Source organism: Pseudobutyrivibrio sp., from assembly GCF_015057185.1.
Taxonomy (GTDB): domain Bacteria; phylum Bacillota; class Clostridia; order Lachnospirales; family Lachnospiraceae; genus Pseudobutyrivibrio.
In genome coordinates this window covers 1-57,671 of sequence record NZ_SVEV01000024.1, presented here as the reverse complement: position 1 = coordinate 57,671, position 57,671 = coordinate 1, and the positions used below count along the sequence as shown (strand labels likewise).

General features: G+C 39.2%; 55 protein-coding genes (1 of these 55 running past the window's edge). 54 read left to right on the top strand and 1 reads right to left on the bottom strand.

What is annotated here, in order from left to right; all coding sequences use genetic code 11:
* The 32 genes from clpP to E7276_RS10430 form a co-directional block, all read left to right on the top strand.
* Positions 1-91: the 3' end of an ATP-dependent Clp endopeptidase proteolytic subunit ClpP gene (gene clpP / locus E7276_RS10585; protein ID WP_294217280.1), read on the top strand. Its footprint begins 497 nt before the window's first position; 91 of the gene's 588 nt are visible here — the last part of the coding sequence; the start codon falls outside the window, past its left edge; it ends in the stop codon at positions 89-91.
* A gap of 53 nt (positions 92-144) precedes the next feature.
* Positions 145-1,434, top strand: coding sequence for an ATP-dependent Clp protease ATP-binding subunit ClpX (gene clpX, locus E7276_RS10580; protein WP_294217278.1), 1,290 nt, complete (start codon positions 145-147; stop codon positions 1,432-1,434).
* Positions 1,434-2,051, top strand: coding sequence for a ribosome biogenesis GTP-binding protein YihA/YsxC (gene yihA / locus E7276_RS10575; protein ID WP_294217276.1), 618 nt, complete (start codon positions 1,434-1,436; stop codon positions 2,049-2,051). Before clpX ends, yihA begins: the two co-directional genes overlap by 1 nt.
* A 125-nt stretch (positions 2,052-2,176) precedes the next feature.
* Complete coding sequence (locus E7276_RS10570; RefSeq protein ID WP_294217274.1) at positions 2,177-3,058, top strand: metal ABC transporter substrate-binding protein; 882 nt, start codon at positions 2,177-2,179, stop codon at positions 3,056-3,058.
* Positions 3,059-3,147: 89 nt separating this feature from the next.
* Positions 3,148-3,909, top strand: coding sequence for a metal ABC transporter ATP-binding protein (locus tag E7276_RS10565; protein ID WP_294217271.1), 762 nt, complete (start codon positions 3,148-3,150; stop codon positions 3,907-3,909).
* The gene (locus E7276_RS10560; RefSeq protein ID WP_294217268.1) at positions 3,902-4,705 is read left to right on the top strand and encodes a metal ABC transporter permease; all 804 of its coding nucleotides are present in this window, start codon (positions 3,902-3,904) and stop codon (positions 4,703-4,705) included. Before E7276_RS10565 ends, E7276_RS10560 begins: the two co-directional genes overlap by 8 nt.
* A gap of 569 nt (positions 4,706-5,274) precedes the next feature.
* Positions 5,275-6,738: a flagellin N-terminal helical domain-containing protein gene (locus E7276_RS10555; RefSeq protein WP_294217266.1), complete on the top strand. Its 1,464-nt coding sequence runs from the start codon at positions 5,275-5,277 to the stop codon at positions 6,736-6,738.
* A gap of 405 nt (positions 6,739-7,143) precedes the next feature.
* Positions 7,144-8,625 (top strand): flagellin N-terminal helical domain-containing protein, encoded by a 1,482-nt coding sequence (locus E7276_RS10550; protein WP_294217263.1) that lies wholly within the window; start codon positions 7,144-7,146, stop codon positions 8,623-8,625.
* Positions 8,626-8,833: 208 nt separating this feature from the next.
* Complete coding sequence (locus E7276_RS10545; protein WP_294217260.1) at positions 8,834-9,358, top strand: adenine phosphoribosyltransferase; 525 nt, start codon at positions 8,834-8,836, stop codon at positions 9,356-9,358.
* 69 nt (positions 9,359-9,427) lie between these two features.
* Positions 9,428-10,981: a hypothetical protein gene (locus E7276_RS10540; protein ID WP_294217258.1), complete on the top strand. Its 1,554-nt coding sequence runs from the start codon at positions 9,428-9,430 to the stop codon at positions 10,979-10,981.
* Entirely contained in the window at positions 10,982-11,656 is a 675-nt protein-coding gene (gene tsaA, locus E7276_RS10535) for a tRNA (N6-threonylcarbamoyladenosine(37)-N6)-methyltransferase TrmO (RefSeq protein ID WP_294217255.1), read from the top strand.
* Between the two features lie 71 nt (positions 11,657-11,727).
* Complete coding sequence (gene rhaD / locus E7276_RS10530; protein ID WP_294217252.1) at positions 11,728-12,588, top strand: rhamnulose-1-phosphate aldolase; 861 nt, start codon at positions 11,728-11,730, stop codon at positions 12,586-12,588.
* Between the two features lie 194 nt (positions 12,589-12,782).
* The gene (locus tag E7276_RS10525) at positions 12,783-15,302 is read left to right on the top strand and encodes a glycyl radical protein (RefSeq protein ID WP_294217250.1); all 2,520 of its coding nucleotides are present in this window, start codon (positions 12,783-12,785) and stop codon (positions 15,300-15,302) included.
* A 3-nt stretch (positions 15,303-15,305) separates the two neighbouring features.
* Positions 15,306-16,100, top strand: a complete 795-nt coding sequence (locus tag E7276_RS10520) for a glycyl-radical enzyme activating protein (protein WP_294217247.1) — start codon at positions 15,306-15,308, stop codon at positions 16,098-16,100.
* A 1-nt stretch (position 16,101) separates the two neighbouring features.
* Positions 16,102-16,476 (top strand): BMC domain-containing protein, encoded by a 375-nt coding sequence (locus E7276_RS10515; protein ID WP_294217245.1) that lies wholly within the window; start codon positions 16,102-16,104, stop codon positions 16,474-16,476.
* The gene (locus tag E7276_RS10510; RefSeq protein ID WP_294217242.1) at positions 16,473-16,898 is read left to right on the top strand and encodes a EutP/PduV family microcompartment system protein; all 426 of its coding nucleotides are present in this window, start codon (positions 16,473-16,475) and stop codon (positions 16,896-16,898) included. Before E7276_RS10515 ends, E7276_RS10510 begins: the two co-directional genes overlap by 4 nt.
* Positions 16,899-16,924: 26 nt before the next feature.
* Entirely contained in the window at positions 16,925-17,770 is an 846-nt protein-coding gene (locus tag E7276_RS10505; protein ID WP_294217240.1) for a class II aldolase/adducin family protein, read from the top strand.
* A gap of 15 nt (positions 17,771-17,785) precedes the next feature.
* Positions 17,786-19,177 carry an aldehyde dehydrogenase family protein gene (locus tag E7276_RS10500; protein WP_294217237.1) on the top strand — a complete coding sequence of 464 codons (1,392 nt, stop codon included), beginning with the start codon at positions 17,786-17,788 and terminating at the stop codon, positions 19,175-19,177.
* 18 nt (positions 19,178-19,195) lie between these two features.
* Positions 19,196-20,410: a zinc-binding dehydrogenase gene (locus E7276_RS10495; RefSeq protein ID WP_294217234.1), complete on the top strand. Its 1,215-nt coding sequence runs from the start codon at positions 19,196-19,198 to the stop codon at positions 20,408-20,410.
* A gap of 10 nt (positions 20,411-20,420) precedes the next feature.
* On the top strand, positions 20,421-20,738 hold the full coding sequence (locus tag E7276_RS10490; RefSeq protein WP_294217232.1) for a BMC domain-containing protein: 318 nt from the start codon (positions 20,421-20,423) through the stop codon (positions 20,736-20,738).
* Between the two features lie 291 nt (positions 20,739-21,029).
* A complete protein-coding gene (locus tag E7276_RS10485; protein WP_294217230.1) occupies positions 21,030-21,311 on the top strand; it encodes a BMC domain-containing protein in 282 nt (93 codons plus the stop codon).
* Between the two features lie 8 nt (positions 21,312-21,319).
* Positions 21,320-21,664: a BMC domain-containing protein gene (locus E7276_RS10480; RefSeq protein ID WP_294217226.1), complete on the top strand. Its 345-nt coding sequence runs from the start codon at positions 21,320-21,322 to the stop codon at positions 21,662-21,664.
* 140 nt (positions 21,665-21,804) lie between these two features.
* Positions 21,805-22,083 carry a BMC domain-containing protein gene (locus tag E7276_RS10475; protein ID WP_294217225.1) on the top strand — a complete coding sequence of 93 codons (279 nt, stop codon included), beginning with the start codon at positions 21,805-21,807 and terminating at the stop codon, positions 22,081-22,083.
* A gap of 82 nt (positions 22,084-22,165) precedes the next feature.
* On the top strand, positions 22,166-22,807 hold the full coding sequence (gene pduL / locus E7276_RS10470; protein WP_294217223.1) for a phosphate propanoyltransferase: 642 nt from the start codon (positions 22,166-22,168) through the stop codon (positions 22,805-22,807).
* Positions 22,808-22,817: 10 nt separating this feature from the next.
* On the top strand, positions 22,818-23,084 hold the full coding sequence (locus E7276_RS10465) for a EutN/CcmL family microcompartment protein (protein ID WP_294217221.1): 267 nt from the start codon (positions 22,818-22,820) through the stop codon (positions 23,082-23,084).
* The gene (locus tag E7276_RS10460; protein WP_294217219.1) at positions 23,084-24,421 is read left to right on the top strand and encodes a 4Fe-4S dicluster domain-containing protein; all 1,338 of its coding nucleotides are present in this window, start codon (positions 23,084-23,086) and stop codon (positions 24,419-24,421) included. Before E7276_RS10465 ends, E7276_RS10460 begins: the two co-directional genes overlap by 1 nt.
* Before the next feature lie 4 nt (positions 24,422-24,425).
* The gene (locus E7276_RS10455; protein WP_294217216.1) at positions 24,426-24,974 is read left to right on the top strand and encodes a BMC domain-containing protein; all 549 of its coding nucleotides are present in this window, start codon (positions 24,426-24,428) and stop codon (positions 24,972-24,974) included.
* A gap of 9 nt (positions 24,975-24,983) precedes the next feature.
* Positions 24,984-25,754, top strand: coding sequence for a DeoR/GlpR family DNA-binding transcription regulator (locus E7276_RS10450; protein WP_294217214.1), 771 nt, complete (start codon positions 24,984-24,986; stop codon positions 25,752-25,754).
* A 21-nt stretch (positions 25,755-25,775) separates the two neighbouring features.
* Complete coding sequence (locus E7276_RS10445) at positions 25,776-26,561, top strand: ParA family protein (protein WP_294217211.1); 786 nt, start codon at positions 25,776-25,778, stop codon at positions 26,559-26,561.
* On the top strand, positions 26,552-26,800 hold the full coding sequence (locus E7276_RS10440) for a hypothetical protein (RefSeq protein WP_294217209.1): 249 nt from the start codon (positions 26,552-26,554) through the stop codon (positions 26,798-26,800). Before E7276_RS10445 ends, E7276_RS10440 begins: the two co-directional genes overlap by 10 nt.
* A gap of 465 nt (positions 26,801-27,265) precedes the next feature.
* Positions 27,266-28,063: a hypothetical protein gene (locus E7276_RS10435; protein ID WP_294217206.1), complete on the top strand. Its 798-nt coding sequence runs from the start codon at positions 27,266-27,268 to the stop codon at positions 28,061-28,063.
* Positions 28,064-28,230: 167 nt separating this feature from the next.
* The gene (locus tag E7276_RS10430; protein ID WP_294217204.1) at positions 28,231-28,977 is read left to right on the top strand and encodes a hypothetical protein; all 747 of its coding nucleotides are present in this window, start codon (positions 28,231-28,233) and stop codon (positions 28,975-28,977) included.
* 10 nt (positions 28,978-28,987) lie between these two features.
* Here the strand turns inward: E7276_RS10430 and E7276_RS10425 are convergent, their stop codons facing one another.
* Positions 28,988-29,785: a biotin--[acetyl-CoA-carboxylase] ligase gene (locus tag E7276_RS10425; RefSeq protein WP_294217200.1), complete on the bottom strand. Its 798-nt coding sequence runs from the start codon at positions 29,783-29,785 to the stop codon at positions 28,988-28,990.
* 186 nt (positions 29,786-29,971) lie between these two features.
* On the opposite strand from E7276_RS10425, the gene leuB reads away from it, so the two are divergent.
* The 22 genes from leuB (at position 29,972) to prfA (ending at position 57,591) form a co-directional block, all read left to right on the top strand.
* The gene (gene leuB, locus E7276_RS10420; protein ID WP_294217197.1) at positions 29,972-31,063 is read left to right on the top strand and encodes a 3-isopropylmalate dehydrogenase; all 1,092 of its coding nucleotides are present in this window, start codon (positions 29,972-29,974) and stop codon (positions 31,061-31,063) included.
* A gap of 116 nt (positions 31,064-31,179) precedes the next feature.
* Positions 31,180-32,850 carry a dihydroxy-acid dehydratase gene (gene ilvD / locus E7276_RS10415; protein ID WP_294217194.1) on the top strand — a complete coding sequence of 557 codons (1,671 nt, stop codon included), beginning with the start codon at positions 31,180-31,182 and terminating at the stop codon, positions 32,848-32,850.
* A gap of 260 nt (positions 32,851-33,110) precedes the next feature.
* A complete protein-coding gene (gene ilvB / locus E7276_RS10410) occupies positions 33,111-34,781 on the top strand; it encodes a biosynthetic-type acetolactate synthase large subunit (protein WP_294217191.1) in 1,671 nt (556 codons plus the stop codon).
* A 43-nt stretch (positions 34,782-34,824) separates the two neighbouring features.
* The gene (gene serC / locus E7276_RS10405; RefSeq protein WP_294217188.1) at positions 34,825-35,907 is read left to right on the top strand and encodes a 3-phosphoserine/phosphohydroxythreonine transaminase; all 1,083 of its coding nucleotides are present in this window, start codon (positions 34,825-34,827) and stop codon (positions 35,905-35,907) included.
* Between the two features lie 119 nt (positions 35,908-36,026).
* Positions 36,027-37,190: a phosphoglycerate dehydrogenase gene (locus E7276_RS10400; RefSeq protein ID WP_294217187.1), complete on the top strand. Its 1,164-nt coding sequence runs from the start codon at positions 36,027-36,029 to the stop codon at positions 37,188-37,190.
* Positions 37,190-38,425 carry a DUF1015 domain-containing protein gene (locus E7276_RS10395; RefSeq protein ID WP_294217184.1) on the top strand — a complete coding sequence of 412 codons (1,236 nt, stop codon included), beginning with the start codon at positions 37,190-37,192 and terminating at the stop codon, positions 38,423-38,425. The genes E7276_RS10400 and E7276_RS10395 overlap by 1 nt, the downstream gene beginning before the upstream one ends.
* A 130-nt stretch (positions 38,426-38,555) precedes the next feature.
* Positions 38,556-39,449 carry a mechanosensitive ion channel family protein gene (locus E7276_RS10390; protein ID WP_294217182.1) on the top strand — a complete coding sequence of 298 codons (894 nt, stop codon included), beginning with the start codon at positions 38,556-38,558 and terminating at the stop codon, positions 39,447-39,449.
* Complete coding sequence (locus tag E7276_RS10385; RefSeq protein ID WP_294217179.1) at positions 39,442-42,354, top strand: insulinase family protein; 2,913 nt, start codon at positions 39,442-39,444, stop codon at positions 42,352-42,354. The genes E7276_RS10390 and E7276_RS10385 overlap by 8 nt, the downstream gene beginning before the upstream one ends.
* Before the next feature lie 159 nt (positions 42,355-42,513).
* A complete protein-coding gene (gene era, locus E7276_RS10380; RefSeq protein WP_294217177.1) occupies positions 42,514-43,425 on the top strand; it encodes a GTPase Era in 912 nt (303 codons plus the stop codon).
* A gap of 3 nt (positions 43,426-43,428) precedes the next feature.
* Positions 43,429-44,154: a DNA repair protein RecO gene (recO, locus tag E7276_RS10375; protein WP_294217174.1), complete on the top strand. Its 726-nt coding sequence runs from the start codon at positions 43,429-43,431 to the stop codon at positions 44,152-44,154.
* Positions 44,151-44,945 (top strand): hypothetical protein, encoded by a 795-nt coding sequence (locus E7276_RS10370; protein ID WP_294217171.1) that lies wholly within the window; start codon positions 44,151-44,153, stop codon positions 44,943-44,945. The genes recO and E7276_RS10370 overlap by 4 nt, the downstream gene beginning before the upstream one ends.
* Positions 44,946-44,968: 23 nt before the next feature.
* Positions 44,969-46,366, top strand: a complete 1,398-nt coding sequence (locus tag E7276_RS10365; protein WP_294217169.1) for a glycine--tRNA ligase — start codon at positions 44,969-44,971, stop codon at positions 46,364-46,366.
* 17 nt (positions 46,367-46,383) lie between these two features.
* Entirely contained in the window at positions 46,384-47,055 is a 672-nt protein-coding gene (locus tag E7276_RS10360; protein ID WP_294217167.1) for a hypothetical protein, read from the top strand.
* Positions 47,056-47,087: 32 nt separating this feature from the next.
* On the top strand, positions 47,088-48,734 hold the full coding sequence (locus E7276_RS10355; RefSeq protein WP_294217164.1) for a putative manganese-dependent inorganic diphosphatase: 1,647 nt from the start codon (positions 47,088-47,090) through the stop codon (positions 48,732-48,734).
* 341 nt (positions 48,735-49,075) lie between these two features.
* The gene (locus E7276_RS10350) at positions 49,076-50,704 is read left to right on the top strand and encodes an EAL domain-containing protein (RefSeq protein WP_294217160.1); all 1,629 of its coding nucleotides are present in this window, start codon (positions 49,076-49,078) and stop codon (positions 50,702-50,704) included.
* A 122-nt stretch (positions 50,705-50,826) separates the two neighbouring features.
* Positions 50,827-52,284 (top strand): transcription termination factor Rho, encoded by a 1,458-nt coding sequence (gene rho / locus E7276_RS10345; protein ID WP_294217158.1) that lies wholly within the window; start codon positions 50,827-50,829, stop codon positions 52,282-52,284.
* A 22-nt stretch (positions 52,285-52,306) separates the two neighbouring features.
* Positions 52,307-53,458 (top strand): NAD(P)-dependent malic enzyme, encoded by a 1,152-nt coding sequence (locus E7276_RS10340; protein WP_294217282.1) that lies wholly within the window; start codon positions 52,307-52,309, stop codon positions 53,456-53,458.
* A 207-nt stretch (positions 53,459-53,665) separates the two neighbouring features.
* Positions 53,666-54,181, top strand: coding sequence for a DUF4364 family protein (locus tag E7276_RS10335; protein WP_294217156.1), 516 nt, complete (start codon positions 53,666-53,668; stop codon positions 54,179-54,181).
* 110 nt (positions 54,182-54,291) lie between these two features.
* Positions 54,292-54,498 carry a 50S ribosomal protein L31 gene (rpmE, locus tag E7276_RS10330; protein ID WP_015550865.1) on the top strand — a complete coding sequence of 69 codons (207 nt, stop codon included), beginning with the start codon at positions 54,292-54,294 and terminating at the stop codon, positions 54,496-54,498.
* Between the two features lie 205 nt (positions 54,499-54,703).
* Complete coding sequence (locus E7276_RS10325; protein WP_294217147.1) at positions 54,704-55,633, top strand: DUF1385 domain-containing protein; 930 nt, start codon at positions 54,704-54,706, stop codon at positions 55,631-55,633.
* A gap of 2 nt (positions 55,634-55,635) precedes the next feature.
* The gene (gene prmC, locus E7276_RS10320) at positions 55,636-56,466 is read left to right on the top strand and encodes a peptide chain release factor N(5)-glutamine methyltransferase (protein ID WP_294217144.1); all 831 of its coding nucleotides are present in this window, start codon (positions 55,636-55,638) and stop codon (positions 56,464-56,466) included.
* 51 nt (positions 56,467-56,517) lie between these two features.
* Positions 56,518-57,591 carry a peptide chain release factor 1 gene (gene prfA, locus E7276_RS10315; protein WP_294217142.1) on the top strand — a complete coding sequence of 358 codons (1,074 nt, stop codon included), beginning with the start codon at positions 56,518-56,520 and terminating at the stop codon, positions 57,589-57,591.
* Positions 57,592-57,671 lie beyond the last annotated feature (80 nt).

The window sequence follows — 57,671 nt, the reverse complement described above, 5'->3', positions numbered from 1 at the left end:
TGCTGATACTGAGAGAGATCACTGGCTTGATGCTAAGGAAGCTCTTGATTATGGTCTTATTGATGAAATCATTACAAAAAAAGAGAAATAAAGCCGATATAAATTATAGTGGCTTATAGTATGTATTTTATTTAAGAGGTAGTTATGGCGAGAAACGATGATAGAGTTCGCTGCTCATTCTGCGGCAAAACACAAAATCAGGTTCGCAAGCTTATTGCTGGACCAAATGGTGCATTTATCTGTGACGAGTGCGTTGATATTTGCCAAGAAATAATAGTTGAAGAGCTTGATGATTTTGCTCCAGTAGCAGAGGGCGATTCCATTGAGATTAATCTTCAGAAGCCTGAAGATATGAAGGCATTTCTTGATCAATATGTTATTGGTCAGGATGAGGCTAAAAAGGTTCTTTCTGTAGCTGTATATAATCATTACAAGCGTATTATGGCAGACCCAGATGACATCGATGTTGAACTTCAAAAGAGTAATGTACTTATGCTTGGTCCTACTGGTTCAGGAAAGACCCTTTTAGCACAGACATTAGCTAGAGTATTGGGTGTCCCATTTGCAATTGCAGATGCCACAACTCTTACTGAGGCTGGATATGTTGGTGAGGATGTTGAGAACATTCTTCTTAAGCTTATTCAGGCTGCTGACTTTGATATTAAAAAAGCTGAAATCGGTATTATTTATATCGATGAGATTGATAAAATCACAAAGAAGTCTGAAAATGTGTCAATCACTCGTGATGTTTCTGGTGAAGGTGTTCAGCAGGCACTCCTCAAAATTATTGAGGGTACAGTAGCTAACGTACCACCACAGGGTGGACGTAAACATCCTCAGCAGGAGACTATAGCAATTGATACAAAGAACATTTTGTTCATTTGTGGTGGTGCTTTCGAAGGATTAGAGAAAATTATTTCTCAGCGTACAGACCATACAGCTATTGGCTTTGGCGCTGATGTAAAGGATAAGAATAATCAAAAGATTGATGAGCTTCTTCAGCAGGCTCTTCCTCAGGATTTCATTAAGTATGGATTGATTCCAGAGTTTATAGGTCGTGTGCCTATTAATGTATCACTTAATGAGCTTACAGAGGATGACATGATTCGTATTCTCAGAGAGCCAAAGAATTCTCTTACAAAGCAATACCAGGCATTATTCAAAATGGATGGTGTTAAGCTTGAGTTTGAGGATGATGCTCTTAGGGAGATTGCAAAGAAATCAATCGAGAGAAAGACTGGCGCACGTGGACTTCGTGCTATAGTTGAAAGCGTTATGATGGATCACATGTATCATGTTCCATCTGACGAGTCTATTACAGAGATTACAGTTACAAAAGAAATGGTTGATAGCAACCTTCTTCTCATTGACAAAAAGGATAATGAGGAGACAAGCGTTGTTTCAATCGAAGATAAAAAGGAAAAGAGTGCATAATGGTAATACGTTCGTGCAATCTAGAAACAGTGTGTGGGCCTACATCCAAACTTCCTAAAAATGACCTTCCAGAGGTTGCCTTTGCAGGAAAGTCTAATGTAGGCAAATCCTCACTTATTAACGCTGTCATGAATCGCAAATCCTTGGCTAGAGTTTCAGCCCAGCCAGGTAAGACACAGACAATCAACTTCTACAACATTAACGATGAGATTTATGTAGTAGATTTGCCAGGATATGGATTTGCCAAAGCTTCCGAAAAAGAAAAGGAAGCATGGGGCAAAATGATTGAAACTTACCTTAATACATCAGAACAGATTCGTGCAGTATTCTTATTAGTTGATATTAGACATACTCCATCTGCCAACGACAAGCAGATGTTCGAGTGGATGGATTATGTTGGATATGACCCAATTGTAATTGCCACAAAGGCTGACAAGATTAAACGTAGTCAGTTGGACAAGCAAATCAAAATAGTAAGAGAGGGCCTGGGAGCTGGAAAAGAGACAATTATTGTTCCTTTCTCATCACAAACAAAACAAGGCCTCGATACGATACAAGATTTTCTTGATCAGGTAATTGAAAACGAAGCAAGTCTTTCAGATGTAGATTTAGATTAATGAGAAAACGAAAATTTTTATTTGTGCTGCTCCTGCTCCTCTCCATCACCGTGGTGAGCACTTGTAGCACATTTTTTTATGTAAAACTTAATAATGTTGATTATAGGACAGATGAGTTCTTGGTGATGACTAGCTGTAATCCGATATATATTGCAACTACGAATGTTGTAGGGGATACAGATGGTGTCACTGTGCAAAATTTGAGTCAGCCTACTACTGGTTGTCTTCACGATTACACACTTACTACGGAAGATATGAAAAATCTATCTAAGGCAGATGTGTTAGTTGTTAATGGTGGAGGCATGGAAGGGTATCTTGAAGATGTTATGGAAGCATATCCTGAGCTTACTATTATTGATACCTATGAATGCTTAGAGCATGATTCTAGTTATTATGATTTGCATTTTGTAGAGGAAAATGACGAGGAAATTCTTGAGGATGAGCATTTAGAAGAAGAACATACAGAGGAAGAACATTCAGAAGATGGTCATCATCACGACCATGAGCAGAATAGTCATATTTGGATGGATAGCGAGATGTTCGCTGTTCAGGTACAGGCCATAGCTGATGGATTGTCAGAGCTAGATGCTTCTAATGCATCTTCATATGAGAAAAATGCATCTGACTATATCGATGCATTGAATACTAAAATAGATAAGCAGGAACTGGATCAAAAATTATCCGGTGACAATGTAGCTGTTTTACATGAGGCATTTGAGTACACAGCATTATCTCTAGGGGCTAATGTGGTTGCAACATTGGATTTAGATGAGGAACGTCAGGTAAGTGCTGGTGAGGTCAGCCAGCTGATTGATTCTATCAGAGATAATAATGTAAGGATTGTTTTTGCCGAGTACGATTATGGTAAATCAGTAGGCGACCTTATCGAGGAGCAAACTGATGCCAAGGTGGTATATTTGGAGACGCTAGTTCATGGTTCCTATGGAGCTTCGGATTACGTAACCACTATGAATGATAATTATTTAAAGATTAGCAATAGCCTGTAGCTATCAAGCTCTGAGATCTCTCAACCGAGACATTTTAGTCGAGGTGAGAGATACTCAGGCTTGAGAGCGTAACAGGCGAGAGAGAAACTATGAAAAAGATTATTCCATGTGGATTTCACTGTATTAAATTCATAAACCTGGGTGTAGCATTTGGCGATCAAGTGGTGCTTGATAATATCAATTTGCATGTTCACTGTGGACAAATGACTGCTATCATTGGTAGAAATGGTGCAGGTAAATCCACACTTGTGAGAGCGATTCTAGGTGAAGTTCCTTATACAGGAGAAATCCAGTTCAAGAATAAAATGAATAATAATATGCCGGGATTAAAAATTGGTTATGTCCCTCAGACTGTAAATATTGACAGAACTACACCTTTGTCTGTGTATGATTTATTTCAGTCCTTTACAGGTAAACTACCGATTCTTTTTTCTAGCAAGAAAGAGCATGATCACGTGAGAGAAGCCCTTGCGGAGTTTGATGTGGCTGAGCTTATTGATCAACCAGTAGGCACACTGTCTGGTGGACAGTTGCAAAGAGTACTTCTTGCCATGGCAGTACATGATACACCTAATTTATTACTATTGGACGAACCGGTTTCTGGAATTGATAAAAATGGTATGGATGCATTTTATGAAAAAATGCAATATCTGAAAGAAACACATGATTTAGCAATTATACTCGTTAGTCATGATTTGGACTATGTATATAAATATGCTGACAATGTGATTTTGATTGACCAAACAGTTACTGCAGCTGGACGTCCAAAGATAGTATATGAGACTGACGCTTTCAAAAAGGTATTTGGAAAGGGTGCAGTTGGAAATATGGAGGTGAATGCAAATGTTTAGTGAAATGTTTAGCTATGCCTTCATGATTAGAGCGACTATTGCGATTGTTTTGATATCACCATTATTTGGAATGGTAGGTACAATGATTGTTCAAAAGAGAATGGCGTATTTTAGCGATGCCCTTGGACATTCTGCACTTACTGGCATTGCGGCTGGTGTAATAATGGGTATAGGAAATACTACTATATCTATGGTTCTTTTCGGAATATGCTTTGCCTTATTACTTAATTATATTAGTAGGAAAGGCCTCAGTTCATCAGATACTTTGATTTCTGTTTTTGCTAGCTGTGCTACAGCACTTGGCCTTGCAATATTATCTAGAGGTGGAAGCTTTAGCAATTATTCGGCTATACTTGTGGGCGACATTTTGTCTATTACGGTATCAGAAATAATCCAGCTGGTGGTACTTTTTGGTGTAATCCTTATTTTTTGGTGCTACAGTATCAACAGACTTACAGCAATTAGCATTCATGCTACTTTGGCAAAGAGCCGCAGTATTTCTGTTAGGGTCATGGAGGATGCTTTTGCAATACTTATAGCGCTTCTAGTAATGCTTTCAATAAAGTGGGTTGGTATTCTTTTGATTAATGCGCTATTAATTTTGCCAGCAGCTAGCAGTAGAAATATTTCTGAGAATTTTAGAGAGTATACTTACTTGGCTATTCTTTTTAGTGTGTTCTCTGGTGTGCTTGGGTTGTTTGTATCTTACTTTACAGATATGGCTACAGGTCCAATGATTGTTATTATTGCAAGCGTAATTTATTTCGCTACTTATGTGTATGGAAAGGACAGATAATTATTTTTATGTCTTTTCAGTGAAAAGGATTTACAAGTAAATAACAGGTGATATACTAGGTGTTACAGAAGGGTTATTTGAATCTGTAGCACCTTTTTTTATAACCAAATGTGTAATAAAAAATTTTTTAAAATTTTTTCAAAAAAGGGGTTAAGTTTTAAAAACTTCTTCCGATAAAGTAAATGTAAGGTGGAGATAACAGTAAAGTTATTGTTATCACACACATACGTTAGATAAATGAAAAGGACTTCATTATCTGAGAATTTTCAACATCATATCATTATTCATATTTCGATATCAGGACAAGGATGTTAAGAATCGAAGATTAATATCAAGTTTTATTTCCATTTATCAATTGCAACTTTACAATTGAAAATTTTTTGTGCATGGATTTATTCTATTTTTGAATTGTATTCTTAGGCAAAAACTTTTTGTTAATTGAGGTAATCATATACAGTATGTCGCGCGAGTACTGTGTTGATTATAGATGTAATTTATTAACAATCAAGTGCAAAGGCACTTCTCCCAGGAAAGGAATCCAGGGAGTATCTACAAGGAGGTAGAATTTTATGGTAGTACAACATAACATGCAGGCAGCTAATGCTTCTAGAATGCTCAGCATTACAGCTGGAAATCAGGCTAAGTCAACTGAGAAACTTTCTTCAGGTTACAGAATTAACCGTGCAGCAGATGATGCAGCTGGTCTTTCAATTTCTGAAAAGATGCGTAAGCAGATCAGAGGTCTTGATCAGGCATCTACAAACGCACAGGACGGTGTTTCTGCAGTACAGACAGCTGAAGGTGCTTTAACAGAAGTACACTCAATGCTTCAGCGTATGAATGAGTTAGCAGTACAGGCTGCCAACGGCACAAACAGTGAGTCTGATCGTTCTTCTATCCAGGACGAAATTGATCAGCTTACAACAGAAATCGATCGTGTTGCTGAGACAACAAAGTTCAACGAGACATACCTACTTAAGGGTGGCAATGGTGAGAAGACTCTTAGAGTTGCAGCTCATGATGCAGGTCTTGACGGAACACTTATCTCTAACACAACAAAGGCTACATTCCAGATGAAGGCCCTCAATGTTGGTGATTCTTACACAATTGGTGGAACAACATACAGCATTGGTGCAGAGAAGGTTACAGCAGCTCTTGCAGCTTTGAAGATTGGTATGGGAGGCTCACAGCCAGCTTCACAGCCTGCAACATACGATGCATCTGGTACTGGTACAGTTCCTCAGCTTGCTTCAGGTAGTGTAATCACAATCGATGGCAAGTCATATACAATTGCTGATTCAACAGATATGACTCAGTCACAGATTACAGCAGCAAAGATTATGTCTATTGCAAGTGCAGGATCTACAATCCAGTACAATGGCAAGAGCGTAACAGTATTCTCTGATGATGTTTCAAAGGGCGTTGATCAGAATAATAAGACACTTATTGCAGCAACAGTTGCATACGCAAAGGTTAAGACAGAGCTTGCAGCAGCTTCTTCAATTGGTGCTACTGGAACACGTGCATCTGTAGAAGATGCTGTTAAGGTTGAAACTGGAGAAGGCACAAGCAAGGCTACATTCCAGAGCTTCACAATTACACGTGGTTCTGTTACAACTCAGAATGCACTTAACTTCAATCTTCATGTTGGTTCTGATGCTGACATGACAAACAAGATTGGTGTTACAATCGAAACAATGAGCTCTAAGAACCTCGGTATCGATGGACTTAACGTATCTGATGATACAGGTAAGGCTGCTACATATGCAATCGATGCAATCGCTGATGCAGTAGCTAAGGTATCAGAGCAGAGATCTGCACTTGGTGCTATTCAGAACAGATTAGAGCATACAATCGCTAACGTAGATAACGTAGTTGAGAATACTAACGCAGCTGAGTCTCGTATCCGTGATACAGATATGGCTGATGAGATGGTTACCTACAGCAAGAATAACATTCTTCAGCAGGCAGGCCAGGCTATGCTTGCACAGGCTAACCAGTCTACACAGGGCGTACTTTCAATCCTTGGATAATAACAAAACAGTAGCTTTAAGCGCAGCTTAAAGATTCTTTATCCAAATAATTGTTTCGCGCAGACTAGTTAAATACTAGTACATTAGGGGACTTCCGAAAGGAGGTCCCCTTTTCGTGTGTAAAAAAGCTAAAGTTTTTAAAATGTTCTCCGATAAAAGGAATAGATGATAAAAATCATCTATAGAAGCTTTAAAACTAAATAAAGCTATACTACTTTAATTTCTTCTCTGGTAGCAACGTGGTGGTTGGTCACACCACTTGTTATATAGATACGGGAATGCAGCCTAAAGTATGTAGCGTTTCCAATCATGAAACTTTTAGAATTTTTAGTAATGTTATGCAATTAACAATTTTGCATCTCTCATGAATGGAATCGTGAGAGTATCTACAAGGAGGTAGAAATTATGGTAGTACAACACAATATGCAGGCAGCTAATGCTTCAAGAATGCTTAATATCACAGCAGGTGCTCAGTCTAAATCGATTGAGAAATTATCTTCAGGATTCAGAATTAACCGTGCAGCAGATGATGCAGCTGGTCTTTCAATTTCAGAAAAAATGAGAAAGCAGATTAGAGGTCTAGATCAGGCTTCAACCAATGCATCAGATGGTATTTCGGCAGTACAAACCGCCGAGGGTGCCCTTACAGAAGTACATTCTATGCTTCAGCGTATGAATGAGTTAGCAGTTCAGGCAGCGAACGGAACAAATAGTGAGTCTGATAGATCATCTATCCAGGATGAGATTAATCAGCTTACTACAGAAATCGATCGTGTTGCTGAGACAACAAAGTTTAACGAAACGTACTTGCTGAAGGGCGGAAACGGAGAAAAAGAATACAGGGTAAAAGCTCACGATGCGGGCTTAGCTGGTACTTTGACTTCAAACACCACAAAGGCAACATTCCAGATGAAACAGCTCCAGATAGGTGACACCTATACAATTGGAGGCACAACATATGGAATTGGAGCAAAATCTGTTACAGCGGCTTTGGTAGCTCTAAAGATTGGTATGGGAAATTCACAACCAACATCAATGCCAGAGGCAGGAGGAACTGTTTCTTCAGCAGGTACAGTACCTCAACTTGCTACAGGTAGCGTTATCACGATCGATGGTAAGTCATATACAATTGATGATACAACTGACATTTCTCAGGCACATATTACAGCAGCCAAGATTATGAGTCTTGCTTCTCTTGGATCAACACTTGAATACAACGGATTAAGCGTATCTGTTTTCTCTGACAATGTAATTTCAGGTATTGACCAGAACAACAAGACACTCATAACAGCCTCAGTGGCATATGCAAAGGTTAAGACCGAACTTGCAGCCGCTTCATCAATTGGCGCTACCGATAAACGCGCAACTGTAGCAGATTGGCAATCAGAAAAGGTGATTACAAAGAAAGCTGATGGTACATCAACAGAAGCTACATTTGTCAACTTCACTATCACACGTGGTTCTGTAACAACTCAGAATTCTCTTGTATTTAATCTCCATGTTGGTGCTGATGCTGACATGACCAACAAGATTGGTGTAGAGATTGAGACAATGAGCGCAAAGAATTTGGGTATTAACGGACTCAATGTATCTGATGATACAGGCAAAGCAGCAACATACGCAATCGATGCAATTGCAGATGCTGTGGCCAAGGTATCAGCACAAAGATCTGCCCTTGGTGCAATCCAGAATAGACTGGAGCACTCTATAGCAAACCTTGATAACGTAGTTGAGAACTCTACAGCGGCTGAATCTCGTATCCGTGATACAGATATGGCTGACGAGATGGTTACATACAGTAAGAATAATATTCTTACTCAGGCAGGCCAGTCAATGCTCGCTCAGGCTAATCAGTCAACACAGGGTGTTCTCTCAATACTTCAGTAATATTAGCGTGGCCAAACGCATTAGTACTTCGAGTGCTATCCAAAAAATGGCGTCCCTACGGGGGCGCCATTTTCATTGTAACCAACCGTGGTATTGATATATATTAAAGAAAACTGTATAATAATTTAGGATAATATCTTTTTATCCGACTTAAGCATGAGCCTTTCCAGAGGGGAAAAATTTGGGGCTATGCATAGAAGGAGTCGTAATGAAAAAAGTTGAAGATTACATAAGAACTATTCCGGATTTTCCAGAGCCAGGTATTATGTTTAGAGATGTCACAAGCATTCTTCAGGATGCAGAAGGATTCAAGCTCGCTATTGACGAGATGATCAACCTTCTTGATGGAGTTGATTTTGATGTTATTGCAGGAGCAGAGAGCCGCGGATTTATCTTTGGTGCACCTCTTGCTTACGCACTTGGCAAGCCATTTGTTCTCATTCGTAAAAAAGGCAAGCTTCCTTGCGAGACAATTGAGAAGACATACGATTTAGAGTATGGCACAGCTACAATTGAGATGCACAAGGATGCTATCAAGCCAGGACAGAAGGTTGTTGTAGTTGATGACCTTATTGCAACAGGCGGTACTATTGAGGCAGCTTGTGAACTTATCGAGGAGCTTGGCGGCGAGGTTGCCAAAATCGTATTCCTTATGGAGCTTGCAGGACTTAACGGACGTGAGAAGCTTGCAAAATATGATGTGGCTTCAGTGGTTACTTATGAGGGAAAATAAACATTGAATCTTTAAAATTCAGCGATTATCTTTTGATGACCGCTGAATTTTTGTTTATGGGGAGGTAAAATGGTTACTACTGTAAATGCAGAAATATTTACGTTTGATGGAGATGAGGTTTGGCCAGTAGAAAAACAAAGACAGTTTTTTGAGGAACACGGAAGGAATGCCATTATTGAGTTGGTTTCTGAAAATGGGTTAAAGCATTTGACCTATGAATCTATGGTGGGAGATGCCGAGGTTACAGATATTAGGATTCCTGTATCAGCTGATATGTTCAAGGATGCTTTTTTCAGAACTGATAAGGAGATGACTTGGATAGTATGCGATGAGGATGGCAATTACTTGACTGTTTTAAAGGCAGTGCCATCATATTATTTGCACATGTACGGACAGGGAGAACCAGACTTATCTTTTTTGAACAAGTATGATGCTATTGTTTTCTATGGATTAAATGAATTTGCAGTAGAATTATATCGTAAGGCTCTTCCGCTATGGACTGGGAAGAGAGTGGTACTATGTGGTGAATGGGAGATTATGGGAAATGTTCTCCCGGGTCTTCGAGGAAAGGAGATAATACTTCAATCTAATTGGTCACCAAGCGACCAGGGAGTTTTACTGGATGGTGTCAGTGATAATGTACTACATGTTGGAGATAGAATGCCTAAAAACGAAGATATTTCCCGATTAACCAGTGAAAGAATTGTTCTTTTAGAAGAGGTAATGACGTACACTTTCTGTTTTAACAATCTTCGTCACTTTGGAGAAAAATACCCGGATAAAAAGTTTTTTGTTATAGATGGTCATTTTTCCATAGAAGGAATTTTTGGTATTCAGGATAAGGTTTTTAATATGGCTCGATTTGCAAAGAGTCGTGGATATGAGCCAGTGTTTTATATTATAAATTCCACAGATAATATGTATAGTGATTTTGAGGGTGATGATATTTGGGGCAAATTTATGAATCAGCCTGGTGGGGCATCTATGGATATGGTGAAAGAAGCCAAAAATGTCTATATATCACCAAATGCAAACTGCCTTACAATAATGCGTCATATTTTTAGAGAGAATACACCGGCTGATACTGAGCTTGATTGGAGTCAGGGCCTATACAATGAAAAGGTGGAAAAATATATTGCTAATCATGGAAAGATAATGACCGATTCCCAAAATACTCTTGGTGTACTGGTCAGAGGTACTGATTATCAAAAGACCAAATTCCCAGGACATCCTGTTCATGCAACGGTAGAACAGGTAATAGAAAAGATAACTGAGGTAGAAAAAGAACATCCATACAAGTATATTTATCTTGCAACAGAGGATGCAGAAATCCTTGAAGAAATGAAAAGAGCTTATGGCGATAGGCTGATATATACAGATCAGGAACGATTTACAATCGAGCCTGGGAAACTTTTGGCATCATTACATGGTGCAGATACAAAGGAAATGGGTAAAGGATTTCGATTAGGAGCAGAGTATTTATGTACGCTTAGGCTTTTATCTCAGTGCGAGTCGCTTATTGCTTCGGGGGCATGTGGAGGAGTTGAAGAGGCTATTCGTGAAAATGGCGGTAAATATAGATTTATTTATGTGTTTAAGTTAGGCATAAATGAGAGGAAATAAATGGAACTAAAGAAAATAGCACATATAAAGACCGGTTTTTCTCAAAAATTTGGAATTCCAAGACAAAGCGGACTTGTGGATGAAGTTGGACGTATTATATTTGAACCAGAATTTAAGGATCCTAATTATATTGAGGGAATAACCGATTACGACTACTTGTGGTTGCTGTGGGGGTTTTCTAAAAACAAACCACTGGATGGAGCTACTGTGAGACCGCCTAGACTTGGTGGTCAAAAGCATATGGGGGTTTTTGCAACCAGATCGCCATTTAGACCTAACAATATTGGGCTTTCATCTGTAAAACTAGTATCAGTTGAACATAGTGAAATAGAAGGAACTGTTCTTATTGTCAGTGGCGTAGATATGCTAGATGGCACTCCGATTTATGACATCAAACCCTATATCCCCTATGCAGATGCTCATCCAGATGCTAGAGGCGGATTCACAGATGAGCTTTCCAAGGGGGCACAGATTCAGGTAGATTTTCCTGCTGAACTTCTAAACAGATTACCTGAGGAGATAAGAACTTCTGCAAATCAAGTCCTTTTGCAGGATCCAAGAGCTGGCTATGATAGAGGAAAACAGCGAGAATTCAGGCTTGCATACCATAATTATGATATTGTGTTTAGTGCAAATGAGGATAAACTTATTGTAACTGACGTTATTGAATTGTAATGGTGGTTGAATACAATGGTATTAGAAAAGAAAGTGGTTTTTAGTGAAAGCTAAAACGAGGAGGAATTAAAATGGGAACAATTTTCAATGAGAAAGTAATCGAAGATTTTATGCATATGTGCCACGATGGCGTTCGTCAGGGATGGCATGAGAGAAACGGTGGAAATTTAACATATCGTATGCGTGAGGAAGAGGTGCAGTATTGTGCTAGATTTTTCAAGGATACACCTGGTGAGTGGGTTAAGATGCCAGTACAGGCTGACAACCTTAAGGGTGAGTATTTCATCACAACAGGATCAGGCAAGTTCCTTGAGAATGTTGAGTTAGAACCACAGAACAATATTGCTATTGTTGAGATTAATGATGCTGGAGACAGCTATAGAATAGTTTGGGGTCTTGAGGATGGCGGCAAGCCAACATCTGAGTTCCCTACACACTTTATGAACCACTCTATCAGAAAGAGAGTTACAAATGGTGCAAATAGAGTTATCTATCATGCTCATACACCATTTATCATTGCACTTACTCAGGTGCTTCCACTTAGAGCAGAGGTATTTACTCGTATGCTTTGGAAGTCAGCTACAGAGTGCTGCGTTGTATTCCCAGGAGGTGTTGGCGTGGTACCTTGGATGGTTCCAGGCGGAGCGGACATTGCAAAGGCAACATGTGCAGAGATGGAAAAATATGATGCTGCAATTTGGGCGTTCCATGGACTTTTTGTTTCTGGCCCAGACTTTGATACAGCATTTGGACTTATGCATACAATCGAAAAAGCTGCTCAGATTGCAACATATGCTCTTGCAGCAAATGGTGGAAGAAGACCAATTCAGGCAATTACTGATGATAATCTTCGTGCAATCGGCAAGGAATTCGGTGTTACATTAAACGAGGACATCCTTAATTATCAGTGTGATGACGAGTTATACATGTAATTAGTTAAAACAAAAAACAAAATAAACAAAAGTAAAACAACGTGGATTTGTACAAAATTCACGTTGTTTTTTGTTGCATTGTGCCGGAAATTGTGAACTTTGTTGACAGTAGTCAAAAACAGTCATATACTCCAATTAAGAAATGTGGGATTGTGTGGGATTAAATGTGGGTTTAATTCCGATTGGAGGGAGATATGACTTACGATAGCACTAGATGTGACAAAACAGACAGAATCAATCGTTTAAAAGAGGCACTTTTTGCGAAGATGCCTGAGATAGAGTCTGCTCGTGCAATTCTTATTACGGAATCTTATAAACAAACAGAAGGTCAGCCTATGGTCATTAGAAGAGCCTTGGCCTTCAAACATATCTTGGAGAATATCCCAATTATTATCAGAGATGATGAGCTTATAGTTGGCAGTACAACAATCGCTCCTAGGGGATGCCAGACATATCCTGAGTTTTCTTATGAGTGGTTAGAAAAAGAGTTTGATACTGTTGAAACTAGAGAAGCTGATAAATTTCATATAGAAAGAAAAACAGCTGAGGAAATTAAAGAGGCTGACAAATATTGGAAAGGCCGCACTACTTCAGAATTAGCCCTTAGCTATATGGCTCCGGAAACCATCAAGGCAATGGAACACAACATGTTTACAACAGGTAATTATTTCTACAATGGCGTTGGACATGTGACTGTAAAGTACTGGGAGGTACTAGAAAAGGGTTACGAAGGAATAATGAAGGATATTGCAGCAGAGCTTGAAACTGTAAAGCCTGGCGATGCAAATTATTCCACAAAAAGCCGATTACTGCAGGCAATGTTAATCAGCTGTCAGGCAGTTATTGATTACGCTAATCGATATGCTGTTAGAGCAGAAGAGATGGCAGCAAAGGAAACAAATCCTATAAGGGCTGCAGAGCTAAAACAGATTGCAAGAAATTGTAGAAGAGTTCCAGCAAAGCCTGCTACATCATTTTATGAGGCTTGTCAGTCATTTTGGTTTATACAGCAGCTATTACAGCTAGAATCAAGTGGACATTCAATTTCACCAGGTCGATTTGATCAGTATATGTATCCATATTTCAAGGCTGATATTGAAAAGGGTGCAATAAAAAGAGAATTTGCTCAGGAACTAATTGATTGTATTTGGATAAAGCTTAATGACTTAAATAAATGCAGAGATGGAGAAAGTGCAAAGGGATTTGCAGGCTATTCACTTTTTCAGAATCTTATCGTTGGCGGTCAGAATACAGAAGGCTTAGATGCTACAAATGATATTTCATTTATGTGCTTAGACGCATCAATTCATGTACATCTGCCAATGCCTTCTCTTTCAATTCGAGTTTGGAACGGTAGTCCTCACGAGCTTTTGATTAGAGCAGCAGAGGTTACACGTACAGGTGTGGGACTTCCAGCTTACTACAATGATGAAGTTATTATTCCATCCCTAATGAACAGGGGAGTGAAAATGGAGGAGGCAAGAAACTACGGAATTATTGGTTGCGTAGAGCCTCAGGTCCAGGGAAAAACATGGGGCTGGCATGATGCAGCATTCTTTAATATGTGCAGACCTGTCGAGCTTGTATTTTCACAGGGAGTTGATGCTGGAGAACAGATTGGTCCTAAGACAAAGGCAGTTGAGGAAATGACATCCTTTGATGAATTCTATGACGCCTATAAGACTCAGATGAATTACTTTATAGAACTGCTAGTTAATTCCGATAACGCCATAGACCAAGCTCATGCAGAGCGAGTTCCACTACCTTTCCTTTCGACTATGATTGATGATTGTGTGAAGCGAGGAAAGACGCCAGAGCAAGGTGGAGCAATTTACAACTTTACAGGTCCACAGGGCTTTGGAATAGCAAATATGGCAGATGGCTTATATGCCATCAAGGAATTAGTTTTCAAAGAAAAGAAATTCACATTATCAGAGCTAAAGAGAGCTTTGACGTTTAATTTTGGAGAAGACCTAGAGAAAAATTCAATTGCTCAATTGGCAGGCAAGGCAACAATAAGCATGGCAAACAAGGGTGTTGTTCCAGATGCTAAATCGGTTGAGGCAACAGTACAGGCTGTCATAGCATCCGTTACACCAGAGGAAAAGGCTAGATACAAAGAAATCAGACAGATGATTTTGGAAGCTCCTAAGTTTGGAAATGATGATGAAGAGGTTGATGCTTTTGCAAGAGATGTAGCTTATACCTACACCAAACCGCTTTTAAAATATCACAATCCAAGAGGAGGTCAGTTCCAAGCAGGACTTTATCCTGTATCTGCTAATGTTCCACTTGGAGCCCAGACAGGAGCTACACCAGATGGTCGTCTAGCAGGAACACCGGTGGCAGATGGAGTATCACCATCGGCAGGCCGAGATACACATGGACCTACAGCTGCTGCCAATTCAGTTGCAAAGCTTGACCATGGAATAGCAAGTAATGGAACACTTTATAACATGAAATTCCATCCAACAGCTCTTTCAGGAGATGAGGGACTTAACAATTTTGTTAGTTTAATTCGTAGCTACTTTGACCAAAAGGGAATGCATATGCAGTTCAATGTTGTGTCAAAAGAAACATTGCTTGATGCTCAAGCTCACCCAGAGAAATATAAGGGCTTGGTAGTTAGAGTAGCAGGATATTCCGCATTATTTACAACCCTATCAAAGAGCTTGCAGGATGACATCATTAAGAGAACTGAAATGGGGTTCTAGAAGATGGATGATTTATTAAAGATTAAAGGCAGAATATTTGATATTCAGCGTTACTCCATACATGATGGTCCCGGAATTCGCACAATAGTTTTTCTCAAGGGATGCGTCATGAGATGTAGATGGTGCTGTAATCCAGAATCTCAAAGCTATGAAATCGAAACAATGATGGTTGATGGGAAGCCTAAAACCATTGGTCGAGATGTAACGGTTGAAGAGGTTATGAAAACTGTTAGGAGGGATTCCCATTATTACTGGCGCTCTGGCGGAGGACTTACTCTTTCGGGAGGTGAGAGCCTTTGTCAACCAGAATTCGCATATGCGTTACTTGCAACAGCAAAGGCAGCTGGAATTAATACAGCAATGGAATCCATGGGATGCGCTAAATTCGAAGTAATAGAAAAAATTCTTCCTGTATTAGATACATATTTGATGGATATCAAGCATACGGATCCAAACAAACACAAAGAATTCTGCGGTAGAGACAACATACTGATGCTTGAGAATGCAAGGAAGATTGCTGAAAGCGGTATGACAAAGCTTGTAATTAGAGTTCCTGTTATACCAACATTCAATGATTCAGTTGAAGAAATTGTTAGCATTGCAGAATTTGCTGACAAGCTAAAGGGAGTAGAAAAAATACATTTGCTTCCTTACCACAGATTAGGTCAGGACAAATACGATGGATTAAATCGTAGTTATCCAATGGGAGATATTCTTCCACCAGAAAATGACCATATGGAAATGCTAAAAAAGGCAGTTGAAAACTCTACTAGTCTAAACTGTCAGATAGGAGGCTAAAGTGGAGTACTTAAATATTGAGGATGAGAAGTATCAACGAATCATCCAGGAATATGTACCGGGACGTCAGGTGACCTTGGCGCACATTATCGCCAGTCCAGACGAGGTACTATACAAAAAGCTAGGACTTGATCCTAAGCTTGATTATGCCAAGGCTGCTATTGGAGTGACCACAGTTACACCGTCAGAGACAGCAATCATTATGGCAGACATTGCTATGAAAGCCAGTGGAATTCAAATTGGTTTCGTAGATAGATTTTCAGGTTCACTGATTTTTACGGGGACAGTCAGTGAGGTTGAAGCGGCAATGGTGGCACAGCTTGAATATGTAAAAAACAAGCTTGGCTATACAGTATGTGAGGTAACAAAAACATGAGAAAATTGATTCTCATGGGTCGAAGCCACGCAGGCAAAACAACATTAACACAGGCACTGCGAGGTGAGGAGATTCACTATTACAAAACTCAAGACGTGCACAATTACGAGTCGGTAATTGATACTCCAGGTGAATATGCCCAGAGTCATCGACTTGGAAAAGCTCTTGCTTTATATACCTATGAAGCAGATGTGGTAGGAATTCTTGTGGCGGCAAACGAGCCATACAGTCTTTTCCCACCGGGAGTTAGTGCACAGGCAAACAGAGAATGCATCGGCATTGTTACAAAGATAGATAAAGACGATGCCAATGTTCCGCTGGCAGACAGATGGTTAGAACTAGCGGGGGTTAAAAAGATTTTTCACGTTAACTCACTCAAGGGAGAGGGCGTAGGTGAAATATTAGATTACCTAAATAATTAGTAATAAATGAAGGAGGATTTATAAAAATGGTAAACGAAATGGAAATCAAAAAGCAGATTTGTGAAATCGGCAAAAGAATCTACAACCGTAACATGGTTGCAGCAAACGATGGAAACATTTCTGTAAAGCTCAATGATCATGAGTTCCTTTGTACACCAACTGGTGTTTCAAAAGGTTTTATGACACCTGAGTTCATCTGCAAGGTAGACGAGAAGGGAAATGTAATTCAGGCGAATAAAGGCTTCAAGCCATCTTCAGAAATCAAGATGCACATGAGAGTTTATGAAAAGAGACCAGATGTTGGTTCAGTAGTTCATGCTCATCCAATGTATGGTACAGCATTTGCAATTGCTGGTATTCCACTTACTCAGCCAATTATGCCAGAGGCAGTTATCGCTCTTGGATGTGTTCCAATCGCTGAGTACGGCACACCATCAACAATGGAGATTCCTGACAACCTTGAGAAATATTTACCATATTTCGATGCAGTTCTTCTTGAGAATCATGGTGCTCTTACATGGTCAACAGACCTTAATGCAGCTTACATGAAGATGGAATCATTAGAGTTCTACGCAGAGCTTCTTTACAAGTCAAAGATGCTTGGCGGACCTAAGGAATTTGATGAGGCAAACATCAAGAAGCTTTATCAGATTCGTCAGAAGTTTGGTATGCCAGGAAAGCATCCAGCAAATGTTTGCTTAAACAAGGGTGGTACTAATTGTCATAACTGCGGTGGCTCTTGTGGAGACATCGACAGAACAATGCCTGGTTATCAGTATGATTTCTCAGGAGATAGTACTTGTGCTGGTTCAAAGGGAGTTTCAGAGGACCAGGTAGCAGCAATTGTTAAGAGCATTTTGGCAAACATGTAAGCCAAGGAGAATTAAATGAATTTAAGTGAAAGCCAAATTCAATCCATTGTGACTTCAGTAATGACTACACTTCAGGTTCAGTCTGAAAAGGATGGCTGTCATGGAGTTTTTGATGACATGAATGTAGCCATTGAAGAAGCTAAGAAGTCACAGAAAATCATCTCTCGAATGTCTATGGATCAAAGAGAAAAAATCATCTCTAAGATTCGTGAGAAGATTAAGGAAAATGCCGAGACACTTGCCCGCATGGGTGTTGAGGAAACTGGCATGGGAAATGTGGGAGACAAGATTTTAAAGCATGTACTTGTAGCTGAAAAGACACCAGGTACAGAGGATATTAAGACACTTGCATGGTCAGGTGACAGAGGTCTTACACTTGTAGAGATGGGACCATTTGGTGTAATCGGAGCAATCACTCCTTGCACTAATCCATCTGAAACAGTTCTCTGCAATACAATGGGAATGGTTGCAGGAGGAAACACAGTAGTTTTCAATCCTCATCCACAGGCAGTAAAAACAAGTCAATTTGCAATCAATATTTGCAATGAAGCATCACTAGAGTGTGGCGGTCCAGACAACATTGCAGTTACAGTAGCAAAGCCAACACTTGATACTTCAGCAATAATGATGAAGCACAAGGATATTCCACTTCTTGTAGCAACAGGTGGTCCTGGAGTAGTTACAGCAGTTCTTTCAAGTGGAAAGAGAGGAATAGGCGCAGGCGCAGGAAATCCACCAGCATTCGTTGATGAGACAGCAGACATACGTAAGGCAGCACAGGATATTGTTAATGGATGCACATTTGATAACAATTTACCATGTATAGCAGAAAAGGAAGTAGTTGCTGTTAGTTCAATATGCGATGAGCTTATGAAATACATGGTTGAGGAAAATGGTTGCTATGTTGCTTCAAAGGACGTTCAGGACAAGCTTGTTGCAACAGTAATGAATGAGAAGGGCGTTTTAAATCGTAAATGCGTAGGTCGAGACGCCAAAACACTTCTCAAAATGGTGGGTGTTGAGGCACCAGAGGGAACTAGATGCATCATTTTTGAAGGACCAAAGGAGCACAAGCTTATTTCAACAGAGCTTATGATGCCAATTCTTGGAGTTGTCAGAGTAAAGGATTTCGAAGAAGGTGTTGCTACATCAGTATGGCTAGAGCATGGCAATAGACATTCAGCTCATATTCATTCAAAGAATGTGGACAGAATTACAGAATATGCTAGAGCGTTAGACACAGCAATCCTAGTAAAGAATGGTCCAAGCTATGCAGCACTAGGATTTGGTGGCGAAGGCTTCCCAACATTTACTATTGCATCAAGAACAGGAGAGGGACTTACTTCAGCAGCAACATTTACAAAGAGACGTCGTTGCACAATGAGCGATAGTCTTTGTATTCGATAAAAACAAGGAGGAAATGAAATGGAAATGAATGCAGCACAGGTCGAAGCTATTGTTAAATCAGTACTTAATAATTTAAATGGCGACGGACCTAGCACAGGTACTGCTTCTGGACCAATTCCAAGCACTGTAAAGGTTGGATTTTTAACACAGCTTGGCAAAATGGAAGTTAAAGAATATCCAATGCCAGAGGTTGGAGATGACGACCTTTTGGTAAAGGTTGAAGGATGCGGAATCTGTGGAACAGATGTGCACGAGTATAAACGTGATCCATTCTCACTCATTCCAGTTGCTCTCGGTCATGAGGGAACAGGTGAAATCGTGAAAATGGGTAAAAATGTAAAAGTGGACTCAGCAGGAAAGCCAGTTCACGTTGGTGACAAGATTGTTACATGTATGATTTTCAAGGATGATCCAGAAATCACAATGTTTGACCTGAATAAGAAAAACGTTGGTGGAGCCGATGTATATGGACTTCTTCCAGATGATGATGTCCATGCAAATGGCTGGTTTGCAAACTACATTTTAGTAAGAGGTGGACTTGGATCGACATTCTTCAATGTATCAGAGCTTGACCTTGATTCAAGAATTTTAATTGAGCCTTGCGCAGTATTAATTCATGCAGTAGAGCGTGCAAAGTCTACAGGAATTCTTAGATTTAACTCAAGAGTTGTTGTTCAGGGCTGTGGACCTATTGGTCTTATCTGCGTAGCAGTACTTAAAACACTTGGAATTCAAAACATCGTTACAGTAGATGGAAATCCACAGAGACTTGAATTCTCTAAGAGACTTGGTGCAACTGGCACAGCAAACTTCAAGGATTTCGACGGAATTGAAGGACTTACAAAGGGAGTTTATGATGCCTTCGGTGGACATTTGGCAGACTTTGGATTCCAGTGTACTGGTTCACCAGCAGGACATTCAAACATCTACAAATTCATCAGAAACGGTGGTGGTCTTTGTGAGTTGGGATTCTTCATCAATGGAGGAGATGCAACAATCAATCCACACTTTGATATCTGCTCAAAGGAGCTTACAGAGGTTGGTTCTTGGGTATACACACTTCGTGATTACGTTACTACTTTTGATTTCCTTAAGGGAGCAAAAGCAATTGGACTTCCAATGAATGAGTTAATCACTGACAAGTATCCACTTAGCAGAATTGATGAAGCCTTCCAGAAAGCAGCAAGCATGACTGGACTTAAGATTGCAGTCATGGCAGAAGAATTAGCATAGGTACAAAACTATGGATGAAAGAGCAGTAGGTATTCTAGAGGTATTCGGACTTGTATGTGCATTCATGGCAGCAGATGCTGGAGTAAAGGCAGCAAACGTTACCCTAGAACCATTTGACAAAAACAAACCAGCGAATGCGGATTCACTTCCAGTTCCACTTTTAGTAACAATCAAATTCAGAGGAACTGTAGAGGATGTCACAGCAGCAGTTGAGGCAGGACGCGCCGTGGCCGAGGCTACCACAGGAGTAGTAACAAGCCACATCATCGCCCGCCCAACCCAGGATACCCTTAAGATGCTTGGCATCTGCGCATTCGATAAAAACTAAGTAGTTACTATTCACAATAATCAAGCTTTGAAGAACATGATTCTTATTACTATCAGTATAGATGTGCTCATAAGTTCTAAGTTCATAAGTATTCTTCAAAGCTCTGAACTTTTCTGCGGAACTCGCTTCGCTCAAACAGTCCTCGAAAAGTTCATTTCAGAATACTTATTTACTAAGAACTTATGGCTGATTACATCTTATACTTGATAGCAATAAGAATCATGTAAGAAAAATAATGAAGCTGTGAATAGTAACAAGTAATAATTAAACATTTAAATGGAGGAAAAATTTATGGCACAGGAAGCATTAGGAATGGTAGAAACAAGAGGACTTACAGCAGCAATCGAGGCTGCAGATGCAATGACAAAGTCTGCAGAGGTTACACTCATAGGCACAGAGAAAATCGGTTCTGGTCTTGTAACAGTTATGGTACGTGGCGATGTAGGAGCTGTAAAGGCTTCAGTTGAGGCTGGTGCAACATCTGCTTCAAGACTTGGCGAGCTTGTTGCTCAGCATGTAATCCCAAGACCACACACAGACGTAGAGAAAATTCTTCCAAAATTTTCTAAGTAGAATGGCTTATGAGTAACAAAGGAACTTCTTACGGATTAATTGAAGTATCAGGTGTTACCGCAGCTATTGATTCTCTTGACGCTATGTGTAAGGCTGCTGATGTTAGCCTTGTTACATGGGAGAGAAAACTGGGTGGTAGACTTGTTACAGTTATTGTTGAGGGAACGGTCAGCAATTGTAAAGCTGCAGTAGAAGCAGCCTGCGATGCCTGCAAGCGAGAGGGACTAATTATGGCAAATAATGGAGTCATTGCAAGTCCTGCTGATGAAACCAGAAAGATGGTTGAGCTGTCAGCTAGTCGCAAGCAGCAAAATGGTATGACAATTGCAGATTGGATTCCACTAGATGTATAGCAAATAGGGGGGACCCACTTGTGGGGAGAACCTGTTTGCCACAGCAGGCCCATTGCCGAAGGCAATTTGCATGGGCCTAGCTTTCCCGTAGTGAATAAGCGGAAATCCGCTTTATTTAAATATTCAAGGAGGTAAACAAAATGGCACAGGAAGCATTAGGAATGGTTGAGACAAGAGGTCTTACAGCAGCAATCGAGGCAGCTGATACAATGTGTAAGGCAGCCAACGTAACACTTGTTGGAACAGAGAAGATCGGTTCTGGTCTCGTAACAGTTATGGTACGTGGTGATGTAGGAGCTGTTAAGTCTTCAGTAGAGGCTGGTGCAGCAAATGCAGAGAGACTTGGTGAGCTTGTTGCTTCACACGTAATCCCAAGACCACACACAGATGTAGAAGCAATTTTACCAGTAATCAAATAACATCTGGGTATTAAAACTTTACGTAAACTTTTAATCATTAATCTGGGCCCTCCCTTGGGCCCAGAGATTACTGGAGAAGAAGATGGAAACAAAAGATATCGAATTAATTACTAGGTCAGTAATAAAAGTATTGGGAAATACATATCAGGATACAGGTTTTATGGTACCTGTGGGCATTTCAAATCGTCATATTCATTTGACACAGGAAGCTGTTGAGACTCTTTTTGGGGCTGGTCATCAGCTTACTAAGAAAAAGGAATTGATGGGCGGTCAGTATGCCTGTGAAGAATGTGTTACAATTGTTGGCTTGAAACTTAGAGCTATAGAGAACGTTAGAGTTCTTGGACCAACAAGAAAAGCAAATCAGGTAGAGATAAGCGTAACTGACGCTAGAAAACTAGGAATAACTGTTCCAGTTAGGGAATCTGGAGATACTGCTGGTTCTGCGCCAATAGCTATTGTTGGACCTAAAGGAGCGATTTATTTAAAGGAGGGTTGCATCGTTGCAGCAAGACATATTCATATGTCTCCTGAGGATGCAGCAAAAGCACAGGTTAAAGACGGAGATTACGTCAGTGTAAAGGTTGATAACGAACGAGGAACCATTTTTAACAAGGTTAAAATCCGCGTCGACAAGAGCTTTACATTGGAGATGCATATAGATACAGATGAGGCTAATGCTTCTGGCATTGGTCCAAACAATAAAGTAATGATTATAAAATAGGAGGTAGGCCATGATAATTGCACAGGTTACAGGTAGTGTAGTATCTACCAGAAAAATGGAATCCCTTGTAGGAAATAAATTTATGGTTGTTGAGCCTCTTTCAGGAATGAGAAATGGTGGCGAAAAAATAGTAGCCGTTGACAATATTGGTGCTGGAGTTGGTGAATATGTTCTTGTTACAACTGGATCAAGTGCTAGAGTAGGAGCACAAGGACCAGATTCACCAGTAGATGCAGCAATCGTTGGAATAATTGATGACGTAGGGAAGCTTAAATAATGGATGTTGAAGAGCTAAAAAAATTATTTAGAGAAAATGGAATAGTTGGAGCCGGTGGAGCTGGTTTTCCCACCTATGGTAAGCTCACAGATAAGATACAGGTCATCGTTGTTAACTGCGCTGAGTGCGAACCATTATTAAAGCTTCACAGACAACTGCTGAGAGACTATGCTGAGGTAATCATTAAGGCTGTAGCTACTATCGCAAATACGGTAGGGGCTGATGAGGTTGTATTTGCAATTAAGGGTGAATACGAAAGTACGGTAGAGGCAGTAGAATATCATCTCAGTGAGGCAACTGATTTGCCTTGTAAAATGAGGGTACATAAATTAATTAGCTCATACCCAATGGGAGATGAGGTTGTTACAATTTATGAAGCTACTGGAAGGCAGGTTCGTCCAGGAGGACTTCCTATTGAGCAGGGTGTTGCGGTTTTTAACGTAGAAACCTTATATAATGCCTATAAAGCTATTTTTCTTGGTGAGCCTACCAGTAGCAAATATGTATCTGTTGTAGGTGAGGTAGAAAATCCAGTTACCGTAAAGGTACCAATAGGAATGTCAATTAAGGATGTGGTAGCACTTGCAGGTTCAGTTACTTGCAAGAATCCGGTTTATCTTATTGGTGGACCTATGATGGGTTCATTTTCATCAGAATTGGCTCCAGTTACAAAAACAACAAATGCAATCATAGTACTCGATAAAAATCATTCACTGGTTCAAAAAAAGAATCAGAATTTTAAGGTTAGCCTGGCAAGGGCAGCATCGGCATGTTGTCAGTGTCAGACATGTACAGACCTTTGTCCAAGACATAATTTAGGTCATCCGATTGAGCCACATTTGTTTATGAGATTTGCAGCCAACAAGGATTTTCAAAGTGTTGAGCCATTTCTTAATACAATGTTTTGCTCATCCTGCGGAGTGTGCGAGTTATATTCTTGCCCACAGGGTTTGCAGCCTAGAAGTATGATGGCTGCATACAAGGCGGGACTTAGAAAAGCTGGTGTGAAGGCTCCAGAGGTTATTGCAAAAGAAGTCTTACCATCAAGAGAATATCGCAAGGTTCCTGAAAATAGACTGGAAATGCGACTTGGAGTTCATAAATACAACAAGCCAGCACCGATAGACAATACTTTGCAGTATGCAGATAAGGTCAGAATAAAGCTGTCACAGCACATTGGAGCACCAGCAATTCCTATTGTAGCAGTCGGAGACTATGTAAAGGCTGACACCGTTATTGCTAAGGCAGCCGATGGATTATCAGTTAATATTCATTCTTCAATTGAGGGTGAGATTACAGAAGTGACAGAAAATTATATTACTATAAACAAGAGGTAATAAAATGGCAAAAGCTATAGGAATGATAGAATTTAAAACTGTTTCAGCTGGACTTACAGCGGCAGATCAGATGGCAAAGGCAGCGGATGTAGAAATACTTGAGGCGCAGGTGGTTTGCCCAGGTAAATATATTGCTTTGATTACTGGCGAGCTTTCTGCTGTAAAGGCTGCAGTTGAGGCAGGTATTGCAACAAGGTCAGACGAATACATTGATAGCTTTGTGCTTGGAAACCCTGATGAGTCCATATTTGCAGCAATATATGGTAGTGCTGAAATTGATGGGGTAAACGCTCTTGGAGTTCTTGAGACCTATGATGCATCTGCTATAATAGTGGCTGCCGATGTGGCAGCAAAAACTGCAGAGGTTACATTAATGGAACTTAGAATCGCAAAGGGAATGTGCGGTAAATCATATATGCTTATAACCGGTGAAGTTGCTGCTTGCGAAGCAGCTATAGAAAAGGCTAAAATGAGCGCAGGAGATGGTGGTATGTTCCTAGATTCTTCAGTAATTGCTAGACCAGATCCTCAAATAGTTAGAACTTTTATATAGGAGATTTTCATGGCAGCGCTTGCAATAGAACGAAAGAATTTAATACTTGAAAAACTTAACAAGGATAAAAAGGTGGTGGTTTCCGAACTGGCAGCAGAGTTTTCTGTGTCAGAGGAAACCATTCGTCGTGACCTTGAAAAGCTTGAAAAGGAAGGCTTCGCCATAAAGAGTTATGGAGGAGCTATTTTAAATGAGAGCAATGAAAATGATATGCCTTTTTTGCTTAGACAGCGTAGCAATATGGAGGGCAAAAGGAAAATTGCAAAGATTGTCAGTGAATACATAAATGATGGAGATCACATTTTCATTGATCCTAGCTCTACGGGTGTATCTGTAATCAAGGCATGTGAAGGCAAAAAGCATTTAACAGTAATAACTAATTCTGTAGAAGTATTGCTTGAGCTTTCTGATAATGATGAATGGCAGGTGCTTTCCACTGGAGGTGCCCTTGTTTCAAATTATTTAGCTTTGGTTGGACCAAAATGTATTGGCTCTATCAATTCCTACCATGCAGACAAGGTGATTTTAAGCTGCAAGGGACTTGATATTGAAAGAGGCATAACCGATGCTAATGAGCTGTTTTCTCAGGTTAAGCAGGAAATGATCAAGTCAGCAACCCAGGTGATATTGGCAGTTGACCATACAAAGTTTAATAAGGTTGCTTTTTCTCAGATTAGTGGAATCACTGATGTGGATATGATTGTCACAGATATAAAGCCATCAGAGGATTGGTTATCATTTTTTGAGGCAAAGGGAATCCCTTGTCTATATGCAGAATAGATTTGTTCTAGGGGAAGAATAATGGGGAAGACAATTACAATTGCTTTTGCAAACAACAAAGGCGGCTCTGGGAAAACTACAAGCTGTGCAAATGTAGGTTATAGCTTGTGGTCTATGGGTAAAAAGGTACTTTTGATTGATGGGGATATGCAAATGAATTTATCCCTTTCATATTTTGATGAGGACCAGGTTTTGAGCTTTGCTACCGGTGGTCATAATTTATACACTGCTATACTAAAACAGGATGATTTAAAGGATTACATTCAAAATACCGATTATCCGGGGCTAGATTTAATACCATCATCAACCTTGATGAGCGAGATAGAATACAAGCTCTATTCAATGGATGGCAGTCAGACTATTTTAAAGGATTGTTTGGCGAAGGTGAAAAAATCAGGTAAATATGATTTTATTCTAATTGATGCACCACCTACACTTGGTGGATGGGTTAATAATATTCTTGCAGCAGCGGATAATGTTATTGTCCCAGTTGAAGCCTCTCCTTGGGGGTTGTTTGGACTGGCAAATATGTTGGAGTTTGTGGATAACGCAGGGAGAACTAATCACAAACTTAAGCTTTTAGGAATTGCCATTACCAAAGTTGACATGCGTAAAAATTATTTTAAGCAAACGTCAGAAACTTTAGCGGAGGCAGATGTTCCTGTTTTTAAAACGGTTATACGAATTGATAGGGAGGTTGAGTGGGCCCAGGATGATTCCAAGCCTATTTTGGCATATAAGAAAAATGCCAGATCCGCCCTTGAGTATTTAGAAATGTCACGGGAGGTATTAGAATTATGTCAGTAGGAAAAGGTAGTATAAAAAGAGCGGCAGATGCAACTGCCAAGAAGGCTCCAACCACTAAGAAGGCTCCAGCTAAGGCTACGGTGAATCCGGACACTAAGAAGGCTCCAGCTAAGGCTACGGTGAAGCCTGATACTAAGAAGTCTTCTATTAAGAAGACAGAGGAGGCAAGGCCTGTCAGCAATAGCACTTCTGATATTCACTATGGTGTAGGCAGTGAATTACCAATATTTTTAATGTAGTTTTTTGTAAAAGAAGAGCATAGGCTCTTCTTTTTTGTTGACATGAGGATGTTTTGTTGTTATCTTATCTTTCGTAGGCGTTTTTCAATTCTAAAAATTTATTATTCTAAGCGACAATTCTTATTTCTGTTGCAAGAATCCCTTTTTATGGTGGAACTGCACTTATTCTAGTTGTGTGGGGGAAAATAAGTGTATGGATTATGTTTGAATATATGGGTCAGTGCACTTAGTTTTACTGTTTGTTGGAAAATAAGTGTATTCTTTGGGCTTATTTAATTGATAATGTGCACTCATATTGTTTACTTAATATAAAGTGAGTGCATAAATAGGCTATGACAATGGTGAAAAATACACTTACTGGGGACAGACTTGTAAAAATAAGTGCAGTGACTGAGGTAGAATCAAAAGATTAGTACATATATTACAATTATATGTATTTATGGACTTGCAGTTAGGAGTACAGTTATGGAGAATTACAATAAATTATTAGAAAAACAGTTAAATGAACTGAATAAATTGATTTTGATTTCAAACAAGAATTTGATGAAATTAAAGGATGTTCCAGAAAAAAGAATAAGGCTGGGTAAGCGTAATGGATATTACCAATATTATTTAGTAGATGAGAACTTTCCAAACGGAAAATATGTGAAAACAAGCGAGATTAAATCATTAAAAGCCTTAGCACAAAAAGAGTATGAATTAAAAATTAATAAAGAATTATATATGCTACAGCGTAAGCTAGAATCATTTATTAAAAGGTATCATGTAAATGACATTAAAGATATTTACGATAAAATGTCCGAAGGAAGAAAGCGCTTGGTTACACCAATCATAGAAACAGACGAAATGTTTATTGAAAATTGGTTGGATGATGATTATGAGTCTATGCCTATTTCTGATGAAATCAAATTCTATTCAAATAATGGAACAAGGGTTAGATCAAAATCAGAATTGATTATTGTTAATATGTTAGAGCAATATGAGGTTCCGTATAAGTATGAAAAACCAATTACACTTAAGGGCGTTGGAAAGATTAGACCTGATCTACATTGTTTGAATGTGAGGGTTCGTAAAGAAATGATTTGGGAACACTTTGGAATGATGGACAATGAAATGTATGCTAATAAGAATATAAGTAAAATTAATCTCTATCAGGAAAATGGATATATTACTGGTAAAAATATGATAATGTCATTTGAGTCCTCGAAGAATCCTTTGAATCCTAGAGATATTAAGCGCATAATTGAAGAATATTTGCTATGAAGTAGGGATGAGTTTTCTAACTTTTTTATTTAAATACAACTTATAGCCTGGCAAAGCTCAGGCTATTTTTGATTCTGAAAAAACTGTGACCACAGTTGTATATTAAATAGCAAAATAATTATAATGTCTATGTGTATAATTATATTATCTTGGGGAGGAAGAAGAAAATGAATAACAAAGTGGTTAAGAGCTTTGGTTCACTTGCTATTGCAGGATTATTAGCTTTTGGTGCAGTAGGATGTGGACAAACTGAGTCTGAAAGTGATGAAGCTGAGGATAATGTCGCAACAGAGGATGTAGAGGATTCTCAGGAAGAGGTGCAGGTGGATGATAATGAGAATTCAGATGTAAACTTGGATCAGGTGCTTCAAGAAGAGGATTCTGAGACAGCAATTTTTTCGTATGCGGAGGATGCTGCACCTGATATTGATATAAGTGGTTGTGATACGTTTACCCAGATTGTTGATCAAAAGCTTGAGCCTGGTATGGGTTATGCCAATGTGACAATTGGAGATGCAGATGCATTAATTGTTTGCTCAGGGGCTTATGACAACATGGATGGAAATATGGCAGCCATCGATGGTACGATTTTTGTTTATGTGGATGGAGTGCCAACTGAGATAGGAAAGGTTTGCTCGGGTGGCACAGCTTATCCTCTTGCAATTACAAGTGATGGAAAACTCATGTCAGCTTCAAACCACTGGGTTGCCAAATATCTCATAGTTGATAATCAGTTGCTAATGGTGGAAAGAGGAGCAGTAGAGTACGATTCAGAAGGAACGGGTAATTATGAGTATGATAGAATTGATGATTACTCAGATGGCTCTGAGGTCGTAGAAGCAGAATCCATGGTAAATTCTATGTTTGACCAAATGGGCGATGCTGAGGTTATCAATTTTGATGTGATTAAGTAGGTCTCCTGTATTAAATGCAAATATTTTTAATAACATTAGTAAGTATTTCTGCTACAAGCTGGTTCTTGGTGAAAGTTGCTTTACCAGGAGCAAAAAGGCTTGTGGCAGATTTTTTTATATCTGCAGGAAAGGCATTAATATCTGAATCAAAATTGATGCCTATTCCGATGACTATCCATTGAACATCGCCAGTTTCAAATTCTGTGCCTGCTTCAGTGAGAATGCCACAGATTTTTTTGTCATCAATAAATAAATCATTTATTGGTTTTAAAGTTGGACGGATGCCTAATAACGAATAGATGGCATCACAAACAGAATTACCAGTTTTGATGGTGATTGTATCTGGAACCATTGTTGAGAGCTTATCTGGTTTTAAAATAAGACTCATGTAAAGTCCTCCCTTTGGGGAGTAGAAGCTATGATCTTTTCGACCTCGACCTTCAGTTTGCTCATTAGCAATTATAATTGTGCCGTGATTAGCACCGGCGATGGCAGCCTCCTTTGCAAGGCGGTTTGTAGAATTGACAGTATCGTAAATACGAATTAAATCATTACCGCTATATAGATTAAGAAGGCTTTCTGATAAATAGGAAGTGATTCCAGCTGCGGAAATAATATCATTGCTGGTGCCAAGTCTATAACCTTTGTTGTTTATGGCCTCAATATTGTAACCAGCTTTTCTAAGCTCATTTACTGCTTTCCAAATAGAATTGCGGGAAAGACCTAATTCCTTCGCAATTGCTTCACCAGATAGAAATGTTTCTTTATTTGATTCTAAGTAAGCTAAAACCTTTTCTTTTGATGTCATCAGAACCCTCTTAGTATTATATTTGTTACTTTAAAGTGTGAAAGTTTACTAAACACTTCCTACATATTTTAGTGGTATTTAGGATATTTTGTCAAAGTTAATAAAAAGAGAATACAATTCTTGAATTTCGTGCTTTAGTGTATTAAACTGTTTAAAATGGTTTTAATTAGGGAAGGGACTATCGTTATGGCTTATAAAATTGGAGTTATAAGGGGAGACGGAATCGGTCCAGAGGTTGTTACTGAGGCAGTGAAGGTTTTAGATGCTATTGGTGCAAAGTTCGGACATGAATTCAATTATACAGAAATTCTTATGGGTGGTTGCTCAATCGATGCCACAGGAGTTCCACTTACAGATGAGGCTATAGCAACAGCGCAGGCTTCTGATGCGGTACTTATGGGTTCTATTGGCGGCAATACATCTACAAGTCCTTGGTACAAGCTTCCAGCTGACAAACGTCCGGAAGCAGGACTTCTTAAATTAAGAAAGAGTCTTAATCTTTTCGCAAATTTACGTCCAGCATATTTATATGAAGAACTAAAAGAAGCATGTCCTCTACGTGATGATATTATTGGGGATGGCTTTGACATGATGATTATGAGAGAGCTAACTGGTGGTCTCTATTTTGGAGCACGTTCTACAGTGGAAGAGGATGGACAGTTAGTTGCTCGCGATAGCCTTACATATTCAGAGTCAGAGATTCGTCGAATAGCAAAAAGAGGCTTTGATATTGCTATGAAGCGTCGCAAAAAGGTGACATCAGTAGACAAGGCTAATGTGTTAGATAGCTCCCGACTATGGAGAAAAATAGTTGAGGAAGTTGCAGCAGATTATCCTGAGGTTGAGTATGAGCATATGCTAGTTGATAATTGCGCAATGCAGCTTGTTAAAAATCCTAGACAGTTTGATGTTATTCTCACTGAGAATATGTTTGGAGATATCTTATCTGATGAAGCTTCCATGGTTACCGGTTCAATTGGAATGCTTTCATCAGCTTCACTTAATGATACAAAATTTGGATTATACGAGCCATCTGGCGGTAGCGCACCAGACATTGCAGGCCAGGGTATCGCAAATCCTATAGCCACAATCCTATCAGCAGCGATGATGCTTCGCTACAGTTTTGATTTAGATGCTGAGGCTGATGCCATTGAAAATGCCGTAAAGAAGGTTTTGGCTGATGGATACAGAACAATTGATATTATGCCTAGAGATGGCAGTGACGTAAAAAAGGTCGGAACCGTTGAAATGGGAACATTAATTGTTGAAAGACTGTAGTAAATAGATGAGCTAGTAGGAAACAAGCTCTTAGATTTCTCAAGCGAATCGTGTTAGATGAGCGGAGAAATACTAAGGCTTGTGGCCGTAACTAGCGGACTAGGAGGAGTCAGGAAATGAGAAGTGATAATGCAAGAGCTGGTATGCAGCAGGCTCCAGCAAGAAGTTTGTTTAATGCACTTGGTTTTACAGCCGAGGAAATGAAAAAGCCTATGGTTGGTATTGTATCTTCGTATAATGAGATTGTGCCAGGCCATATGAATATTGATAAAATCGTGGATGCCGTAAAGCTTGGCGTAGCCGAGGCAGGCGGTGTTCCAGTAGTGTTCCCAGCTATTGCTGTTTGTGATGGTATTGCAATGGGGCATATCGGAATGAAGTATTCCCTTGTTACACGTGATTTAATTGCTGATTCTACAGAGTGTATGGCTCTTGCTCATCAGTTTGATGCACTTGTAATGGTTCCAAACTGTGACAAGAATGTTCCAGGACTTTTGATGGCAGCAGCTAGACTTGATTTGCCTACAGTATTTGTATCAGGTGGCCCAATGCTTGCTGGTCATGTAGGTGGTCAGAAGCGTTCGCTTTCATCTATGTTTGAGGCAGTTGGCGCTCATGCCGCTGGCAATATGACAGAGGATGAGGTTGAGAATTTCGTTGAAAATGTTTGTCCTACATGTGGAAGCTGTTCAGGAATGTACACAGCAAATTCTATGAACTGTCTTACAGAGGCCCTTGGTATGGGACTTAGAGGAAATGGTACAATTCCAGCAGTTTACTCAGAGAGACTTCGTCTTGCAAAGCATGCAGGTATGGCAGTTATGGATATGTACAATAAGGGTATTACAGCACGTCAGATTATGACAAAGGAAGCAGTACTTAATGCCCTTACAGTTGATATGGCACTTGGATGCTCTACAAACTCAATGCTTCATTTGCCAGCTATCGCACATGAAATCGGATTTGATTTTGATATTGAGTTTGCTAATCCTATTTCAGAAAAGACTCCAAACCTTTGCCACCTTGCACCAGCAGGTCCTACCTACATGGAAGATCTAAATGAGGCAGGCGGTGTATGGGCTGTTATGAAGGAGCTTGCAGATATAGGACTTCTTAACACAGATTGTATGACTGTCACAGGTAAAACAGTTGGTGAGAATATCGCAAATGCGGTAAACAGAAATCCAGAGGTTATCAGACCTGTTGATAATCCATATACAAAGACTGGTGGCCTTGCAGTTTTAAAAGGAAATCTTGCACCAGACGGTTCAGTTGTAAAACGTAGTGCAGTTGTTCCGGAGATGCTTGTACATGAGGGACCAGCTAGAGTATTTGATTCAGAAGAGGATGCTATCGCAGCAATCAAGGGTGGCAAAATCGTTGAGGGCGATGTTGTAGTCATTAGATACGAAGGACCAAAGGGAGGTCCTGGTATGAGAGAGATGCTTAATCCTACATCTGCAATTGCAGGTATGGGGCTAGGTTCATCAGTTGCTCTTATTACAGATGGACGCTTCTCAGGAGCCAGCCGTGGAGCTTCAATTGGACATGTTTCTCCAGAAGCAGCCGTAGGTGGACCAATCGCACTTGTAGAAGAGGGCGATATCATCGCAATCGATATACCAAATTATACTATGACACTTAAGGTTTCTGATGAAGAGCTTGCAGCCCGCAAAGCAAAATGGCAACCACGCGAGCCAAAAGTTACAACAGGCTACCTACGCCGCTATGCAGCACAGGTTACCTCCGGAAACCGTGGTGCCATCCTACGTACACCAGAGTTATAATCCGTCCGTTACGCTCACAAGCATTATGATTTCTCCGCTCAGCGGGGAATGCTTCGCTTGAGAAATATAATAGCTTGTGAGCTACGGACTCATTGAAAAAAGCGGCTACGTAATCTTGGTAGGCGCGAGTAAGGAGGTGCCATGCCGAGTGCGGGGCGGGACCCACACCGGGCGGGGAGGGACCGCACGAAGGTATGGAGGATGCCTTACGGGAGCATGTAAATTTCGAAAGCCGCGTGTATACGAGAAAGGTGAAAGTTATGTTATTAAGTGGTTCAGAGATAATTATAGAGTGTTTGAAGGAGCAGGGCGTGGATACTGTTTTTGGGTACCCAGGTGGTGCAATCCTGAATTTGTATGATGAGCTTTATAAGCATAAGGATGAGATTCATCATGTGCTTACAAGTCATGAACAGGGCGCAGCCCATGCAGCAGACGGCTATGCTCGTTCTACAGGAAAGGTTGGCGTTTGCTTTGCAACAAGTGGTCCTGGAGCAACAAACCTTGTAACAGGTATTGCTACTGCACATATGGATTCAGTTCCTATTGTTGCCATTACATGTAATGTTGCTTTGCCTCTTTTAGGTAAGGATTCCTTCCAAGAGATTGATATTGCTGGTATTACAATGCCTATTACAAAGCACAATTTTATCGTAAAGGATATTAAGGATTTGGCAGAGACCATTAGACGCGCCTTTACAATTGCCAAAAGTGGAAGACCAGGTCCTGTGCTTATAGATGTACCAAAGGATGTTACAGCTCCAAATAATAAATATGAATATATGCCGATGAAGCCTATTCCTGTTGGTAGGGTTAAAAAGGACATCACCGAGAGTGCTCTCAAACAGGCAGTTAAGCTTATTGATAAGGCTAAAAAGCCAGTTGTTTTTGTAGGTGGTGGTGCAGTTCTTGCTTGTGCTTCGAAGGAATTAAAGAAGTTTGTTGAATTGGTAGATGCACCTGTTTGTGACACTCTTATGGGTAAGGGTGCCTATTCAGGCAAAGAAGATAAATATCTTGGAATGCTTGGTATGCATGGATCAAAGGCAGCAAACCTTAGCGTGTCAGAATGCGATTTGCTTATTGCCATCGGAACAAGATTCTCAGATAGGGTCCTTGGTAATCCAGAAAAGTTTGCTGCAAAGGCAAAGATTTTGCAGTTTGATGTAGATCCAGCTGAGATTAATAAAAATATCATGACTGATCACGCTATTATTGGAGATGTCAAAGAAATCCTTTCTCGCATCAACAAGCTTTTAACAGAGCACGACCATAGCGAATGGGTTGCTCATACAAAGGAGTTATCAGATAAATATCCTCTTACTATTCCTACAGAAGGATTATCTGGTCCATTTATTGTGGCTGAAACATATAAGCAGACTAAGGGAGATGCCATTATTACAACAGAAGTTGGACAGCATCAAATGTGGGCTGCGCAGTTTTATAAATATAAAAAGCCGCATCAGCTTTTAACATCTGGCGGTCTTGGAACCATGGGATATGGCCTTGGAGCTGCAATTGGTGCAAAGACAGGAAATCCAGATAAAAAGGTTATCAATATTGCTGGTGATGGATGCTTTAGAATGAATATGAATGAATTGGCAACAGCTGCTCGTGAAAAGCTGCCAATCATTGAAATAGTTGTTAATAACCATGTTTTAGGTATGGTTAGACAATGGCAGACATTGTTCTATGACAAGCACTATTCAGCTACTGTATTAGACGACGGGGTTGATTATGTAAAGCTTGCTGAGGCAATGAATTGCAAAGGCATGCGTGTAACAACTCAGGAAGAGTTCTCGAAAGCTTTGTCGGAGGCACTGTCCTCCGAGAAGCCTGTGCTCATTGACTGTATCATCGATTGCGATGCGAAGGTATGGCCAATGGTAGCACCAGGAGCACCTATTAATGAGTTTTTTAAGGAAGATTAAACTTTCTTAATACAAGTAGTCTTAGAAAAGGAGATTTAGTGTAATGAGTAGAGTTTTCAATTTTAGTGCAGGACCAGCAGTTTTACCTGAAGAGGTTCTTAAGGAAGCAGCTGAGGAGATGCTTGATTATAGGGGCTGTGGTATGTCAGTTATGGAGATGAGTCATCGTTCCAAGGTATTCGATGATATTATCAAAGAGGCTGAAGCAGATATCAGAACACTTATGAACATCCCTGACAACTATAAGGTACTTTTCCTTCAGGGTGGAGCTAGCCAGCAGTTTGCAGCTATTCCAATGAACCTAATGAAAAACAAAAAGGCAGGTTACATTGTAACAGGTCAGTGGGCTAAAAAGGCATTCCAGGAAGCAAAAATGTACGGTGAGGCAGTAGAGCTAGCATCCTCTGCTGATAAGACTTTTTCTTATATTCCTGATTGCTCTGATCTTCCTATTACAGATGATATGGATTATGTATACATCTGTGAGAACAATACAATTTATGGTACTAAATACAAGACTTTACCAAACACTAAGGGCAAGGATTTGGTAGCAGATGTAAGCTCATGCTTCCTTTCTGAACCAGTTGACGTAAGCAAGTATGGTCTTATCTATGGTGGCGTTCAAAAGAACGTAGGACCAGCAGGTATGGTTATTGTAATTATCCGTGAGGATTTAATCCGCGATGATGTTCTTCCAGGAACTCCTACAATGCTTAAGTACAAGACACAGGCGGATAATGATAGCTTGTACAACACACCACCTTGCTATGATATTTACATTTGTGGAAAGGTATTCAAGTGGCTCCTTAAGAATGGCGGCCTTTCAGCTATGAAGGAGACAAACGAAAAGAAGGCCAAGATTTTATATGATTATCTTGATTCATCAAAGCTTTTCAAGGGTACTGTTAGAAAAGAAGATCGTTCACTTATGAATGTGCCTTTTGTTACAGGAAACGAAGAGCTTGATGCTAAATTTGTAAAGGAAGCAACTGCAGCAGGTTTTGTAAACCTTAAGGGACACAGAACAGTAGGCGGTATGCGTGCATCTATCTACAACGCTATGCCAATCAAGGGCGTAGAAGCGCTGGTAGATTTCATGAAAAAATTCGAAGAAGCCAATTCATAAGCTATTTAGATGAGGCTGTAACTAACAATCTCTTAGGTTTTTGAACGAGACATTTTAGTCGAGAGAAAAAACACTAAGGATTGTGAGTGTAACAGCCGGATTAAAGGAGGCCATATAGAATGTTTACTTATAATTGCTTAAATCCGATTTCTGATAAAGGACTTGTTAACTTCTCCACAGATTACAAAAAAGTTGAGAATATTAGCGATGCTGAGGCATGCTTAGTTCGCTCAGCTGCTATGCATGATATGGAGCTTGGAAATAATCTTAAGTGTATTGCTCGTGCAGGTGCAGGCGTTAATAATATTCCTCTTGATAAGTGTGCTGAGGAAGGAATTGTAGTTTTCAATACACCAGGTGCTAATGCTAATGGTGTAAAGGAGCTTGTTTTTGCTGGAATGCTTTTAGCAAGCCGTGATATTGTAGGTGGAATTAACTGGGTACTTGACAACCAGGGGGATGAAAACATTGGCAAGACTGCTGAAAAGGCTAAGAAAGCCTTTGCCGGTACTGAGATAGCTGGTAAAAAGCTTGGTGTTATTGGCCTTGGCGCTATTGGTGTAAAGGTTGCTAATGATGCAAATCGTATTGGTATGGAAGTACTTGGATATGATCCATATATTTCTGTTAATGCAGCTTGGAATCTTTCTCGTAATGTAAAGCACGTAACAAACGTAGAAGACATCTATAGAGAATGTGATTTCATTACTGTCCATGTACCTCTTGTTGATGCAACTAAGGGCATGATTAATAAAGAAGCAGTTCAGATGATGAAGAAGGGCGTTGTTATTCTTAACTTTGCTCGTGACCTTCTTGTTGATGAAGAAGCTGTACTTAATGCTATAGAGGCAGGCAAAGTACGTAAATACGTTACAGATTTTGCTAATCCAACAACTGCAGGAAAGCCAGGGGTAATCTGTACACCACACCTTGGTGCATCTACAGAAGAAGCTGAGGATAACTGCGCAGTTATGGCTGTTAAAGAGGTAATGGATTACATGGAGAATGGTAATATTTGCCACTCTGTAAATTATCCTGATTGTGATATGGGAATTTGCACAGCTGCATCTCGCGTAGCTATTCTTCACAAGAATAAAACAGGTCTTATTGCTTCATTTACAACAATTCTTGGCAACGAGAATGTAAACGTTGAAGATATGACTAACAAGAGCCGTGGGGACTATGCTTATACACTTCTTGATCTTGGCACAAAGCCAGCGCAGAGTGTAATTGAGGAAATTGAGAAGGTTGATGGTGTTATTAAAGTGAGGGTGGTTAAATAATGGCGCATGTAATACCTTTTAAAGGAATACGTCCATCAAAGGAAGAGGCTGCTGTAATAGCAGCCCTTCCTTATGATGTTTATAGCAGAACAGAGGCTTATGAAAAAGTAAAGGAGCAACCAAGGTCGTTTTTAGCAATAGATAGACCAGAAACTCAATTTGCTCCTGATGTAGATATGTATTCGTCTGCTGTTTATAACAAGGCGGCAGAAATGCTAAATCAGTGGATAGCAGAAGGAAGATTTATACAGGATAATGAAGCATTTTACTACCTCTATGAGTTGACTATGGATGGACGCTCCCAAACAGGTATTGTGGCATGTGCGTCTATAGATGACTATGTTAATTCAGTAATCAAAAAGCATGAGAATACAAGGGCTGATAAAGAGCAGGATAGAATCAATCATGTGGATACATGTAGTGCACAAACAGGACCAATTTTTTTGGCATATCGACATGATGAATCTATTTCTAGTGTGGTTTCAAAAATGAAGACTAGAAAACCTGTATATGATTTTGTGGCAGAAGATGGGATCGGTCATCGCTGCTGGGTTATTGATGATATGATGTCTAAGGCGATTATTAAATCTGCATTTGATAAAATGGACAGCATTTATATTGCAGATGGACACCATAGAGCTGCAAGTGCAGTAAAGGTAGGACTTAAAAGAAGGGAAGAGAATCCTGGCTACACAGGAAAGGAAGAGTTCAATTATTTTCTTTCTGTTTTGTTCCCCGATGACGAGCTAAAAATCTATGACTATAATCGTGTGGTCAAGGATTTGAATGGAATGGCACCGGAGGAATTGCTAGAGGAATTAGATACTATTGTCGATATTATTAAGACTTCAGATTCTCCGATTAGACCTGAAACCAAAGGTCAATGGAGTATGCTCTTAGAAGGAACATGGTATCTTTGCCAGGTTAAAGAGGAGCATATGGTTGATGACCCTGTGGAAGGACTAGATGTATCATTGCTTCAGAATCTTGTGCTTGAGCCTCTTCTTGGAATAGAAGACCCAAAAACTAGTGATAGAATCGATTTCGTTGGTGGAATCAGGGGCTTAGAGGAGCTTGAACGGCGCTGTAAGCTGGATTGCAAGATTGCGTTTGCAATGTATCCTACAAGCATTTCGGAGCTTTTTGCTGTAGCTGATGCAGGGCTTCTCATGCCACCAAAATCTACATGGTTTGAACCTAAGCTTAGAAGTGGTTTGTTTATTCATAGGATTTGATAATAATTATTAGGACGGCTTGCCGTCCTTTTTTATTGGTAAAAAGGAGATTTCATATGCCACTAACAAGATGTTTTTTTATTACCACTGTGCTATAATATTACGGATTGTAATGACGGGAGGATAAGACATGCTTTTGTTAGCAACAGAGGGCGAATTGGCTTCGCCAGAGACAATTGTAGAGGATGTTAAAACAGGTATGCTACAGCAACAAATTGAGAAAGTTATACCAAAGCTTTGGAGTTTTGCTTGGTGTGTTGTTTTAGCACTCGTAGTTTTTTTCATAGGAACTAAGGTTATCAAGGGCATTATCAAGCTTTTCCATAAAGCCATGGAAAGGCATAGTTTTGACACTGGAGTTGAGACCTTCTTAGAGTCTGTTCTTAGATGGATTTGCTATATTATTTTGCTTAGTATCATCTTGGGACTCTTCGGTATTACTACCACATCTATTTCTGCAGCTGTTGCAGGTCTTGGTGTTACAATTGGTCTTGCATTGCAAGGCGCTCTTTCAAATTTCGCCGGAGGCGTGCTAATTCTTTTGATGCATCCATTTAGAGTCGGAGACTATATTATTGAGCATTCTACTAACAGAGAGGGTACAGTCGAGAGAATTAACATCATTTACACTACTCTCAAAATGATAGATGGACGTTTGGTTCAGATACCAAATGGAACTATATCTGCAACCTCTATTACAAACTGTACTTCTGTTACCAGAAGAATGTTTAATGAGACTGTTGGCATTAGCTATGATTCTGATATAAAAAAGGCAAAAGAGATTATGCTTAGTATTGCAGAGCAACAGGATCATCGTATTACCGATGAACCAATAAAAGTGTTCGTTTCTGAATTGGGAGATAGTGCAGTTCAAATCGGGCTTAGATTTTGGATAGAGACAGAATATTATTGGGATACAAAATGGGACGTCTTAGAGGAAATAAAAGATAAATTTGATAAGGCAGGTATTAATATCTGCTTCAACCAGTTAGACGTTCACATAAAGGAGAAAGATTTTGAATAAGGCATACGAATTATTAAAAGAAGAAAAGCTAGAGGGGATTGATTCATTAGGCTTTATCTTCGAACACAAGAAAACAAAAGCTAGAATTTGTTTCATTTCAAACGACGACGATAACAAAGTATTTTATATAGGATTTAGAACACCACCTAAGGATTCTACAGGTGTTGCTCATATCGTAGAGCATACAGTTCTTTGCGGCTCTGATAAATATCCAGTAAAGGACCCATTCGTAGAATTGGTAAAGGGTAGTCTTAATACATTCTTAAATGCAATGACTTATCCTGACAAAACAGTTTACCCTATTGCCAGCACAAATGATGCTGACTACATGAATCTTATAGATGTTTATATGGATGCAGTTTTCCATCCAAATATTTACAAATATAGAGAGATTTTCGAGCAGGAGGGCTGGCATTATGAGATGGAGACTCCTGAAAGCGATTTGACTATTAATGGTGTGGTTTATAACGAAATGAAGGGTGCATATTCTTCACCAGATGATGTGCTTGCCCGTCAGATATTAAATTCGTTATTCCCTGACACTACATATTCAATTGAGTCAGGTGGTGACCCAAAGGTTATTCCAACTCTTACTTATGAGGATTTCCTTGCTTTCCACAGCAAATATTATCACCCTAGCAATTCATATATCTATGTTTATGGTGATGTGGATATCGATGAATTATTGGAGTATTTGGATAAAAAATATCTTCGCCACTATGATTACCTTGAGGTTGATTCTGAGATTCAGATGCAAAAGCCATTTGATAAGCCAGTAGTCAAAACTATAGACTATTCAATCTCGGCAGATCAAGACACTAAGAACAATGCGTATTTGTCATATAACGTATGTATAGGTGATGTTCTTGATCCAAATATGTATAGGGCTTTTGATATTCTTAATTATGCATTGGTTTCAGCTCCAGGCGCACCTTTATATAAGGCTTTGATTGATGCAGATATTGCTGAGGACGTAGAGTGCTCCTTGGAATCATCGCAGAGACAAATGTATTTCTCTGTTGTGGCACGCGGTGCTAACGAAGAAGATAGAGATAAATTTGTCGAGATTATTGAGAATACTCTTAGAGATGTAATTAAAAATAGTATTGACCACAAAACATTATTCGCAGCAATTAATGGTGAACAGTTTAGAGCCAGAGAGTTAGATTTTGGTAGTGCACCAAAGGGATTGATTATTGGTTTACAGCTTCTTGACAGCTGGTTATATGATAAGAATAGACCATTCCTTCACCTTCATGCAGTAGAGGTATTGAATAAAATTAAATCTAGAGTTGAGAATGGGTTATTTGATTATATTGCCGATGTTTATTTGCTTTCAAACAATCACAAATCAATTGTTACCCTAAGACCAGTTAAGGGACTTACTAGTGTAGATGACAACGAACTGAAAAACAAGCTAGCTGCCAAAAAAGCACAGATGACAGCTGAAGAGATTCAGGAAATTGTTGAGCATACAGCATACCTTAAAGAATATCAACAGACACCTAGCTCTAAAAATGATTTGGCTAAAATCCCAATGCTAAGTCGTTTTGATTTGACTAGGAAAGCACGCCCAATAGATTTAGCAGTTCATGATGTGGATGGTGTGACTATTCTTCATCACAAGGTTAGAACAAACGGAATTCACTATTTCAACATGGTGTTTGATATCAGTGATGTGACACTTACTGACATTCCATACGTTTCGTTATTGGAAAGATTCTTAGGATTATTTAACACTAAGAATTATACATACACTGATTATACAAATGAGATGTACTTGCATACTGGTGGTATCACTACAAACACAGCGGTACACGAGGTATTCAATACACATGACCAGTACAAAATTACTTTTGAGGTTCGTTCAAAGTTCATCTATGATGAGGCTGATGCTGCCAGAGATTTGGCACTTGAAATGATTCTGAATACAGATTTCTCAGATGAAAAGAGACTTAAAGAGCTTATTACTGCCGAGAAATCCCACATGGAAGTTACGCTTAATTCTAGAGGCAATGTGGTAGCTGCTACAAGAGCGCGAGCAGGATTTTCTAAAAAAGCAAAGCTTGCAGACCTTGCAAATGGCGTTGAGTTCTATCGATTCTTAGTTGATTTAGAGGAGAATTTTGAAGCTAAGAAAGCAGATATTATATCTAGATTGAATAAACTGGTGCAGATTATTTTCTCGGTGGATAGATTTATAATTTCATCTACTGGAAAGGTAGAGGTACTTACTCAAGCTAAGAGATTAGCTGATGACATTAGACCTAGACTAAATCAACAGCATATGGATTTTGATTCTGATGACACCGAGTTTGAAATTCATCCAGTGAAGGAAGCTCTTAAAGATGCATCTCAAATTCAGTATGTTGCAATGGCTGGAGATTTTGTTAAAGCAGGATTTAAATACAATGGAGCGTTCAGACTTTTAAATACAATCTTAGGCTATGATTACTTATGGATTAAGGTTAGAGTTCAGGGTGGAGCTTATGGATGTAGCATGAATTCTGGACGTCAAGGAGATTTGGTTCTCGTTTCATATCGTGATCCTAATTTATCGGAGACACTTAATGTATATGAAAAGACAGGAGAATATCTTAGAAACTTCGAGGCTGATGAGCGCGATATGACTAAATATATTATCGGAACAATCAGCGGAATGGATACACCATTGACTCCTTCTCAGAGAGGACTTAGAGGTCTTAGCTTTTACATGTCAGGCATCACATATGAGGATATACAAAAGACTCGTGATGAGGTTCTTGATGCCACTGTTGAAGATATCCAAGCATTGGCAGAGCCAGTTGAGGCAGCTCTTGATCAGAGATACATTTGTGTTATAGGAAATGAGGACACTATAGAGGCAAACAAGTCGTTGTTTACAAATATAGAGTCATTATATTAGTTAGATGAGGCTTGTTAATGTAACAAGCGGAGTAAAATAGTTATAATTTTTATGAGGCTGTAGGAAACAAGCTCTTAGATTTCTCAATCGAGACATTTTTAGTCGAGATGAGAAATACTAAGGTTTGTTTCCGTGACAGCCTAAGTAGAGGAATTTATTATGAGTGAAGCTTTTAAATCAGGTTTTGTAACTATAGTTGGAAGACCAAACGTTGGCAAAAGTACATTGATGAATCACATCATTGGGCAGAAAATTGCAATTACTAGCAATAAGCCACAGACAACTAGAAACAGAATACAGACTGTATACACTGACGAGAATGTGGGGCAGATTGTATTCCTTGATACACCTGGTATGCACCAAGCTAAAAACAAGCTTGGAGAATATATGATGACAGCTGCAAAGAGCACAATCAATGATGTTGATTTGATTCTTTGGCTTATTGAACCTGACACAAAGGTTGGTGCAGGTGACAAGAAAATTGCAGAGCTGTTATCAACAGCAGAAGCACCAGTAATCTTAGTTATCAACAAAATCGACATGGCCGATGGCGCAAAAGTTGGAGAGACAATTCAGGCATTCAAAGACTTGTGCGATTTTATAGAGGTGGTTCCTGTTTCTGCTCTTCATGGTGAGGGCTGTGATGACTTACTTTCTACCATATTTAAGCATCTTCCAGAGGGGCCTGCCTTCTATGATGAGGAGACGGTTACAAATCAGACCTTGAGAGAGATTGCTGCTGAAATAATCAGAGAAAAATCTCTTCACGCTTTAAATGATGAGGTACCACATGGTATTGCAATAGTGATTGATTCCATGAAGGAACGTCCAGGCAAAAAGGCCCTTTGGGACATTGAGGCTACTATCGTTTGTGAAAAGACTTCTCACAAGGGAATAATCATTGGAAAGGGCGGTGCAATGATTAAGAAAATCGGCACAAACGCTCGTTATGAAATAGAGAAGCTTTTAGATGCCAAGGTTAATCTTAAGCTTTTTGTTAAGGTTAAAAAGGATTGGCGTGAATCTGACTATGAGTTGAAAAACTTTGGATACAAAAAAGAGGACATTTAATAGATGGGACTTGTGACCATTACGGGAATTGTTTTATCTAGCTCAGATGTAGGTGAGTTTGATAAGAGGCTTGTTATTCTTACTAGAGAAGCTGGTAGGGTTACAGCCTTTGCAAAAGGCGCCAGACGTCCTAATAATTCACTTGTTGCTGCATGCTCGCCATTTTGCTTTGGTACTTTTGAGGCTTTCGAAGGAAAAAATTCCTATCATCTCAGTAGGGCTAATATTTCAAATTATTTTAGAGACCTTGCAACGGATTACGATAAGGTTTGTTTGGGCTCCTATTTTCTTGAGGTTGCAGATTTTAGAGCTGTCGAAGGTGTTGATGAGACACCTAGATTAGCGCTTCTGTACCAAAGTCTTAAGGCGCTTGAGTCTGGGAAATTTACTAATAGATTGTTGAGAAATATTTACGACTTGAAAACTTGGGTTATTGATGGTGAATATCCTAATGTATTTCAATGCATGAAGTGCAAAACTACTGAAAATCTCAAATTGTTTTCTATCAAACATCATGGGATGATATGTAGCTCCTGTGGCGAATTAGAATCTGGGGTGGAGATAAGCAATTCTACTTTATATACTATGCAATTCATAGTTTCCTCGAAGATAGAAAAGTTGTATACTTTTGTGTTGAATGAGGAAACTGAAGAAGAATTGACTAGAATTTTGGCGAGTTATAGATTAAACTATATGTCGCATAAGTATAAGAGTGAGGAATTTTTATGACAGACATTAAATCTGGAAGTCGTTCTACAGGCATGAGGAGCCGAAATGCCGGTAGCAGACCTGCTCAGAACAGGACCACTCAGGGGAGGGCTTCTAGAGAATTGCAGGAGGCTCGTAGAAGAAAAAGACAGAGACAGGTTATGCGAAATCGTATTATATTCGGTGCAGGCTGTGCTCTATTATTAGCATTAATTATATTTTTGATCACAAAGCTGGTTGGCTTCTTTGCTGGAGCTGGCAGCGTAGCGGATACATCTACCATTACCTTTAAAGAGAATGGTGGAGTAGTATTTGAGGAAATAGTGGATTTTGACACAGATGTATATGACAAATCTTCATTAGAAGATTTTGTAGAAGAAAATGTTGCTAGCTTCAATGATGCTTATGGCAGTGAAGCTGTTTCAGTTGAGAAAATATCTGTTTCAGATAATAAAAGCTATGTAAGAACTTCATATGTAGATGCAGATGCATATAGCTCAGCTACATCATATCAGACATATAATGATACATATGAAAATGCAATAGCAGCTGGTTATACCTTCAACAATACTTTTGCCGCAGTCAATGACGCCACAAAGGGCGAGGGGCAGAATGTAGATGCAGATACAGCATTTGCAGGCAAAAGAGTTGCTGTAGTTAGTGAGAATGTAGTAGTTGTAGTGCCAGGCACAATCGACTATGTTTCGGACTCAGATACAGAAGTTATTGCAGATAATACTATTAAGATTTCTCCGGCTGATGGAAATGAAGATTCCACAGAGTTGGTATATATCATTTACAGCGTAGAATAAATATAAGAGAGGAAATAATTAAAATGGAAAAATCAATGGACAAAATTATTGCTCTTGCTAAAGCGAGAGGCTTTGTTTACGCAGGTTCAGAAATTTACGGCGGTCTTGCTAACACTTGGGATTATGGTAACCTCGGTGTAGAACTCAAGAACAACGTAAAAAAAGCTTGGTGGCAGAAATTCGTCCAGGAGAACAAATACAACGTTGGTGTTGATTGTGCTATCCTTATGAATCCACAGACATGGATTGCATCTGGACATCTTGGTTCATTCTCAGATCCTCTTATGGATTGTAAAGAGTGTCACGAGAGATTCAGAGCTGACAAAATTATTGAAGATTTTGCAGCTGAGAATAACATTGAGCTCAAATCTTCAGTAGATGGATGGAGCAAGGATGAGATGAAGGAATTCATCGAAAGCAACAATGTTCCATGTCCTACATGTGGCAAGCACAACTTCACAGACATTCGTGAATTTAACCTTATGTTTAAAACATTCCAGGGTGTTACTGAGGATGCTAAAAATACAGTTTACCTTCGTCCAGAGACAGCGCAGGGTATTTTTGTAAACTTCAAAAATGTTCAGCGTACATCTCGTAAGAAGGTTCCATTCGGTATTGGCCAGATTGGTAAGTCATTCCGTAATGAGATTACACCAGGTAACTTCACATTCCGTACACGTGAGTTTGAGCAGATGGAGCTTGAATTCTTCTGCAAGCCAGGTACACAGGATGAGTGGTTCCAGTACTGGAGAGGCTTCTGTCGTGATTGGTTACTTTCACTTGGTATTAAGGAGGATGAGATGCGTCTTCGTGACCACGATCCAGAGGAGCTTTCATTCTACTCAACTGGTACAACTGATATCGAGTTCTTATTCCCATTTGGTTGGGGCGAGCTTTGGGGTATCGCTAGTCGTACAGATTATGACCTTACACAGCACCAGAATGTTTCAGGTCAGGATCTTACATACTTTGATGATGAGCTCAATGAAAAATATCTTCCATATGTAATCGAGCCATCACTTGGTGCTGACAGAGTTGTTCTTGCATTCCTCTGTGCAGCTTATGATGAGGAAGAAATCGGTGACGAGGAGAGAAGCGACGTACGTACAGTTCTTCATTTCCATCCAGCACTTGCACCAGTTAAGATTGGTGTCCTTCCACTTTCTAAGAAGCTTAACGAGGGTGCGGAGAAGATTTTCGAAGAGCTTTCTAAGAAGTACAACTGTGAATTCGATGATAGAGGAAACATCGGAAAGAGATATCGTAGACAGGATGAAATTGGTACACCATTCTGTATCACATACGATTTTGAGTCTGAAACAGACCATATGGTAACAGTTCGCCACCGTGATTCCATGGAACAGGAGCGAATTGCTATCGCAGACTTAGACGCATATTTCGCTGACAAGTTTACATTCTAAATGGGAGGAGATGTGCTATGGAAAAAGTGAATGTTGAGGGAGCAGATTACAAAGAGTTAGAAATTTCTAATGCAGAAAAGCCTGAAGAACCGGCTCCACAGACACTAGATAATGGTGAAGATTTATTAATAGCGCAGATAGATGCGTTTAGAGATAAGGCTACACAGCTTCAGCAGCTTATTGCAGCAAAAGAGCAAAAGGCTGCAGAGCTTGAAGCTTTAGTTAAAGAAAAAGAAGCAATAAATGTTAAGCTTCAGGATGAACTTAGCAAAAAACAAGAGGAAGCCGACAGCCTCGTAGCAGATGTTGAGACTCAAGTAGATAGAATGATGCAGGTTGTTAAAACCAATATGGATCAACTTGAGATTGACATAAAGGGTCAGGTGAGCGATAATCAAGAGTCTTATGAAGAGCACAATAGAAATCTTCAGGATACGTTGCGTAGTGTTTCTGATGGTTTAGATACAATTCAAAGTGAGTTATCAGAAAAGACTCACTCTGAGTCAGTGCATCTATATCGTTTGATTCAAGATTTGCTTAAAGAACATGACAACAGCGAAGAACAGGCAGTAAAAGCATTGGAACATTACAGCTCTTTAAAGAAATTTTCAGTAGTTATTATTATATTACTTTTACTCACAATGGGTGTTTCAATTGCTTCGTTTATTATATCACTTGGCATTTTTTAACCCTTGAGTGAAGGTTAGATTATGGAGGGCTTATGCCAAATAATGTTTTTGTTATCGGACACAAGAATCCAGATACCGATAGTATTTGCGCAGCTATAGCATACGCGCATTTAAAAAACACAATCACAGAAAGTGATACATATATTGCAAAAAAGGCGGGTTCACTTAATGAAGAGACTCGTTATGTATTGCAGAGATTCAATATTCCTGAGCCAGAGACAGTTTCTGATGTTGGCGCACAGCTAATGGATATTGAATACAGACGACTTGAGGGCGTAGATGGACATATTTCTCTTAAAAAAGCATGGGAAATTATGCTTAATAGAGACGTTGTTACACTTCCAGTTATTGCCAAGACTGGAAAGCTCGAAGGCGTAATTGTAAATGGTGATATTGCATATTCATATATGGATGTTTATGACAATAATATTTTGTCTAGAGCACGTACACAGTATAGCAATATTATTTCTACCTTAAATGGTAATTTAGTTACAGGAAACTCTCACGCATATTTTGTTAAGGGCGCAGTAGTTATTGCATCCAACAACAGAGAGGATCTTAAAGAAGATATCAATCGTGATGATTTAGCTATTGTTGGTAATATTACAGAGCGTCAGCTTATTTGTATCGAAGCTGGATGTAGTTGCCTTGTTGTTTGTGGTGCTAGTTCAGTAGATGATAGTGTAGTAGCTGCTGCTGAGGAGCATCAGTGTGTATTGATTACTACAGAATACGATACATTTACAGTTGCTAGACTTATTCATCAGTCTATGCCAATTCGTCAGTTTATGAAGACTGACGACATAATCAGCTTCGAACTTGATGATTATGTTGATGATGTTAGAGATATTATGAAAACTGTTAGACATCGAGATTTCCCAATCCTCGATGAAAATAGACATTATGTAGGCATGGTTTCTCGTCGTTTGCTTTTAAATATGCAAAAGAAGAGAGTTATCTTAGTTGATCATAATGAGAAATCTCAGGCTGTTGATGGTATTGAACAGGCAGAGGTTCTTGAGATTATTGATCACCATAGATTAGGTTCACTGGAGACTGTTTCACCTATTTTATTTAGAAATCAGCCTTTAGGTTCTACAGCTACTATAGTGTCTCTTATGTATGATGAGAGAAATATTGATATTCCAAAGGATATCGCTGGAATTCTTTGTTCAGCTATTCTTTCAGATACATTAATGTTTAGATCTCCTACATGTACACCAGTGGATGAGAGACAGGCAAGAAAACTTGCTGATATTGCTGGAGTTGATGTTAAGGAATTGGCTACTTCTATGTTTGAGGCAGGCAGTGACTTTAAGGACCGTACAGCAGATCAGATTTTCCACCAGGATTACAAGATTTTTACAAGTGGAGATATCAAATTTGGTGTGGCTCAGGTAAGCTCAATTTCAAAGAGCCAGCTAAATTCAATCAAAAAAGATTTACAAGAATACATGAATACTGTGCTTAACAATGATTCAGAGCTCAATGCTATCTTTGTTATGCTTACAGATATTCTTGAAGAATCAACAGAGCTTCTATTCGTTGGCGGGGAGGCCGATAAAATAATTGCCGATGCATTTAGAATGCCTGTTGCTGCAGAGAGCTATCTATTAAAGGGAGTTGTATCTCGAAAGAAGCAGCTTATTCCAGCTATTATGGAGTCTTTGCAGGAATAGCATATATTAAATTACACGAGGCAGAATTTGTTATGATTCTAAATGGCTTTAACATAGCGGCAGAAGAAGTTATGTTTTTAATAGCGATTTCAATTTTGTACTTAACAGTGGTCAGCCGTCCTAGGCAGACCGCTGTGTTTTCTGTCGTCTTTTATGGTCAGATCATATCTGTTGTTAATATTCTTTTGCATGTAGGTTGTATTTATTTTATAAATATTTCTACATCAATTCAGGGTGTTATCTTTAGGATTATAGTGATGTTCTACTATGTCACTTATCTTGGTATACTCACACATTTGTTTTCATACATACATCTTTTGAGCTTGAAGCAAAGAGAAAATATGGATATTTTAAATATCACTAATATTATATTTGCTTCAGTTTATGCGGTTGTCGTTGGAGCTGTTTACTTATCAGACAGCTATGTTGAAATAGTAGATGCTGAATATAGATTCACTTCTCTTTTTAATGTGAATATCTATATGGCGTTAATAGAGATTGCTTTGGTTACCTCATCAATTATCATAAATAGAAGAGGTATACCTAAAATTTTTATGAAATATATTGGCTTGTTTGTGCCGCTTGAGATAGTTCTTTTGATTGTTCAGGTATTTAATCCTAGATATGTATTTTTGAGCGTCACATATGTACTGCCATTTATTCTTTGCTATATTATTTTTCACAGTATTCTATTTGACGAGGTTACTGGTTGCCAAAATAAAATGGCTTTTCAATCTCACTTCCAGACTCTTAGAAATAAAAATAAGAGCTTTAAGGTGATTTGTATTAAATTTCCAAGGCTTGAAATTGTAGACAATATCGAGCTGATGGATATTGTGAAAAGACGTTTGTCCACGGAAATTAGAAGCATGGAGGAGCGCAATAATAAATCCTATGCTTATCAGATAAATGATTATACCATTGCTATTATATTGGAACATAAATCAGATGCTCTTAATCGTCAGACTACAACTTTTTTAAAGCGAAGACTTGATGAAGCGATGATGAATTGGGAATTCTCCAACAGACCTGAGTACAATATGATAGTTATTGATGATGCTGATTCAATAAAAAATGTTGACGCACTTGATACATACATAGGCTTTTTGTTTGAACATGAGACCTTAAAGAAGTCTAATTGTTATGAGGCGACAGCGCAGGATTACGCCCGTTACAAGGATAGACGACATATTGAAAAATGTATTGTCGACATCAGAAATCAGGATGATTTGAATGATCCAAGAGTAATAGTTTTTGTTCAACCTATTTACGATGTGGCTAATAATGACTACAGAAATGCAGAAGCTCTAATGAGGCTAGATGTTGATGGCACGATTGTTCAACCGGATGTATTTATTCCTCTAGCAGAGAAGGTTGGCTGCGTTCACACTCTTACAAGGATTATTCTTAATAAGGTATGCAAAAAGATATATGAGATACAAGACTATTACAATTTTGAAGCAGTATCTGTTAATGTATCTCTTTCAGAGTTTATGGATTATGATCTACATGACGAATTAATCGAAATAATACAAATGAATGGTATTTCATGTAACAAAATCAGATTGGAAATGACTGAGACAATGACCAATGATGAAATTGAGGCTATTGCTCATAATATGCAAGAGTTTAATGCTGCAGGAATTCATTTTTACCTAGATGATTTTGGCACAGGATATTCAAATCTTGAAAGAATTGTCAGCTTGCCATTCAAAACAATAAAATTCGACAAGACTTTGCTTTACAAGTCTGAGGATGATCCGATTCTTATGCAGCTTATCAAAAACATGGTAGAAGTATTTAAAAATCATGGCATGGTTGTGTTAGTTGAGGGAGTTGAAAATCAAAAACAGGAAGAATTGTCAATTAAACTTGGGTTTGAATATATTCAAGGCTACAGATTTGCAAAGCCAATTCCAGTTGGTAATGTGGAAAGCTACTTTGAAAAGAAGTCTAAAAAGTTTGCTTAAACATTAAGCGTAGACAGAATTAAAATTTGAGTATATAATATTTTATCATCGAAGTTTAGTTCAATAGTCGATTCGACTTTTAATTCCACACTTAATGTTTAATTAGTAATAAGGAGAGTTAGATGAGAGAAAAATATGAGAGTTTAGCGGTTACCGTTTTACGAGACTTGGCAAAGGCTAGGGGAATAAAAGGCGCATCCTCTATGAAAAAGGCTGAGTTAGTAGAAGCTATGCTTGCACAGGACGAAATTGATGCAGCAAATGCTAATACTGAAAAGGCTGAAAAAGCTGAGAATACTGAAAAAACTGAAAAGGCTGAGAGAACTAGAACAGTTCGTAGAACAAAGACCTCAGAGTCAGCGCATGCTACAGCTGAAAAGCAAGAAAGACCTGAAAAGGTTGATAGAGCACATGAAGAAAAGAGAGAAATTCCAACAGATATTCCAACTGATGGCCTAATTCCTGCTAGTGGAATCTTAGAGGTAATGGGCGATGGATTTGGTTTTATTCGTTGCGATAACTATATGCCAGGTACTGAGGATGTTTATGTTTCTCAGTCACAAATTAAGAAATTTAACCTTAAAACCGGCGATATAATTGTTGGTAAAAAGCGTTTTAATAACCCAACTGACAAGTTTGCAGCACTTATGATAATTGACACTATCAACAATTATTCTCCAGAAGCTGCAACTAAGCGTCCTAATTTTGAGGACCTTACACCTATTTTCCCAAATGAACGAATCAGACTTGAACGTCAGCGTAGTTCAGTTGCTATGAGAATTGTTGATTTGGTTAGCCCAATTGGAAAGGGACAGCGTGGTATGATCGTTTCTCAGCCAAAGGCTGGTAAAACAACACTTCTTAAGGAAGTTGCCACATCTGTTAATTATTCCCATCCAGATATGCATCTTATCATTCTGCTTATCGATGAACGTCCTGAGGAAGTTACAGATATGAAGGACACTATGAGAAACAGCAAGAATGTTGAGGTTATATATTCTACATTTGATGAGAGCCCAGAACATCATAAGCGTGTTTCTGAGATGGTTATTGAAAGAGCAAAGAGACTTGTTGAGCATGGACAGGATGTTATGATTCTTCTTGATTCCATTACAAGACTTGCTCGTGCATACAACCTTACAGTTCAACCATCTGGACGTACACTTTCTGGTGGTCTTGATCCAGCAGCATTGCACATGCCAAAGAAATTCTTTGGTGCAGCGAGAAATATGAGAGAGGGTGGCAGTCTTACAATTCTTGCTACAGCTCTTGTTGAAACTGGTTCAAAGATGGACGACGTTGTTTTCGAGGAATTTAAGGGAACAGGTAACATGGAACTTATCCTCGATAGAAAGCTATCTGAAAAGAGAATTTTCCCAGCTGTCGATATTACAGGTTCTGGTACTCGTCGAGAGGATCTACTTCTTTCACAAAAAGAATTAGATGCTATGGAGATTATGAGAAAAGCAATCAACGGTGCACGAAGAGAAGATGCCGTTGAGACTATTTTGAATATGTTCGCTCATACCAAGAGTAATGATGAATATATAGATATGATTATCAGAAAAAGAGTAATTTAGTGGATTGAGAAGGGAGAGCATGATGGCATCAGTAGACGAAACAGCGGTATTCTTACACAAACAGTGGAACGGTAAAATTGAAACCGTTTCAAAGGCACCAGTCAAAAATAGAGAGGACTTATCCATTGCATATACACCAGGTGTTGCAGCACCATGTCGTATAATTGCTGAAAACAGTGAAGAAGCATATAACTACACTATTAAATCAAATACAGTAGCAGTAGTTTCAGATGGTTCAGCAGTTCTGGGACTTGGAAATATTGGCCCTTTGGCAGCAATGCCTGTTATGGAAGGTAAATGCGTTTTATTTAAAGAGTTTGGTGGTGTCAATGCATTCCCTATCGTTTTAGATACTCAGGATCCAGATGAAATAGTGGCAGCAGTAAAAGCTATCGCTCCTACATTTGGAGGAATTAATCTTGAAGATATTTCAGCTCCTCGTTGCTTTGAGATTGAGGAGAGATTGAAAAAGGAATTAGATATTCCTGTATTCCATGACGACCAGCACGGAACAGCTATTGTAGTTCTTGCTGGAATTATCAATGCTTTAAAGGTTGTTGGCAAAGAAAAAGAAAATTGTAAAGTTGTTGTTAATGGCGCTGGTTCTGCAGGCGTTGCTATCACAAAGTTACTTCTTACTTACGGATTCAAGAATGTTACAATGTGTGATCGTGAAGGCATAATTGGTCCAGAGTACCCTAACCTTAACTGGATGCAGAAGGAAATGACAAAGGTAACAAATCTTTCTCATGAAAAGGGTACACTTGCTGACGCTTTAGTTGGGGCAGACATATTTGTTGGTGTTTCTGCACCAGGTATTGTTTCAAAGGAAATGGTTGCATCAATGGCAAAGGATTCAATTCTTTTCGCTATGGCAAATCCTACACCAGAGATTATGCCAGATGAGGCAAAAGCTGCTGGCGCTCGTGTTGTTGGTACAGGCCGTTCTGATTTTCCTAATCAGGTAAACAATGTAGTTGCATTCCCAGGCATCTTTAGAGGAGCACTTGAGGCTAGAGCAACTGCAATCACAGAAGAAATGAAGCTTGCTGCAGCAAAAGCTATTGCTGGACTTGTTTCTGATGAGCAGCTTTCTGACGAGTTCATTTTGCCAGAAGCTTTTGATCCACGTGTAGCTGTGGCTGTCGCTAATGCTATTAGAGCGTTAGTTTAATTAAAATTTACAGATACTCAGGTTAACTATATTATTCAGCGGCACGCTCTCGCTACTCTCAGCTGGCAGCAGTACTAAGCTCAGCGGAGCTTCGCTAAGTGCTGGCCGCTTCGTAGTACCTTTTGAATAACATAGTTAACCTGAGTATCTTTAGGTTGAGAATTATCTACACCTAAAAGCAATATCTATACGTAAAGGAGGGATACCATGGCTGAACCAACCATGATATATAAAATCACAATACTAGAATTACTTAATCGAAGTGGTTTCCCGCTTAGTAATAGTCAAATTACAGATTTCTTTTTGGATGGCGATTTGACTGATTATTTTACAGCCCAACAGGCTATTAGTGATGATGAGGAAGCAGGTCTTATTTCTTCCAAATCTGACCATAATAATACAACCTATTCAATCACTGAAGAGGGCAGAAAAACACTTGAGTTATTCAAAGACAAAATTACAGTTGCTTTATCAAAGGATATTAACAAATATTTAAAGGCTAATTCTATCACAATGAAAGAAGAAAACTCTTATAGAGCTACTTATTTCAAGGCCGATAGAGGCGGTTATGTAGTTCAACTTAGAGTTACTGAAAATGATGTTCCTACACTGGATATCAGTTTCCACGTTGCAACTAAGGAACAGGCAGAGACTCTTTGTAACAACTGGAAGGTTCGTAGTGAGGAAGTGTTTGATTCCATACTTGACATACTAATGAACTGATGATATAGTTATAGAGCTGTTAATCGGGATGAAATGCGAGACCTCGCATTTAAACAGCATTTAATTACAGTTGGAAATTGTAAACATTATTAAATGAGAGGTGAAATTAAATGAGACAGGGTATCCATCCAGATTATTACCAGGCTACAGTTACATGTAACTGCGGTAACACATTTGTTACAGGTTCTACAAAGGAAAGCATCCACGTAGAAATTTGTTCAAAGTGTCATCCATTCTACACAGGCCAGCAGAAAGCTACACAGGCTCGTGGACGTATTGACAAGTTCAATAAGAAGTATGGTATTGACGCAAAGTAGTTTACTTTATGGACATTTAAGGGTTGAGATTTTTCGTCTCAGCCCTTTATTTCGTATAACCGTAAACACGGATGCGAATAATTATTTGGAATTTATATGAGCTGGTAGATATCAAGCTCTAAGTGTTCCTGAAGTGAGCATGTTAGCGAACGGAAGGAATATCTTAGGCTTGAGAGCGTAACCAGCGGATTAGGACAGGAAGTATATGAAGTATTCGGGTATAGGTGGTCAGGCTGTAATGGAAGGTGTTATGATGCGAAACGGCAATAAATATGCCGTGGCAGTCAGAAAGCCTGACAATGATATTGCTGTTGATGTAAAAAACACAAAAGATATAAATAACATATGGCACAAGATTCCTATTATCAGAGGCGTTGTTTCATTCTTTGATTCCCTTGTGATAGGACTCAGCACTCTTATGTACTCAGCTAGTTTTTTTGAAGATGAAGAGGAGTCTGTAGATAAATCTACGTTGACTGATGCTGAGCTTAAGAAACTTGAGCGTAAAGAAAAAGCAGAAATGGGTGGAACATTGGTGGTTTCCTTTGTCCTTGCTCTTGGTATATTTTTTGCATTGCCATATTTTATTTCTTTGGGACTAAACAAATACATTCAATCTCAGACATTAATTGCCCTAATAGAAGGAATCCTTAGAATAGCAATTTTTATTGGCTATATTGTTGCGATTTCTCATATGGAAGATATTAAGCGTACCTTTATGTACCACGGTGCTGAACACAAATGCATCAATTGTGTGGAAGCAGGAAAGGAACTTACAGTAGAAAATGTTCGTTCATCCACTCGTTTTCACAAGAGATGTGGAACTAGCTTTATCTTTATAGTATTTATTATTTCTGTTTTTGTTTTCATGTTTATCACATTTGAAAATGTATGGTTAAAGCTGGTGGCTAGATTATTACTGATTCCAGTTATTGCCGGTATTTCTTATGAATTTATTAGATTGGCAGGACGTTCAGAAAATAAAGTTGTAGATGTTTTTTCAAAACCAGGTCTTTGGTTACAGAAGCTTACAGTTAAGGAGCCTGATGACGAAATGATAGAGGTTGGAATTGCATCTGTAGAAGCAGTTTTTGATTGGAAGGATTTTATTGAAAGTAACAAGGAGTGTTTCTAGATATGACATTTTGTCAAGCCTTGAATAAGGGAATATTTCTATTGGAATCTGAGAATATTGACGATGCAAAGCTAGATGCTTGGTATTTATTATCATACGTCAGCGGTATGTCAAAATCAGATTATTTTCTCAAGCAAAATGAGACAATAGATGAAAATATACTTTATAAATATCAAGATGTTCTATATAGAAGAGCTAAGCATGAGCCATTGCAGCACATTACTGGTGAACAGGATTTTATGGGTATAACATTTTGGGTTAACGAAAATGTACTTATTCCTCGCCAAGATACCGAGACTCTTGTAGAAGAGGCGTTAAAAGTTATCCCTACTGGAAGCCATATTTTGGATTTGTGTACAGGCAGTGGATGTGTTATTATTTCTCTTGTTGTTTTGGGACAGGGACTATCTGGAATTGGTGTAGATATTTCAGAAGAAGCTCTGGCGGTAGCTAGAGAAAACGGCGCTAGATTAGTAGGCCGCAAAGTAGATTTTGTTAAAGGAGATTTATGGCAAGCTGTTAACGGCAAATTTAACGCCATAGTTTCTAATCCACCATATATTCCAACAAAGGTCATTGAGGAGTTAGAGCCAGAGGTAAAAGACCATGAGCCTATGTTGGCGTTAGATGGTACAGAGGATGGATTATTTTTCTATAGGGAAATTACCGCCCATGCAAAAAAGTACCTTAATGATGGCGGCTGGTTGTTAGTAGAGATTGGCTATGATCAGGGGCCTGATGTAGCAAAGCTATTTACAGATGCTGGATTTAAGGATGTTGAAGTAATAAAAGACTTGCCAGGAAATGATCGCGTTGTTAAAGGACATTTATAGCGCCTTTAATTACCGTTTAGATATATTTTTGATACAACATGGAGGTTTTATATGTTTGATAGATTAGAAGACTTAGTTTTAAGATATGAAGAGGTTATGAACCTTCTTTCTGAGCCAGATGTAGCAAATGATAATGCTAGATTTAGAGCTCTTATGAAGGAGCAGTCTGACCTTGCGCCTATTGTTGAGGCATACAAGCAGTATTCAGCTCATAAACAGAATATCCAGGATTCATTAGAGCTTCTTGAATTAGAGTCTGATGAGGAGATGAAGGAGCTTGCTAAGGAAGAAATGAAGGAGTCTCAGGCTGAGGTTGAGAGACTTGAGCAGGAGCTTAAAATATTACTTCTTCCAAAGGACCCTAATGATGACAAGAACGTAATCGTTGAAATCCGTGCAGGTGCAGGTGGAGAAGAGGCAGCTCTTTTCGCAGCAGAAATTTATCGTATGTATGTACACTATGTTGAGTCACGTGGATGGAAGGTTGAGCTTCTTGAAGCAGATGAGACAGGTATTGGTGGAATGAAAAACATCGAGTTCATGGTTAAGGGAACTGGTGCTTACTCAATCCTTAAGTATGAGTCAGGTGTACACCGTGTTCAGCGTGTACCTGAGACAGAGTCACAGGGACGTATCCAGACATCTACATGTTCTGTAGCTGTTATGCCTGAGGCAGAAGAGGTTGACGTTCAAATTGATGAGAAGGATATCCGTATCGACGTTATGCGTGCTTCTGGTAACGGTGGTCAGTGTGTCAACACAACTGATTCAGCTGTACGTCTTACTCACTACCCAACTGGTATTGTTATTTATAGCCAGACAGAAAAGTCACAGCTTCAGAATAAGGAAAAGGCTTTTGCACTCCTTCGTGCAAAGCTCTATGATTTAGAGATGCAGAAGCAGCAGGATGCTGAGGCTGCTGAGCGTCGTTCACAGATTGGTACTGGTGATCGTGCCGAGAAGATTCGTACATACAACTTCCCACAGGGACGTGTTACAGACCACAGAATCAATCTCACACTTTACAAACTTGATAAAATCATGAATGGAGACATTCAGGAAATTCTTGATGCACTTATAGCTGCTGATCAGGCTGCTAAGCTTGCAAAGATGAACGAGAAGTAATATAAAGGAGCTGTTAAAAAACTCCCCTAAAAGGTAAGGATTCAGCCACCATCCTAACGGATGGGCACTGAATCCTTTTT

Bases quoted from the DNA above. Each gene is read 5' to 3' on its own strand.
- clpX (WP_294217278.1), top strand. From the start codon at position 145: ATGGCGAGAAACGATGATAGAGTTCGCTGCTCATTCTGCGGCAAAACA.
- yihA (WP_294217276.1), top strand. From the start codon at position 1,434: ATGGTAATACGTTCGTGCAATCTAGAAACAGTGTGTGGGCCTACATCC.
- E7276_RS10570 (WP_294217274.1), top strand. From the start codon at position 2,177: ATGACTAGCTGTAATCCGATATATATTGCAACTACGAATGTTGTAGGG.
- E7276_RS10565 (WP_294217271.1), top strand. From the start codon at position 3,148: ATGAAAAAGATTATTCCATGTGGATTTCACTGTATTAAATTCATAAAC.
- E7276_RS10560 (WP_294217268.1), top strand. From the start codon at position 3,902: ATGTTTAGTGAAATGTTTAGCTATGCCTTCATGATTAGAGCGACTATT.
- E7276_RS10555 (WP_294217266.1), top strand. From the start codon at position 5,275: ATGGTAGTACAACATAACATGCAGGCAGCTAATGCTTCTAGAATGCTC.
- E7276_RS10550 (WP_294217263.1), top strand. From the start codon at position 7,144: ATGGTAGTACAACACAATATGCAGGCAGCTAATGCTTCAAGAATGCTT.
- E7276_RS10545 (WP_294217260.1), top strand. From the start codon at position 8,834: ATGAAAAAAGTTGAAGATTACATAAGAACTATTCCGGATTTTCCAGAG.
- E7276_RS10540 (WP_294217258.1), top strand. From the start codon at position 9,428: ATGGTTACTACTGTAAATGCAGAAATATTTACGTTTGATGGAGATGAG.
- tsaA (WP_294217255.1), top strand. From the start codon at position 10,982: ATGGAACTAAAGAAAATAGCACATATAAAGACCGGTTTTTCTCAAAAA.
- rhaD (WP_294217252.1), top strand. From the start codon at position 11,728: ATGGGAACAATTTTCAATGAGAAAGTAATCGAAGATTTTATGCATATG.
- E7276_RS10525 (WP_294217250.1), top strand. From the start codon at position 12,783: ATGACTTACGATAGCACTAGATGTGACAAAACAGACAGAATCAATCGT.
- E7276_RS10520 (WP_294217247.1), top strand. From the start codon at position 15,306: ATGGATGATTTATTAAAGATTAAAGGCAGAATATTTGATATTCAGCGT.
- E7276_RS10510 (WP_294217242.1), top strand. From the start codon at position 16,473: ATGAGAAAATTGATTCTCATGGGTCGAAGCCACGCAGGCAAAACAACA.
- E7276_RS10505 (WP_294217240.1), top strand. From the start codon at position 16,925: ATGGTAAACGAAATGGAAATCAAAAAGCAGATTTGTGAAATCGGCAAA.
- E7276_RS10500 (WP_294217237.1), top strand. From the start codon at position 17,786: ATGAATTTAAGTGAAAGCCAAATTCAATCCATTGTGACTTCAGTAATG.
- E7276_RS10495 (WP_294217234.1), top strand. From the start codon at position 19,196: ATGGAAATGAATGCAGCACAGGTCGAAGCTATTGTTAAATCAGTACTT.
- E7276_RS10490 (WP_294217232.1), top strand. From the start codon at position 20,421: ATGGATGAAAGAGCAGTAGGTATTCTAGAGGTATTCGGACTTGTATGT.
- E7276_RS10485 (WP_294217230.1), top strand. From the start codon at position 21,030: ATGGCACAGGAAGCATTAGGAATGGTAGAAACAAGAGGACTTACAGCA.
- E7276_RS10480 (WP_294217226.1), top strand. From the start codon at position 21,320: ATGAGTAACAAAGGAACTTCTTACGGATTAATTGAAGTATCAGGTGTT.
- E7276_RS10475 (WP_294217225.1), top strand. From the start codon at position 21,805: ATGGCACAGGAAGCATTAGGAATGGTTGAGACAAGAGGTCTTACAGCA.
- pduL (WP_294217223.1), top strand. From the start codon at position 22,166: ATGGAAACAAAAGATATCGAATTAATTACTAGGTCAGTAATAAAAGTA.
- E7276_RS10465 (WP_294217221.1), top strand. From the start codon at position 22,818: ATGATAATTGCACAGGTTACAGGTAGTGTAGTATCTACCAGAAAAATG.
- E7276_RS10460 (WP_294217219.1), top strand. From the start codon at position 23,084: ATGGATGTTGAAGAGCTAAAAAAATTATTTAGAGAAAATGGAATAGTT.
- E7276_RS10455 (WP_294217216.1), top strand. From the start codon at position 24,426: ATGGCAAAAGCTATAGGAATGATAGAATTTAAAACTGTTTCAGCTGGA.
- E7276_RS10450 (WP_294217214.1), top strand. From the start codon at position 24,984: ATGGCAGCGCTTGCAATAGAACGAAAGAATTTAATACTTGAAAAACTT.
- E7276_RS10445 (WP_294217211.1), top strand. From the start codon at position 25,776: ATGGGGAAGACAATTACAATTGCTTTTGCAAACAACAAAGGCGGCTCT.
- E7276_RS10440 (WP_294217209.1), top strand. From the start codon at position 26,552: ATGTCAGTAGGAAAAGGTAGTATAAAAAGAGCGGCAGATGCAACTGCC.
- E7276_RS10435 (WP_294217206.1), top strand. From the start codon at position 27,266: ATGGAGAATTACAATAAATTATTAGAAAAACAGTTAAATGAACTGAAT.
- E7276_RS10430 (WP_294217204.1), top strand. From the start codon at position 28,231: ATGAATAACAAAGTGGTTAAGAGCTTTGGTTCACTTGCTATTGCAGGA.
- E7276_RS10425 (WP_294217200.1), bottom strand. From the start codon at position 29,785: ATGACATCAAAAGAAAAGGTTTTAGCTTACTTAGAATCAAATAAAGAA.
- leuB (WP_294217197.1), top strand. From the start codon at position 29,972: ATGGCTTATAAAATTGGAGTTATAAGGGGAGACGGAATCGGTCCAGAG.
- ilvD (WP_294217194.1), top strand. From the start codon at position 31,180: ATGAGAAGTGATAATGCAAGAGCTGGTATGCAGCAGGCTCCAGCAAGA.
- ilvB (WP_294217191.1), top strand. From the start codon at position 33,111: ATGTTATTAAGTGGTTCAGAGATAATTATAGAGTGTTTGAAGGAGCAG.
- serC (WP_294217188.1), top strand. From the start codon at position 34,825: ATGAGTAGAGTTTTCAATTTTAGTGCAGGACCAGCAGTTTTACCTGAA.
- E7276_RS10400 (WP_294217187.1), top strand. From the start codon at position 36,027: ATGTTTACTTATAATTGCTTAAATCCGATTTCTGATAAAGGACTTGTT.
- E7276_RS10395 (WP_294217184.1), top strand. From the start codon at position 37,190: ATGGCGCATGTAATACCTTTTAAAGGAATACGTCCATCAAAGGAAGAG.
- E7276_RS10390 (WP_294217182.1), top strand. From the start codon at position 38,556: ATGCTTTTGTTAGCAACAGAGGGCGAATTGGCTTCGCCAGAGACAATT.
- era (WP_294217177.1), top strand. From the start codon at position 42,514: ATGAGTGAAGCTTTTAAATCAGGTTTTGTAACTATAGTTGGAAGACCA.
- recO (WP_294217174.1), top strand. From the start codon at position 43,429: ATGGGACTTGTGACCATTACGGGAATTGTTTTATCTAGCTCAGATGTA.
- E7276_RS10370 (WP_294217171.1), top strand. From the start codon at position 44,151: ATGACAGACATTAAATCTGGAAGTCGTTCTACAGGCATGAGGAGCCGA.
- E7276_RS10365 (WP_294217169.1), top strand. From the start codon at position 44,969: ATGGAAAAATCAATGGACAAAATTATTGCTCTTGCTAAAGCGAGAGGC.
- E7276_RS10360 (WP_294217167.1), top strand. From the start codon at position 46,384: ATGGAAAAAGTGAATGTTGAGGGAGCAGATTACAAAGAGTTAGAAATT.
- E7276_RS10355 (WP_294217164.1), top strand. From the start codon at position 47,088: ATGCCAAATAATGTTTTTGTTATCGGACACAAGAATCCAGATACCGAT.
- E7276_RS10350 (WP_294217160.1), top strand. From the start codon at position 49,076: ATGGATATTTTAAATATCACTAATATTATATTTGCTTCAGTTTATGCG.
- rho (WP_294217158.1), top strand. From the start codon at position 50,827: ATGAGAGAAAAATATGAGAGTTTAGCGGTTACCGTTTTACGAGACTTG.
- E7276_RS10340 (WP_294217282.1), top strand. From the start codon at position 52,307: ATGGCATCAGTAGACGAAACAGCGGTATTCTTACACAAACAGTGGAAC.
- E7276_RS10335 (WP_294217156.1), top strand. From the start codon at position 53,666: ATGGCTGAACCAACCATGATATATAAAATCACAATACTAGAATTACTT.
- rpmE (WP_015550865.1), top strand. From the start codon at position 54,292: ATGAGACAGGGTATCCATCCAGATTATTACCAGGCTACAGTTACATGT.
- E7276_RS10325 (WP_294217147.1), top strand. From the start codon at position 54,704: ATGAAGTATTCGGGTATAGGTGGTCAGGCTGTAATGGAAGGTGTTATG.
- prmC (WP_294217144.1), top strand. From the start codon at position 55,636: ATGACATTTTGTCAAGCCTTGAATAAGGGAATATTTCTATTGGAATCT.
- prfA (WP_294217142.1), top strand. From the start codon at position 56,518: ATGTTTGATAGATTAGAAGACTTAGTTTTAAGATATGAAGAGGTTATG.